The following is a 57,671-nucleotide window of genomic DNA, read 5'->3' on the forward strand; positions in this document are numbered from 1 at the left end:
AGCCAGTACATCCATGTACAAGTGAAGTGATAATGGCAAAGAGGTCACACCCGTTCCCATACCGAACACGGAAGTTAAGCTCTTTAGCGCCGATGGTAGTTGGGGGCTTCCCCCTGTGAGAGTAGGACGTCGCTTCGCAAAAATGACACCGCTGATAACCAGTGGTGTTTTTTTATGCCCAACTACCATGAAAACCGAAGGTTCGGCGCGTCTGAAAAAAAATGATTTAAATACCAAAAAACCAACGGTAGTATTCATAACCGTTGGTTTTTTGTTTAAAGATTCGCCATTTAAATAAAAGAGCCAGTACGTTATAAGTACTTTGCATATTTACATTTTAAAAAATAAATGTTAAGCCAATGTAAAGGAATTGTAAATATTTGGTTAAGTTGCACGTTAATATAGACAAAACTTATATATAAATTACTAGAACTCCAATGCTTTTCTTATATCACTAATATAAGATTGACTAACAGGTAGCTCTATATTGTTTTTTAGAACAATAATAAAATTTGATGTGATATCTTTCGTTATCTTTTTTACAAAATATATATTTAGAATATAAGATCGGTGAATTCTAACAAAATAATCTGGTAGTTTTGTTTGAAGTTCCTTTAAAGTAAAACTTGATATATATTGATCATCATTTGAGTAAAACCAAGTTCGCTTTTGCAAACTTTCGAAATGTGAAATCTCTTCAATTGGTATAGGAGTCCAATCCTCATTTTGTTTTCCTGTAATAAATTTATTTAATTCGCGTTTATCTGGAATAGAAGTTGATGAGAGAATAATAATTAATGCAGCTTCATGCTGGTCAATGTATATGGGGTAGCCGATAGTATAATAAGGTTTGTCAAATAAGGAATTCTCCAAGGATATTTCAATTTTTGTTCTAGTTTTAAGTACTTTTGCAGCAACACTTTCTTTATCCACTTCATCTCCAACCTCTACTTGTAATGGATGGATTCCTTTTGAAATGTAAACGTAAATATTATCCACAGCAATTGCTATGGATGAACCACTTGGAATCCAGTCCTTAAGAATCGTCTTAAATTGTTCAAGTTCATCTTTTGAAAGCTTTAGATCATTCATTTCCATTAACCAATCCCCTTTTGTATTTTTAGACTCATTTTAAATCAATAAATATTCATCCTTTAAAAATTCGAGTTCATCCTAAAATTTGGGTATTTCGTCAAAAAATAATGCAAACAATCTTGTTCTGTTATATATTAATTTACAACAAATACACCTGTTATGGAACAGAATTTTGAATTTTTTATATATTAATAGAGTGTATTGAAAAATTACGGAAGGTGTGAATTTTTACATGTCTACAAGACAGGAAAGAATTGAGGCTATTAAAAAAGATTGGGCAGAAAATCCAAGATGGAAGGGGATTACTCGCCCTTATAGTCCAGAAGAAGTGGTTAAACTACAAGGATCTTTCGTACAAGAACAAACACTAGCAAAACGTGGTGCTACAAAACTTTGGAAGTCATTACATGAAGAGGATTTTGTAAATGCACTTGGAGCTTTAACTGGAAACCAAGCAGTTCAACAAGTAAAAGCAGGATTACAGGCTATTTACTTATCTGGATGGCAAGTTGCAGCAGATGCAAATCTTTCTGGCCAAATGTATCCAGACCAGTCTTTATATCCAGCAAATTCAGTTCCAGCGGTTGTAAAACGTATTAATCAAGCACTACAAAGAGCTGATCAAATCGATCATGCAGAAGGTAGAGATGATGGTTTTGACTGGTTTGCTCCAATTGTTGCTGATGCAGAGGCAGGTTTCGGTGGTCCGTTAAACGTATTTGAACTTGTTAAAGCAATGATTGAAGCTGGTGCAGCTGGAGTGCATTTAGAAGATCAACTTGCCTCAGAGAAAAAATGTGGCCACCTGGGTGGTAAAGTATTACTACCTACACAAAATGCAGTACGTAACTTAGTTGCTGCACGTCTTGCGATGGATGTAATGGGAGTTGAAACACTATTAATCGCACGTACTGACGCTGATGCTGCAGATATGGTTACAAGTGATATTGACCCACGTGATGCAGAGTTCATTACTGGAGAGCGTACAACAGAAGGATTCTTCCGTACGAAAGCTGGAATAAAACAAGCGATTGCTCGTGGTTTAGCGTACGCTCCTTACGCAGATTTAATCTGGTGTGAGACTTCAACTCCTTCACTAGAAGAAGCACGCGAATTTGCAGAAGGTATTCATGCACAATTCCCAGGTAAAATGTTAGCCTATAACTGTTCACCATCATTTAACTGGAAAGCAAAACTTTCTGATAAAGAAATTGCTGAATTCCAACGTGAAATTGCAAAGTTAGGATATAAATTCCAATTTGTAACTTTAGCTGGATTCCATTCATTGAATTATTCAATGTTTGAACTAGCTCATGATTACAAAGATAACGGAATGGCTGCTTATTCTAAATTACAACAAGCTGAATTTGCTGCGGAATCTAAAGGTTATACTGCAACAAAACATCAGCGTGAAGTTGGTACAGGATACTTTGATGAAGTTTCTCAAACAATCTCTGGTGGTACTTCATCTACAACAGCAATGGCTGGTTCTACTGAGACTGCTCAATTCGTATAATTATTGTCTTATTAAATAGTGACTCGGGTGGTAAATGGTTTGATTAACTAGCAATGTTTAGCATTGTTAGTTAATCCATCGAGGGTCATTGTGTAATTCATTTAAAGGTGGGGTTACTTCCAAATGGAACAAGCAATTTCTGAAAAGTTAAAGATTGTAGGAGAGCTTTCTGCGGAAGCAAAAGAAATATTAACACCAGAGGCGCTTGAGTTTATCCTTTTGCTTCATGAAAAATTTAATACTCGACGGATCGAATTGTTAAAAAGAAGACAAGAGCGTCAACAGAGGTTAGATGCTGGAGAGAAGCTTGATTTCCTTCAAGAGACTAAAGAAATACGTGAAGGTAATTGGACTATTGCTCCATTACCAGAAGATTTGAAGGATCGTAGAGTTGAGATTACAGGTCCAGCAGTAGACCGTAAAATGGTTATTAACGCTCTAAATTCAGGAGCAAAAATGTTTATGGCTTGCTTTGAAGATGCATCTACTCCGACTTGGGATAATATGATAGCAGGTCAAATCAATATGCGTGATTCTATAAGACGAACAATTCAATTTACTCAGCCAGGAACGGGTAAAGAATATTCATTAAAAGAAAATCCGGCAGTTTTACTGGTTCGACCACGTGGACTTCATTTACTTGAGAAAAATATTCTTGTTGATAATGAGCCAATGTCAGGAAGTTTCTTTGATTTTGGATTATATTTCTTCCACAATGCAAAGGAAGCGTTATCAAAAGGCACAGGTCCTTATTTTTACTTACCTAAATTAGAAAGTCATCTTGAGGCGCGTTTATGGAATGATGTGTTTATATTTGCTCAAGATTATGTTGGTATTCCACAAGGTACCATTAAAGCAACTGTTTTAATTGAAACGATACTAGCTGCTTTCGAGATGGATGAAATCCTATATGAATTAAAAGAACATTCAGCTGGCCTAAATTGCGGTCGTTGGGACTATATATTTAGCTTTATTAAACGTTTAAGAAATCAACCAGATGTGATTTTACCTGATCGTGGTCAAGTAACAATGACTGTTCCATTTATGAGAGCTTATACATCTTTATGTATTCAAACATGCCATAAACGAAATGCACCTGCTATTGGTGGGATGGCAGCTCAAATCCCAGTAAAAGATGACCCAGCTGCAAATGAAATTGCCTTTGAAAAAGTTCGTGAAGATAAACGACGAGAGGCAACAGATGGTCATGATGGAACATGGGTAGCTCACCCTGGTTTAGTATCAGTAGCAATGGAACAATTTGATGCCGTTATGAAAACCCCGAACCAAATTGACAAAAAACGTGAAGATGTTGTAGTTACTGCAGAGGACCTTGTAGCAGTTCCAGAGGGGACGATTACAGAAGAAGGGCTTCGTATCAATGCAAGTGTAGGAGTACAGTATATTGCGTCATGGTTACGTGGTAATGGTGCAGCTCCGATCAACAACTTAATGGAAGATGCTGCAACTGCGGAAATCTCTAGAACACAAGTATGGCAATGGATTCGCCATGATAAAGGAATTCTAGTAGATGGTCGAAAGGTAACATTGGAATTAGTCTTACAAATTCTTGAAGAAGAACTTGAAGTTATTAAAAACACAGTTGGAGAGCAATTTTATCAGAACGGTAAATACGAAGAAGCTGCTAAACTATTTAAACAATTAATTGAGCAAGATGATTTCATTGAATTTTTAACACTACCAGGTTACGAAATGCTTAGCTAGTTTTATAAGCAAGGAGTTACAGTGAGGAGTCTTACAAGTCCAATCGACATGTAAGATTCCTTTCATTTAGAAAGAGACGGTTTTGTTGAATTGTGAATAGGGCATGGTAATTTAATACCAATTTTGTTTTATAACCCCTTAAAATGATGTAAAAAAAGGGATTAGTACATATCGTGTAGAAGCTATAGGAACAAAACATACAAGGGGGATATTTATGAAAAATCAAGAACTTTTATTAGTACCAGGACCAACACCTGTAGTAGATGCAATTTATGATGCATTATCAAGTGAGACTAGAGGACATACAGATCCACGCTTTGTTGAAGTGTTTAAAAATGCTTTGCTGCAAACGAAAGAGTTATTAAAAACAGATGGGGAAGTCTTTGTTGTTGCTGGGTCAGGTACATTAGCGATGGAAATGGCTATTGTGAATACAGTTGGTAGGGGGGAAAAACTTCTTGTTATTAGCCACGGTTATTTTGGAGATCGCTTCTTGCCGCTTGCAAAAGCCTTCGGAATTGAGGTAGATGTATTACAAGCAGAGTGGGGTAAACAAGTTGATTTAACACTTGTTGAACAAAAATTAGCTGAAACTCAATATAAAGCAGTAACAATTACTCATGCGGATACTTCAACTGGTGTTGTATCAGATTTAGAGCAACTAGTTCCACTTATTAAGCAATCTGGAGCTCTAGTCATCCTTGATGGTGTAGTTGCGACTGCAGCATTAGATGAAAACATGAGTAAATCCTATGGTCATCCTGACAATAAAATCGATATCGTTTTAACAGGTTCACAAAAAGCAATTGGAGTACCACCGGGTCTTGCGATTATTGCATTTAATCAAACTGCTCTTGAAGCTCGGAATGAGTTAGGAGTAATACCAGCATACTATAGCGATATTCATAACTGGTTACCTATTATGAAAGACCCTTCTAAATACTTTGCTACACCACCGGTAAATATGATTTATGCATATAATGAAGCATTGAAAATTGTATTGGAAGAAGGAATTGAACAGAGAGAAAAACGTCATGTTGCCTTCGGACGAGCTGTTCGTTCTGCATTAAAAACATATGGTATGACACCATTAGCTGCAGAAGAAGTCGCTGCACCAACGTTAAGTTGCCTATCATATCCTGAAGGTATAGATGATATTTCGTTCCGAACAAATCTTTCTAAAAGAGGAATTATTGTAGCAGGTGCATTAGCACACTTAGCAGGAAAGGCATTCCGCATAGGTCATATGGGCAATACGACAGCTAGTATGCTGGAACATGCTGTTCGAGAAATTGGTGAAGTATTACAAGAGCTTGGAAAACAAGTGAATATTGACGAAGCAATAAACAAATTTAAAGAAGAACTTGCTTTATTTGTAAACTAATTTACTATTCTATTTAACTTAAGAATACCTAATATATTTCTCCCTACTGGTTTTGTTAATAACAAAGGCTAGTGGGGATTTTTGTGTTTAATCGAATAGACAGTAAATGTAAAATATGTATTAGCTTTCTGAACATATATTAAAAGAGTTATGTTAGACTAAGAATAGAATTAAGATTTAGCTACATTCAACATATGCTTGAAATTTTACAAAAAAAAATCGTCATTTATAATGCACTACATCTAAGAGCACTTCCTCTGTATGACTACTCTTTTCTGTAGCGCTTTTCATTCCTTGGGAAATTATTTTCATAGAATTAAACTTGTTGATGAAAGATAGAAAAATTTACTTCTGTAGAAAATTTTCGGAGGTAAATATGAATATAAAGAAGAATAGTTAGAGATACCTAAGTATGAGGTGTTCTTATGTTAAAGAAAATAACTTTCATAGTAATATTACTAGTATTAATAAAACCGGCTTATGATTACGGTCCTAAGATTTGGGGAGAAGTAAATAACTTTTTAAATAATCATTCGAATGAAATTACCGACGCAACGAACGAAATAATTACGGTCGTTTCGGACGGAGTAAATAATATTGCTTCCAACATATCCAATGGTACTAATAAAGTGATTACTACAGCTGCAACCGATTCTACTTTACCAAATGAGGTTCAAAGTGTTGAAGAGTTAGCCGATGCATTTTATTACTACTTTAGCAATTGGGTAACAGAATTTGAAATTCATTATAAAGGTAGTACGAGTGATATTGAAAGTATTATTGAACGTGCAGTCAATGATGCTAAAATTCGAAATCAATATATTGAAGGGCATCTTTCTGATCGGAAAATTGAATATGAATATGGGGTAATGGATGCAAAAATTAAAGTGTACCAACAATATTTAACGAATCCTGAGCAGGAGTTAATTGTTGATGCAGAAGTATTAGAGATTCTTTCCTCGGTAAACCCACAGAATATGACAGATTTTCAAAAAGTAAAGTTTGTAAACGACTATATTGTCAAAAATACATCTTACAGTGAAGACACGGAAGCAAGTCCACATAGTGCATGCGCGGTTGTTAGTGAAGGTAAAGGAGTTTGCCAAGGATATGCCTTACTTGCTCTGAAGTTATTACAGGGATTAGGTGTCGAAGCAAAATATGTTGTCGGTGAGGTATATACTGGTGGGCATGCTTGGAATTTAGTAAAAGTAGATGGGGAATGGTACCATTTAGACACGACTTGGAATGATCCTGTTCCAGATCGGGAAAATACAGTGAGTTATAAATACTTTTTAATGAACGATACACAAATGAGGCTTGATCATACTTGGATTCAATCAAATTATCCAGAAGCTAAAAGTACAAAATATACTTTCATGAAACAAGTTGACCATGCATATGAGCTAAATGGTTATATGTATTATAGTAATATAGAAGATAATCATCTGCTGTATCGAGTTAATTTAGACACTGGCATAAGTGAGAAAGTAACAGATAGTCGAGCACAATACATTGTGGGATATGAAGATTGGTTATATTTTAGTAATTACTCTAAAGGTGCTTATTTATCCAAAATACGTACAAATGGAACTGATGAATCCACTCTGTATCAGACAGAGGTTAAAAATTTATTTATAGAAGATGGCTATTTATTCTTTACTACACCTGATGGGTTAAAGAAAATGTCCATTCAATAAAAAAACTGCATCCACTAAAAAAGTGGCTGCAGTTTTTTAATTTAATTCAGTTATGGCACGATTTACAATATATTCAATAGGTTGTTTGTGACATAGCTCAAAAGATAAATTTGGATACGCTTCCAACATCTCCTGTATAAATACATTTCGGATATAAGGATGATTTTGAAGAATCCCACCATTTAAATAAATTGTAAATGGCTCTTCAAAAACATTTATTTTTCTTAGAACAGTAGAAGCTAGCCTCGAAAGTTCTGAGGCAGCGCGGTTTGCGATATCAATTGCTGTTTCATCTCTTAGTGATACCGCTTGGCATAAAATTGAGCTAATACTCGCTACTTGCGCGTTTGTATATTCAGGACGATAAAGCCAGGAAAGCATTTCTTCCATGTGATCGACCTGTAGTTTCTCATATAATAATTTCTTAAGAGCGGTTTGTTTATTCGTACGCCCATCTTCAAATTGTACTACTGCACGAATAATCTCTTGACCAATCCAATAGCCACTTCCTTCATCCGCAGCGCGGTGCCCCCAGCCTCCAGTACGAACAATATTCCCGTTACGATCGATTGCATAGGCTATCGATCCTGTTCCTGATAAAATTAATGCACCTGGGTTTCCGCTTGTAATACCTATTAAAGTTGAATGTACATCATTTTCAACAATAACAGTTTGAGTTTCAAAAGGGACATTTTGAAAACAATTGTCAATAATAGCTTTTACGATAGATAAGTCGTATTTCGTATCAATTCCTGCCATTGCAAATGCTGCAATATCAATTCTTTCAAAAGGAACTGCTTGATACGCATCTAGTAATAAATCTGTGATGACGCGTTCTACTTTATTTGCACCGATTGCATGGTAGTTGGACCCGGTAGAAGTTTTTTCAAATAATGTATCTCCATTATCCGAATAGATGACAAGTGTTGTTTTAGTTGCTCCTCCATCTACTGCAAGTACAAATCGTGAATTTTCCATTTACATATTCCAACCTTCTAAATATGTTAACAATTGTTGTTCACCGTTCTTTAAACGATTCTCTTTATCTATTAACCAATTTTCAAGAAGTGGGCTTACAGCATTTGCTTGAAGAATGGATTTACGCATTGTGGCTGGGGAAGGACCACCGTATAGAGAACGAATTGCAACAAAATGTTCTGGTTTTAATGCTTGGTAGAATGACTCCTTCGAAATACGTAGAGGTTTTCCAATCAATTTCAATGCTTTTTCATTGGCTAGTTCATAAGTTAACTTTTCAAGCGATTCTTCTTTTCCTTCTATTAATGTTCGAACACAACTACTTACAATGTAATGCGATTGTCTAAAAGAGATCTCTTCTGTACGTACAAGAGTATCTGCCAATTCAGTCACATTGGCAAAACTTTCTTTGGCACGCTTTAACAGTTGATCTTTATTTACCTCCATTGTCACAACAATATTTCCAAAAAGTTGATAAATACCTCGTAAACGCTCAATCGCACGCCATAAGTATGGTTGCATGTCATCTTCTGTATCGACAATATCACCAAAAGGTGTGTTATGAATCATTTGTAATACGGTTTGAGCATCCCCAACAACTGATGATAGTAAAGAACGGGTATGTTCAATTGAAACCGGATTTCTTTTTTGAGGCATGATAGAGCTCACTTGTACATAAGGACTTGCTAGTTTAAAGGCGTTAAACTCTTGAGTTGCCCACTGTAAAAAATCTTGTGAAGTACGGCCTAAATTTAAAGCAGCAAGCTGAATCACACCTGCAAGTTCCCCAATATAATCTGCTCCAGCCACTGCATCCCATGAATTTTCAATAATATCTTCAAATACTAGAAGTTCAGCCATTCTTTGACGATTAATATTAAAACCAGTAGTTGTTAGGGCAGCAGCACCCATACTACTTTGATTAATAGTGCTATAAGCAGCTTGTAAGCGATAGAAATCTCGTGTTAATTGATCAATGACTCCCTTTATATAGTGAGCCAGTGTAGTAGGTTGAGCTTGCTGTGTATGTGTATATCCGAGCATGATGGTTTCAACATGTTCTTCAGCAAATACTAATAAAGAAGAACGAAGTGTCAGCAACTCTTTCATAAGTTGCAACAGTTTTTTTCGTAAAGTCATTCGATATATAGCGATTCCCATGTCGTTTCGACTTCTACCAATATGCAAATTCCCAGCTACATCACCAGCAAGCTCTATTAACTTATTTTCAATGCGGAAAAATAAGTCTTCAAATTTTGGATTATAATCTCTTTTTTGATAGTAATCTAAATCTACCTTTTTAAGTGCCTGACCAATTTTTTTTGCATCTTCTTTTGAGACCAATTGCTGTTCTTCTAGCATTTTCAAATGGGCAATATGAATTTGCATCATTGAGTGGAGGAAATGTTTTTTTGCTTCCTCGTATGCAGGTTGCAATACCATTTGACGATAACTATTAGAAGGAAAACTATTTCCTTCAATTTCAAAAACTTTACTTTTATAATCTTGGAATGTCATAAAGTCTCCTCCGTAAGTTCTCAATAAATATATGATAAGCTTACAATACAATGAGTTTCATATTAAATCGACAATTTTTTACAGAAGATTAAAAATTTTATCCAAAATAAAAAATCAGCCTAAACATATTAAATGTTAGACTGAAGTTTTCTTTTGGGCTAATACAGTTGGCAATACCATTCCAACTATAACTAATACAATTCCGATAACTTGCAAAATAGTTAATGTTTCGCGCAGAACAAGTACGGAGGCAATGATTGCAACAGGTAACTCCATGGCACTTAAAATAGATGTAAGACCTCCACCAACTTTTGGGGCAGCAATAGAAAACAATACAATAGGTAAAATAATACCGAAAACTCCTAGTGTAAGCCCAAAAAATAATAACTCTGTACCAAATAATTGTCCGTTCCAAATAATTTCTGGCGATGAAAATAAGCTGATGATGACTAAAGCTACAAATGACATAATTAAAGTCCTCGAAATCGTTGTAACTCCTTCTACTGGACGTGAGTTGAATTGTATAAAAATTGCAAAGCTTAGCGCGGAGGCTAATCCGAAAGCCCAACCTTGCCAAGCAATTGTAGATAAATCTACATCAATAATACCTGCAGCAAGTATTGTTCCTATAAATAAAAAGATAAGTGATATCGTCTCTGAACGACTAGGTAATCTTTTTCTTAAAAAACAATCAATGAACATACCGATCCAAGTAAATTGGAATAGTAAAACGACTGCAAGGGAAGCTGGTAAATAATTTAACGATTGGTTATATACTATACCAGTTGTACCAGTACATACCCCAGCTAAAACAATGAAAAGTAACCCCGTTCGATTTAACTTAGGTAATTTTCTTTGAGTGATTAAAAATAATATTAATGCTAATAAAAATCCGATTGCATATTGGCTAGCAGTTGCTTCGGCAGAAGTATATCCACGATTCATGGCTACTTTAACTATTGTTGAGAGTATTCCATAGCTACTAGATGCTATAATAATTAATAACGGATAAACTAAATTGAATTTCATGTTGTAAAACCACACTTCTTATAATTTTTTCACCATATGATGGAAAGGTTCATCTATGATTGTCCAAGGTTCTGTCACGACAAATCCAACTCTTTCATATAAACTTATTGCACTAAACTTTTCGGTTTCAACATTTAATGAAAGCTTGTAAAAACCATTTTGTTTTGCAATTTCTTCAGCAAACTGTAATAGTATCGTACCAATGCCAAGACCTCGACACGATTCATGTACACAAATAGTATCTACATAAAACTCATCTAAATGTGCTTCAGGGTCGATTTGTATGATTGGTGAATTTTTTTGTTCTAGCCATTTTTTTAAATTTGTATCCATATTTAACCCATCGATTCCGCTATATAAAACTAGAATCCCTAATACATTTTGAGGTTGATTTTCTTTCACAGCTACATATGTATTTAAGTAAGAATGGCGATTATCTTCTCTACAGAACAGAGCTTCTAATTGCTCTAACACTTTGTTTACATCTGATTCACCAGTTAAACGATTTGCAATTTCTCCAATTGCTTCGTAGATTAGTGATACTACTTGGCTTGCATCATCTTTTTTTGCTTTTCGAATAACGATTGACATGTATCATCACATCCTCCCTTGAGAAGTATAACAAATTAATGAACAAAATTTAGATTTTAGAAAGTTTGAATAATATGAAATTTTTATTGTGAAATAGCTATATGTTAATCTATAAGTATTAACTTTTCGGAGGTTTACAGCTTATGCTTCGTTCAAATAAAGATTTTGTTCTCGTTTATGGAGATGCATTTGTTGATTATATAGCAGATGATATTACGAATACATCGTTTACGAAATATTTAGGAGGAGCAACAATTAATGTTGCTGCTGGTATTAGTAGAATTGGTGCACCTTCTGCACTTATTACGATAACAGGTGATGATGAAACATCGGAATTTGTTAGGTCGGAGTTAAAAAAAGAAGGAGTGAATATGGATTACGCTATTTTTGATCCTGCAAAAAGGGTAAGCGGGGTTTATGTTCATCTAACAGAAGCTTGTGAACGTATATTTAAAGATTATGTCGATGAAACACCTGATTTACAAGTAACATCAAACCAATTGAATGAAGAAGCATTCCAAAGAGCATCTGTTTTTAACATTTGTTCAGGAACTATGTTTCACCCAACTGCACTAGAAACTACGCGTAAAGGTGTTGAACTCGCTAAGAAGCATGGGGTGATTATAGCAATTGATGCGAATATTCGTCCATTACGTTGGAGTGATGCGCATACTTGTCGTGAAACAATTAGTTCCTTTTTCGAATCAGCACAAATTTTAAAATTAGCTGATGAAGAGCTATTCTTCCTAACGGAGACTGATAATTTACAAAGTGGATTAGAGGCACTAAAAGATTTAAATATTCCAATCATCTTAGTAACTGTTGGTGCAAATGGTACATATGCGGTAATGAATGGTGAAGTTACACATGTTCCAACAAAGAAAATCGATCCAGTAGATACTACTGGGGCAGGGGATGCCTTTATGGCAGGGGTATTACGTTATGCTCATTATCATGGACTACCAACAAATCAAGAGGAACTTGTGAAATGTGTAAGTTTTGCAAACCTACTTGGTGCCTATGCTTCTACAAAAGCTGGTGCCTTAACTGCATTACCATACTACGATGAAATTAAATCGTTACTATAAAATAAAAGACAATTTATAACCCAATATGGTTATGAATTGTCTTTTTCTTTGCGATTAACTTAGTTTCAAGCATATTAACCGCCACCACTGCCACTTACAGTATTTCCGTTTTTTAAACTGATATAAAGTGAACCATTTTCAAGAATTTGTGCAAAATAAACGTCTTCAATATTATTAACATTTTTCTTTTTTAATTTGTGGTGTAACCATTCTTCTGTGAGGTTTAATTGAATTAAATTCTTCATAACAATTTTTCCATCAGAAATAAGTTCTGTCGGCATATATTTTGGGAGTGTACAGTCTGCTTTCACATCCTGTTTAGTTGCAGCACTTTTTGCTGGTTTTTTTAAAACACTTAGCTCTCCATTTGTTTCAAAAACGGCATATAAGACTTCGTCAAACGAAAAAACCCCTTGTTCTCTAAGCAACATAGATAATTCATCAGTATGCAGTCTCGCTTTTTTCATACCGTTTTTTATTATTGTACCATTTTGGATTAATATAGTAGGTCGATCGTCAATTAAAACTCTAGCTGTCGATGATTTAAGGGAAATATAACTCATAAGTAAAGTTAATAGTGCCCACCATATTAAAGAAACAAAGCCATCCCAAAAAGGTGATTTTACTTGCGTTGATATTTCTGCAGCAATTGAACCGATAGTTATTCCAGTGATGTAATGGAAAAAGGTTAATTGACTCAATTGTTTTTTTCCTATAATTCTTGCTAAGACAAGAATTGTGAAAAATGATAGTGTTGAGCGAAAAATCATTTCCCAAATGTTTAATTCTTGAAATCCACTCATTCTGTCATCTCCTTCTATTGCTATTAGATTGAGCAAATGAAGGACAAAGTATTACTCTTAACTTTATTAGGCAATAAAAAAGGAAATTCACGTTCATGTGAACTTCCATAAAATTAAACTTAATATTGGAAATATTTTTTAATCATATACCTTACCCAATGACATTCTGGCTCTTTTTCTAGAATAGATAACATTCCAATAATAATCGCCTTACGTGGGTGTTCTAGATGAATTTGCTCTTCAAGAATGCAGAGTGTATCTTTCAATACATCATCTTGAATAAGAACTAATAATTTTTGTAGTTCTTCTAAGATTAAATCCTTTGTAATGACAGATTGCCGATTTGGTTGATTTGCGACCATTTCTTTCGTGAAAAATGCCTTTTTCCCATGCTTCGCTATAATCTCTATTTTCTCCACAATACTATCCGTTAACTTTTCTAAATCATACTGATTTACGTTCTTTACGATTAAATCACCATAGCTTGCTAACAAACCTTTTACTATTACGATTAAATCGTATTGTAGATCAGCTGCATTTTCAGGGTACAGTTCAGAAATAATATCTAATAATAATTTATTATTTAAATCATCGTAGTACGCCATTTTCTCAATGAAAGATTCATCGATAATATGTTGCTCTTTCATAAAAACTGTCGCAAAATCGCCATATTTTTGTAAAACATTAAAAATCTCTATAAAGTAAGCAGCTAGTTTATCTTGAGTAGTTTGTTGTTTACTGACCGATAGTTCAATGTTCGAAGTTACGTTCTTAACAAAGTAATCAATAATGGCAATGATTAGCTCATCCTTGGACTTGAATGAGAGATAAAAAGCACCCTTTGAAATGCCACAATGTTCGGTTATTTGTTGTACTGAAGTCGCATCAATACCCTTCTTTGAAAATAATTCTATAGCGGCTTCCATGATTAGTTGCTTTTTTAACATAGTAAATCTCCTTATAGATTAATTGACAAATGACCGATTAGTCACTATTATAGGATTTGGAGTTTGGAGTGTCAAGAAAGGGTAGGTGTGAATGTGAAATCATTAGTAAACTTTGTCCTGAAAAATAAATTAGCTGTATGGTTACTTACACTAATTATTGCAGGTTCGGGTATTTACTCTGCGACAAAAATGAAGATGGAGTCAATTCCTAATATTTCAATTCCATATTTAATTGTAGTAGGTGTGTATCCTGGTGCTACACCTGAGCAGGTTATGGATGAATTGTCGATCCCGTTTGAAAAAGCGGTTGAGTTATTAGAAGATGTTAAAGCTGTTTATTCTACTTCATCATCTAACGTATCCCAGGTTCAAATAGAATACGAATATGGTGTGGATATGGATGAAAAAAAGAGACAGCTAGAATCCGCACTTGATAATGTAACATTACCTGAAGGGGTAGAAGAGCCAACAATTATGGCAATCAGTATGAACATGATGCCAGTAGTTGCTTTATCGGTTAGTAGTACAGAAGAAGATATTGTTGAACTTACTTCAACAGTTGAAGATATAATTTTACCAAAAATCGAAAAAATCGATGGTGTTGCTTCTGCAACAATCAATGGACAGCATATTGAACAAATTACACTTGAATATGATGAAGAAAAAATGGCCGCTCTTGGCTTAACAGAAGATTCAGTGAAACAAATGGTTCAAGCAAGTGATTTAGCTCTTTCATTAGGGTTATATGAATTTACTGTTGGTGAACAGGCGGTATCTGTAGATGGAAAAGTAAAATCTATAGATGAATTAAAAGAATTATTAATTCCTGTCACACCATCTGAAACAAATCCTGTTCCATTCGTACGTTTAGGTGATATTGCAACTATTGAAGTAGAAGGTAAAGTTCAATCCGTTTCTCGTACAAATGGTGAAGACGCAATTTCAATTCAAATCGTAAAAGGTCAAGAAGCAAATACGGTTGAAGTTGTAAATGCAGTGAAAGATTTAATTGAAGAAGAAGAAAAAGCAATCGACGGGCTAGTTGTTGATATTTCACTAGACCAAGGTGAACCAATCGAAGAATCAGTATTCTCAATGGTTGAAAAAGCTGTATTCGGTGGTTTAATTGCTGTCATTATTATTTTACTATTCTTACGTGATTTCAAATCAACAGTAATCTCAATTATTTCAATCCCCGTTTCAATTTTAATGGCACTATTATTATTAAACTGGTTAGATATTACATTAAATATTATGACGCTTGGTGCGATTACAATTGCAATCGGTCGTGTAATTGACGACTCTATCGTTGTTGTTGAAAACATCTATCGTCGAATTCACTTAAAACAAGAGAAGTTGAATGGTCGTGCTTTAATACGTGAAGCAACGATTGAAATGTTTAAACCAATCCTTTCTTCAACATTAGTTACTGTTGCTGTATTCGCACCATTACTATTTGTTGGTGGTATGGTTGGAGAACTATTCATGCCATTTGCGTTAACTATGGCATTTGCATTAGGTGCATCACTAGTTGTTGCGATTACAATCGTACCTGTTTTATCACACACATTATTCCGCAAAAAATTGTATGGTGAGAAAACGGAAAAACAACATAAAGAAGTCGGTAAACTTGCTAAGTGGTATCGTGGTGTTCTAGAAAAAGCACTTAACCACAAAATTATTACATCTACAATTGCTATTTTATTATTAGTTGGTTCGTTTGCATTAACTCCACTAATTGGATTTAGTTTCTTAGGTTCTTCAGAAGAAAAGGTAATGTATTTAACATATACACCTGCTGCTGGAGAGTTAATCGATGAAACATTAGAAAACGTTGAAGAAGTAGAACAAGAATTATTAAAACGTGATGATATTGATATTCTACAATTATCAGTTACGACGGAAGCTAATAGTACAGATATGGCCTCAATTATGACTGGCGGAGGCGGCGGTGGTGCATTAATGTACCTAATCTTCGATGATGAAATGGAAGATTTCCCAGCTGCACGTAAAGAGGTAGAAGAGTATGTCTTTAATATTGAGCAATCTGGAGAATGGAAATCTCAAAACTTTGCTGCTATGTCAATGGGTAGCTCAAATGAAGTAAGTTACACATTATATAGTGAAGATTTAGATGATTTAAGAGATGCAGTTAAACAAGTAGAGTCTGCTTTACTTGATGTTGATGGTTTAGAAGATGTAACTTCTGACTATGAAGACCCTTATGTTGAGCATGTTTTAAAAGTAGATCAACAAAATGTTCTTCAATATGGTTTAACTACAGCTCAAATTGTTATGGCGTTAGCAACGAATGATACAAAAGAAGTATTAACTACTGTTGAAAACGATGGAGAAGATTTAAATGTAGTGATTAAGCGTGAAGAAAGAGCAGCTGCTACTTCTTTAGACGATGTATTAGATACAGAAATTAAAACAACTTTAGGTACTACATTGACAATTGGTGATCTTGTAGAAGTAGAAGAAGGTACAACATTGAACGCTTTAGCACGTTCTGAAGGACAATACTACGCTTCTGTAACAGGTACAATCACAGACAAAGATATTTCAAAAGCTACTGCTGTAGCAGATGAAAAAGTAAATGATTTAGACCTACCAAAAGGTGTAACAACTGGTATTAGTGGTGTTGCTGCAGATATGCAAGAAACATTTACACAATTAGGTGTTGCAATGGCTGCTGCGGTTGCGATTGTATACTTCATCTTGGTTGTAACATTTGGAGAAGGTTTAGCACCATTTGCTATTCTATTCTCATTACCATTTACAGTAATTGGTGCATTCTTAGGATTGTTTATTACTGGTCAAACGATTTCAGTAATGGTAATGATGGGTATGCTTATGTTAATTGGTATCGTTGTTACGAATGCGATCGTGTTGGTTGACCGTATAATCCATATGGAACGTGATGGTATGGAAATGCGTGAGGCGATATTAGAAGCAGGAGCAACTCGTTTACGTCCGATTTTAATGACTGCTATTGCAACAATAGGAGCAATGATTCCTATGGCAATAATGGATAGTGGTGGCTTAATTTCTAAGGATATTGCAATCACTGTAATCGGTGGTTTATTATCTTCTACATTATTAACATTAGTTGTCGTTCCAATTGTTTACGAAATTTTATCAAAAATGTTTAAAAAGAAACGTAACGAAATAGAAGACAATTAATTAACAAGAAAGCAGTCCAAACGTCGTTTTCTAATGAACGGCATTGGGCTGCTTTTTCTTTTTTATATTAATAAAATAATACACCCCAATTTCAGTTCTATTTAAACTAAATTTGGGGTGTTTATATTTCGGAATAATTTATTAGTGACTTTTGTTTTCAAATAATGGTTGAATGGCATATGGATTAACAACATAACCTTCTTTGACAGTAACTTCGTTCATTTTATGTTCAAATGGAAACTTAAAAATACCATTATCAAAATCAGTTCCGATTTCTTTGAAGAAGATACCCTCCAAATGCTCGCGCTTTGGACAAGTAAAAGTAATTTTGTAATTATCTTCGTCTCTTATAATATATGCACGAACACCTTTTTCAAAATTCCCATTGTCATTATCTACTGATTGTCTTTTAACAGAAACGATATGGAAGTCTACAAATGGTACTTCTTTTAGTAATACATTTAAAAATGATCCTTTTGTAATCTCTTCCCATCTACTTTGAGCGCTTTGACCGACAATAATTTGAGTAATGTTATATTCACGTGCTACTTCCGCAATTACTTTTTGAATAGGTCTTTTCTCATTATCGCGTACGATAAATTTTTCAACATTAAGTTCTTGGCTAAGTTCAGTCCATTTTTCAATATAACCCGATTTTTCAACATCAAAGGCGTCAAGTGGGTTTGAATCAACAGTTAAAATATATAGTGGACAGTCTAATAGTGATGCTAGTTTATGTCCTCTACGAATTAGACGCTCTCCATTTAGTCCATAATACACGCAGACAAGAATACTTTCATCCGATCTTTTGATACTACCCATCTTTATACACCTCAAAGTATTAATATTCTCTAAAAGTATTTTCAAACCTAACTAAGCAATAATGTGAAGAAAAAAGAAAAATGTATGCTATTTATGTGCATCGATGTTTTACTTATTGTATACTTTTAATTGTTAGATTTATTGTGTTTTTGTGAAAATTAATAAAAATTTTATTTTAAGAGAATAATACATAGATTAATAAATTTATTAAGTGTTAAATCCTCTTTATGACACACTATTATGAATCGAGTTTAGTATTAAGTCAAGAGAAGGGTAGGTTTTAGGCGAATTAATAATCTTCCTTCAGAAGAATCTCCCACACCTATAATTGTTAATTCATAACTACGTATTATATTTTTATGGGGTACACACCATATTATATATAAGTAATTCACTAAGTCTACTAGCCATTTAAATTTTGAATAGCTTTTCGTAGATCTATTGGAGTGCCTTGGTGAAAGAGTTTAAATGACCAACATATTGTTGTTCTGAACCTCCAACTATTAGGACAGGTTCTTATAGGGAATAGTGGAAGTTAGTCTACGTGCTTCATATTGTACGACAATAGGCTAATACCTGCAATCATGCGGGACTAAACCGATGAAAATCTTGGTTCATGTTTTACTAAGTCGAATATTTTGACAAGGTAAATACTATTATGGAGGATTTGATTTATAGGAGGTTTAGCTTGTGCCAATTGAATTTGTCATCATTTTACTCCCGTTTCTAGTAGCAACACTCATTCCGGTTTTCCACAGGTTTTTGAGTAAGAATGTTATTGGTTGGGTAGTATTTATTATTCCGTTAAGTCTTTTCATCATATTAACTACATTTATCCCTCGTATATCGAATGGCGAGACGTTTTCAAATACATATGAGTGGATTCCCTCGTTTAATATTAATTTCACAACTTATTTAGATGGCTTAAGTTTAATATTCAGTTTGTTAATTACAGGTATTGGAACTTTAGTTGTATTTTATTCTAATTTTTACTTATCAAAAAAAGAGTCATTACGCCATTTTTATTGTTATTTGTTATTGTTCATGGGTGCGATGCTCGGTGTTGTTTTCTCCGATAATTTAATGGTGTTATATGCATTTTGGGAGTTAACGAGTGTATCTTCATTCTTATTAATTGCATTTTGGCATCATCGTAAAGCTTCAAGAGCTGGTGCAAGAAAATCAATGACGATCACAGTATCTGGCGGAATTGCCATGTTGGCTGGCTTTTTAATGCTCTACACAATGTCTGGAACATTGAGTATTAGAGAAATCTTAGGAAATCTTGGGGCTATTAGTGAGCATGATTTATTTATCCCTGCATTGGTTCTAGTGCTTTTAGGTGCATTTACAAAGTCTGCACAATTCCCATTCCACATTTGGTTGCCAGATGCAATGGAGGCACCTACGCCTGTTAGTGCGTATTTACACTCAGCTACTATGGTTAAAGCGGGCATATATGTAGTTGCACGATTTACACCAATCTTTGGTGGCGAGAGCACTTGGTTCTGGTTAATTACTGGGGTAGGTTTAATTACTTTGTTCTGGGGTTCTTTTAATGCAGTTAAACAAACCGATTTAAAAGCGATTTTAGCCTTTTCTACAGTTAGTCAACTAGGTTTAATCATGAGTTTACTGGGAATTGGTTCAGTTGCATTATATTTCGGTTATTCAACAGAATCTGTTCTTTATACACAGGCGACGTTTGCTGCATTGTTCCATCTTATCAATCATTCAACATTTAAAGGTGCTTTGTTCATGATGGTCGGTATTGTTGACCATGAGGTTGGGACACGTGATATTAGACGTTTAGGTGGACTTATGTCATTTATGCCGGTCACTTTTACAATTGCTCTAATTGGTTCCTTTTCTATGGCCGGGTTACCACCTTTTAATGGATTCTTAAGTAAAGAAATGTTTTTTACAGCAGCTATTAATATTAGTAACTTGGATATTTTTTCATTGGATAGTTTAGGTGTGTTCATCCCAATTATTGCTTGGATCGCTAGTATCTTTACATTTGTTTATTGTTTAATCGTTGTCGGCCGTACATTTACAGGTAAAGTGAAACCAGACATCAAGGAAAGAGGATTGCATGAAGCGCCATTTGGAATGTTAGTGTCTCCACTTATTTTAGTAGCCTTAGTGATATTAATTTTCTTCTTCCCAAATGTTATAGGAAATTATTTAATAAAACCTGCAATGACTAGTGTCTACCCAACATTCCCTGTTGAAGAGATGACACCACGTATTTATGCGTGGCATGGGTTTAATTTGGAGTTATGGATGACGATTGGCGTCGTCATTTTGGGGATTGTCTTATATAAACTAATGAAATATTGGACTCGAGTTTATAAATGGATTCCACAAAGATTGACATTAAATTCAATGTACGAAGGTTTTATTACTACAGGTGAAAATCTTTCGGGTAATATTACGAAACGATATATGAATGGTAATTTAACGAGCTATTTTGTTTATATATATGTTTTCTTTGTTGCAATTGTAGCGGTTTATTTTATAGGTTCCGGGGCGTTAGATTGGGATCTTTCAAAAGGGGCGAAAGCAGAACATTATGAATTAATTCTTGTGTTTGTCATGATGTTTGCCTCAATTTCCCTTATTTTTGCAAAATCAAGGATATCAACAGTCTTTATCAATGGTGTATTAGGTTATAGTGTTGGATTCTTTTTCATTACTTTCCGTGCACCAGATTTAGCTTTAACTCAGCTTGTTGTTGAATCAGTTACAACAGCATTGTTCTTAATTTGTTTTAAATTCTTGCCTAAGATTAAAAAAGAGACTGGTACAAGAATGTGGAAAGTTTCAAAAGGAGTAATTTCAATATTCGTAGGGGCAACGGTAACCATTGTCGGGCTAGCTGTTGTTAACTATGACAAGTTCGCTACGATTTCTACTTACTTTGACGATGCTTATAATCTTGCCGGTGGAAAAAATATAGTGAATACGATTTTAGGAGATTTCCGTGCATTTGATACGATGCTAGAAGTAGTTGTTCTCTTTATTGCGGGCTTAGGAATTTATTCCCTCATTAAGTTGAAATCAAGAGAGGGGGATACCAAAGTTGAAAAAAGTGAATGATGTCATACTACGTACAGTTATTAAAGGCGTTGTTTTAATTATTTTAACTCTTGGCGTCTATTTATTCTTCTCGGGACATAATGCGCCAGGTGGAGGTTTTATCGGGGGTCTTGTATTAGGATCTGCAATTGTTTTACTATACATCACTTATGATATTGAGACCATTCAAAAGAAGATGCCTTTTGATTTTAAAAAGGTAGCCGCTTTGGGGGTTCTTTTAGCAACAGGAACTGCAATTGGTTCTCTCTATTTTAATGTTCCTTTTTTATCTCAAACAGATGGGTATTTTAATATTCCGATATTAGGTGAAAAACACTTATCAACAGTGACAATTTTTGAAGCGGGTGTAGCTTTAACGGTCATTGGGACGCTTGTCACGATAATCTTAAGTATTAGTGAGGATGATTAAAAATGGAATCTTTAATGGTTGTTTTAGTAGGTGTTCTCACTACTGTGGGGACATATTTAATCCTCTCACGCAATATGATACGAATTATTTTAGGATCGGCAGTTTTATCTCACGCGGTTCACTTGCTTATTTTAACAGTAGGTGGGTTAAAAACAGGAGATGTACCATTACTTAATCATTCAGATGGTCCATTTACAGATGCTTTACCACAAGCCTTAATATTAACTGCAATTGTAATTAGCTTTGCAACAACAGCATTCCTATTAGTTTTGGCATACAGAGTCTATAAGACGAATGGAACGGATGATGTTTCGGAACTGAGAGGTACGCTAGATGAGTAATATTATTGTTTTACCTCTAATCATACCTATAATTACAGCAGTTATTCTTGTGTTTTTGCGTGAAAAAAAAATATTACAGCGAATCATTACACTTATTACAATGATTTTTGTTATAGGAGTCTCCATAACACTTCTTCTGATTGTTCAATCAGAAGGTATTATGCGACTTGACTTTAGTGGATGGCTACCACCCTTTGGTATTTTATTCGTAGCTGACTCGTTTTCGATGTTATTGGTCAGTGCTGCAAATATTGTGGCGGTCATCTGTTTGATATATGCGTTTTCTACAATAGGGTATAGGCATGAACATATGTATTTTTACCCGTTCGTTCTATTATTAATTGCGGGAGTTAATGGATCGTTTTTAACTGGAGATATTTTTAACCTATTTGTATGTTTTGAGGTAATGCTATTTGCTTCTTACGTATTGATAGCGTTAGGTGGAGAAAAAATTCAACTAAGAGAATCTTTTAAATATGTCTTGATTAACGTATTAACGTCATGGATTTTCCTTGTTGCACTTGCTTTTTTATATGGAACAGTTAAGACATTAAATATGGCTCATATAGCACAAAGAGTAATGGAAGTGGGTCAAGATCCACTAATTACGACAGTAGCCATTTTGTTTTTAATCGTTTTTAGTATTAAAGCGGGATTATTATTATTCTTTTGGTTACCTGGTTCGTATGTTGTACCTCCTACAGCTGTACAAGCATTGTTTGCGGCATTATTAACAAAAGTGGGAGTTTATGCACTTATTCGAACGTTTACTTTAATGTTCCCATTAAACCAAGAAGTTACCCACACATTAATTGGAGTTATGGCGGGAATTACAATTATCGCAGGTTGTATGGGAGCTCTATCAGGAAAAGATGTTTATACAATTGCAACGTATAACGTCATTATTGGTGTAGGGTTTATCTTAATAGGATTGGCTGTTGGAACAGAGACGGCTATTTCCGGTGCAATCTATTATTTAATTCATGACATGGCAGCTAAAGGATTATTGTTCCTTTTAGTTGGTACAATGGTTTACCTGACTGGTGAGACAGTAGTTAAACGGATGAGTGGACTCATTCAATATTATCCATTGTTTGGATGGATGTTCTTTATCGTTTTATTAGCTTTAACAGGGGTTCCTCCGTTAAGCGGCTTTGTTGGGAAAATATTAATTGGACAAGGTGCCATTGAAGCAGGATCACTTGTATTACTCGGAATAGGTTTTGCTTCAAGTATTATCGTATTATACTCCCTTTTAAGAATTTTCTTAGCCTCATTCTTTGGAGAAACAACAGTAAGTGAGGAAGATAAAAAGCCGATTCCAAAAGGTGTTATGTTATCGTTTATTTTACTAACGATTTCGATTGTCTATATAGGTGTAGGTGCTGAATCCCTTTCAGTTTATGTACAAGATGCCGCCCGTACACTGATGAATCCATCCATCTATATTGAAGCAATTTTAGGGGAGGGAATGTAGTGTTTGGTCAATTCATACTAAATCTATTTATAGCACTTCTATGGCTGCTACTAGTTGATGAACATATCCCTGAACTAACAACATTCTTTACAGGATTTGTTGTTGGGATTGGTATTTTGTACGTTATGCACCGTTTTTTCGGTACGAAATTTTATTTACGAAGAGTTTTTAAAGTTATTGTATTGATTTTTATTTTTGTTCGAGAAATTTTAAGCTCAAGCTATGTCATTATGAAACAAATCTTAACTCCTAAACTGAAGATTACACCTGGTATCTTTAAATATAAAACGAAGTTAAGAGGAGATTGGGAGATTACCGCTCTAGCACTTTTATTAACTTTGACTCCTGGATCAGTTGTAATGGAGGTTTCAGAAAACGGGGAAGAGTTTTACATTCATGCAATGGATTTAGACGAAGCTTATGATGCATTAATTCGATCGATTGAAAATTTTGAGAAGGCAATTATGGAGGTGACACGATAATGAAAGAAACAATTCTTTTTATAGCTTTAGCATTATTTATGTTGGCTATTTTCTTAATTTTATATCGCGTTATCGTCGGCCCATCAATGCCTGATCGAGCGATTGCATTAGATACTATTGGAGTAAATTTTATATCGGCTATTGCCATCGTTTCAATAGTTTTATCGACAACGGCTTATCTAGAGGCAATTCTAATTTTAGGGATACTAGCCTTTATCGGTACTATTGCCTTTTCAAAATATATTGAAAGGGGCGATATTATTGAGCGGAAACGAGATAATTGAATGGATTGGTATATTTCTAATCCTATTCGGTGCTATTTTTAGTGTCATAAGTGCAATAGGATTAGTTCGTTTACCCGATGTTTATACACGCACTCACGCTGCCTCAAAAAGCTCTACATTGGCTGTATTGTTATGTTTACTAGGAACATTTCTTTACTTTTGGTCGCATGATGGATATGTCAGCGTTCGATTAATATTAGGGATTATTTTCGTATTTATAACTGCCCCAGTTTCCGGTCACTTAATTTGCCGAGCAGCCTATCGCTCACGTGTCCCACTTGCGGAAGGATCTGGAGTGGATGAATTGAAGCCGTTATTATTCGGTGCGGATGAGGATGTAGTATTAACCGATGATATTGCCGTGGTTACAAAGGATATTGTGGATAACGAGAAAAACGAAAAATAAGATATCCACAAAATACGAACACTCACTTTTAATAAGTGGGTGTTTTTTTAGTTTGTGGATAAAAATTTGGATTTTTGGCAGGAAAACGACAAATTGATATGTGGAAAATTGATAGGTTTGAGGATAAGGTTGTGGAGAATGTTAAGAATAATTTTTTGAATGGTGAGATTGTGGATAAGGTTTTTGTGAGGGTGATTGGAGATTGATCTATTACTGGAAAAATTAACTCCAAATAAAGGAGTTTTCGTTTTATAATAGATGAAGGAAGAATAAATGAGAATGCGGTCAAAATTTAAAGAAGCGGTGCGGCTTATGAACATTCTCGAAAATCTTAATATTGATGTGCTATTGAAAAGATTAGAATTTAGTAATAATGAAGAATTGAGATTCCTTGAAAAGAAACTCACAAACATGAGAACTGGTCAAATTGGTGAAGAACGACTGGCTAAAGTATTTGAAAATTATCAATTCCCTTTTTGTTATCAAGTATTGAATGGTGTTTCTTTAAATGTAGAAGCGGGAGGGAAATTTCAAACAGATTGTCTTGTCATTACCACCAATCTAATATTTTTGCTTGAAAGCAAAAATATTAGTGGGAAACTATATTTTGAGAAAAATCCCGAAAGACTAGTCCGCGAAAGAGAAAACGGACAAATAGACATTTATGAAAGTCCTGAAGTCCAAGTTGAAAGAAATGTCATCTTATTCAAGCGTTGGTTGGACGAACGAAATATTAACATCCCAGTTATAGGTTCGGCAGTATTTACTAGTGCAGTCCATCCTATCATCGTAAAAGAACCTCAAAGAATCCCTGCTCTCTTTCCAAAATCCGTTTTTGTTTTTATTCAAAAGATATGGAATGAATACCAAAATCGAACACAGTATTTATCCATTGAAGGTATTGAAAGATTAAGCGAACAAATCCGGACTGAAAGTATAAAGAACCGGTATAATCAATTTCCAGTAAAATTAGTTTGGAGTAATGAAAATAACATTAGGTTGATTAACGGTGTTCGCTGTTTAAAGTGTGGAAAGATAGGCATGATTCGAAACTACGGATATTGGGTATGTTCGTGTGGACATAAAGATAAAATTGCCCACATACCAACATTACAAGAGTGGTTTATGTTGAATAAAGAGACAATTACGAATAAAGAGTGTCGGGACTATTTGCTGATTGAGGATCGGCATTTGATCAAACGTCTACTTAAAAATGAGAATATTCTCGAATTCGGAAATACAAAGGGCACTTACTATAAGTGGAACTGGTGATTTAGTTAAAAGTTGGACCTCCTTTCAGTTGTGAAAGGAGGTTTCTTGTTTTTTTGTATTCGGTGCTGGAATTGATGGGTTGCCAGGTGTTGAAATTGCTCAATTCGGGGAGAAAGTCGCTCAATTCAGGCCAAAAGTCGCTCAATTGATGAAGGGAAAGTTGAAGTTGCTCAATTCCGCGAAAAAGTTGCTCAATTCACTGGAGAAGTTGCTCAATTCACCGGAGAAGTTGCTCAAATCGGGGAGAAAGTCGCTCAATTAAGGCCAAAAGTCGCTCAATTAATGAAGGGAAAGTTGAAGTTGCTCAAATCTGGGAGAAAGTCGCTCAATTCAGGCCAAAAGTCGCTCAATTAATGAAGGGAAAGTTGAAGTTGCTCAATTCCGCGAAAAAGTTGCTCAATTCACCGGAGAAGTTGCTCAATTCACCAGAAAAGTCGCTCAATTCACCCCAATGTCGCTCAATTAAACCGATTAGTTAGCCAAAGACTCTGCAATAGCCGGAGTCCCTCATAATAAATTTCAAAAGGAACTATAAAGGTGAACAATACTCTTCTTGATTGTCCAGAGTCGTGTTAATATTAAGGGTGAGAGTGGGGCAAATAGCTATATGCTTTGGAAATTCGGAATCGCAATTCGTAATCCACAATCTGCACTTATATTTACTGAATTTTAACCACTTATCAAACAATAATGAATCGAGCGAGTTGTTTTGAAAAAGTTACTAACATTTATCATTCTGATCGTAGGTATCTACCTATTCTTATATATAAATAATTATTGGATCGTTACATCTGAGCATGTGTTTGAATCGGAAAAGGTGCCCGAAAGTTTTGATGGGTTCCGCATTACGCAAGTTTCTGATTTACATGATGCTGTGTTTGGTGATAAACAAGAAAAACTTATTGAAAAAGTGCGAGAAACCAATCCTGACGTAATTTTTATTACTGGAGACGTAATTGATAGTAACCGATATAATCTCGAGCAAAGTCTAGATGCTGTTCGTGAATTCGTTAAAATTGCTAATGTGTATTATGTTATTGGGAATCATGAGGTTGCGAGTAATAAAGTTGACGAAATCTATGACGTAATGAAACAAATTGGGGTAACAATTTTACCAAATGTGGCCACAACGATTGAACGAAATGGTGAAAGGATCGAACTAATTGGGGTTGAAGATCCGTTAAATGGACATGATCCGCAATGGATGCTTGATGTTGCGAGAAATGGAAGTAATGGAGAATCACTACAAATTTTATTAGCGCACCGTCCGGAATTCTTTGCAACGTATGTAGCTAATAATTTGGATATGGTTTTCTCAGGGCATGCACACGGAGGGCAAGTTCGTATTCCTTTTGTAGGTGGACTTGTAGCACCTGGTCAAGGGTTTTGGCCGACATATACTGCAGGGTCGTACTCTGAAAAAACGACAATTATGTTTGTTAGTAGAGGACTTGGAAATAGTACCGTACCTTTCCGTATTTTGAACTTGCCTGAGATTGTTGTTGTCGAATTAAAATCAAAATAAATTACAAAAGGCGAGCATTGTAGCTCGCCTTTCCTTTTTATAATAGAACATTTTTCATTTCATTTAATAGTGATTCTGCGGATATGATCTTTTCGCCGCCACCTTGGACAAGTGCATCATTACCGCCACCTTTACCATTGATTAATGGTAAAACCTTCGTTGAAACTTCCTTCATATTTAAGCCTAGGTTAGCTCCCTTCGCCGCAACAAATTGAAGTTTCCCTTCATTTTCAGAAACAAGTAAAGCGACAACATCCTGATTATCGGCAACAATTGCGCGGCCAAGTTTTTGTAAAGTTTGAACGGTACGGTTTTCAAAGTTAACTGCAACAATATTATTTTCACGTGAGTTATTTACAAGTTCTTTTGCCTCAAAAACAAGTAATGCATCTTGTGCTTCTCCTAAAGACTTTTCAGTAGACTTTGCATCTTTCATTACTTTCTGAAGTGCAACTGCAGCTTCTTCTTCTGGAACACTTAAGTTTCGTGCAACCTCAGATAAGACTCTTTTCCTCATAGCTAATTGTTTTAGAACTCGATTCCCACAAACAAAGGATACTCGAATATTTTTCTTCATTTTTTCAATACCCATTATTTTTAGTAAACTAACTTGTCCAGTTGAAGTAGGGTGGGTGCCCCCGCAACCATTGTAATCGTAGTTTGGAATGATGACTAAGCGAATATCTTCTTCCACAGATACATCTTTACGTAGAGGATATTCAGAGAGCTCCTCTTTCGTAATCCACTTTGTTTCAATAGGTCTGTTCTCTAAAATGATTTCATTTGCACGTTTCTCAACAAGTGCTAGTTGTTCCTCAGTAACGGAATCTGTATTTAAGTCAATCGTGACAATTTCAGAACCTAAATGGAAGCTAACAGTGGCGAAGTCAAAGAGTTCTACAAAAGTAGCAGATAAAATATGTTGGCCACAATGTTGTTGCATATGGTCAAATCGGCGATCCCAATCTAAAATACCAGTCACTTCGCCAGTTAACGTCACAGAATCCCCTTCAAGATAATGTCTAATCTCATTCTTAACTTTTTCAACATCGATAACTCGTACACCATTAATTACCCCTGTATCATGAGGTTGGCCACCACCAGTTGGATAAAATGCTGTATTTGACAATACTACATATGGACGTCCATCTTCTTCAACACCCGAACGTTCAACGTTTGCTTTAAATTCTCTTATCATAGAATCTTGATAATAGTATAAGTCTTTCATCGATATGCCCCTTTTTATAATTATAGTCTTATTTTTTCATACTTTCGTTTAACTGTCATTTAGCATACTTCATAATAGTTGCAATTAATTGACCGAGGACGTTATTTGTTTATTATTAAAGAATGAATAGACTTTGTGTAAGAAAAAAGGAGAAGTTAAATGGAAATTAGACAATATTCTATAGAAGAGATAAAAGATCCGACTAACATAATTGAAGGAAAACGTTTTGAAGTGTTATTAGATGTTGAAATCGATGAAGAAGACGAATTATATTCTGAGGCAGGTATTGAAATTCGTGTGATTGTTGGTCAAAAAGAGGATGACATTCGAATTGTAAATTACTTCATTATTGATAAAAAGGACAACAGCTATTTAGACTTTGCTCTAGAAGAAGAAGAAGAGGAAATGATTTTATCATTTTGCCGTGAAGAATTACAAAAAGAAGACCAATAACTCTATTAACAAATAACCCAGCAATCGCTCCAAATTGCTGGGTTATTTCACGTATAAAAGGGAGCTTAAACCATGTAAACAACAAATAAACTAATGTAATAATTTAAGTTCGAGATAAATCAGCGCTTGGACAACCGATGTTTTTCATATATTAGATTATTCCACCATATAATTATCAGAAATTTCTATTAAATGAATTTTAATGATAGATAAAAGAATGTGTTATCTGTTATAATACTGATAATTATGTTTGGAGTCTGTGTTATTACAGCCACTCTATACTTGAAGAATTAGATAGTGTATCAATTCGATAGGGGGATAGGGAATTGTCTATTTTAAAGGGGTTAAAAATTCTTGATTTTTCGTCTTTATTGCCAGGATCATTTACAACGATGATGTTTGCTGATCTCGGTGCAGATATTATTCATGTTGAGTCAGAACGTCGAGTGGACCTTATGAGGATTATGCCACCATATGATGAACAAAAAGAATCCTATATTCACCAACATCTTAATCGATCGAAAAAGTCGCTATCATTAAATTTAAAAACAAAAGAAGCAATTGAAATTGTTAAAAAACTTGTATTGGAATATGACATCGTAATCGAAGGGTTTCGTCCTGGTGTGATGGGGCGATTAGGAATTGACTATGAAACTTTAAAACAAATAAATCCTAAGCTAATCTATTGTTCAATTACCGGATTTGGTCAAACGGGGCCATATCGTAATCGACCAGGACATGATATTAATTATCTATCTGTAAGTGGTATTCTTGATTATTCTAGGTTAAAGGATAAAAAACCTGTACCTATGGGAATCCAAATTGCAGATCTTGCAGGTGGATCATTGTATGCTGCGGTAGGGATATTAGCCTGTGCACTTAATCGTGAAAAAACAGGTGAAGGTAAATACCTTGATATATCTATGACAGACGCAGTCTTCACATTAAATGCATTATACGGTTCTGCCTTTTTGGGAAGTGGCGTTTTACCGAAAGCGGAAGAAGAAATTTTAAATGGCGGGACTTTTTATGATTATTACCGAACAAAAGATGGTAGGTATTTTTCCGTCGGTAGTTTAGAACCGCAGTTTCGAAAGTTATTATGTGAAGCATTAGATATTCCAGAATTAATTGATAGTACGTTTAATGCTTCAAGTTATACACAAAAACGATTTAAAGAAGCGATCAAAGATGCCTTTTTAACAAAGACCTTTGATGAATGGATGCACGTGTTCGGTGATGATTTTGAAGGTTGCGTTGAGCCCGTCCTTACCTTTGAAGAGGCAAGTAACCATCCACAATTAAAAGCTCGAAACATGGTTGTAAATATCCAAAAGGAAAATGGAGATGTACAAAAACAGATTGGTTCACCTTTTAAGATTCGTGATGTTGAACCAACTTATCATTTCGCTGGAGTAAAACTTGGTGCCCATACAGAAGAGATATTAAAAAAAATCGGTTATTCAGAAGAGGAAATAAAACGCTTACAGAATAAAGGTATTCTACAATAAAAAGGACATCCGGGCGATCTTAATTAAGTTAAGTCGTTCGGATGTCTTATTTTACATAACTCGCAACAAAATTACGTAGCTGATTGAAGTCTTCATCCATTTTTAAATACTTCGCATAAACTTCCATTAATTTATCAAATAAATCGTAGTGCTTAGTTGCAAATAACGTTTTTAAAATATTGCTTATATGCCTTGAAGACATAATTGCAATTTCATAATATGGGCTATCTTCTTGTTGATAATGCTGAAGCCACAAATCTAAGGAATGTTTAATATGTTGAGGCGAATGATCGACAATAAATATGATATCTCTTTGAACGGTTGCCTCAATACGATGTAGAGAATTATCTTCAATGTCAATTTGATTTAAATACTCGTAAATGGCTGTACATGAAGCAATCTCATTGTCTTTCAGTAAACGAAGTGCATCATGAAAATGTTTTTTATGAACATATGCATCTATTAATATATAAAATATTTTTTCTATATAATTTTTGTTATACAGTTTTATGAGTGTGCTTGGCTCTGGTTTAATATTAGGAATGACATCACTAAACTCAACGATCAGTTCAATTGCATGATTGTTTAATCGATCCTTTTGTATTAAGTATTCTCCATAAGCAATTGTACTATCAAAATCTAATTTCTTATAAGAATCAATTGCTAACATATAAGTAAGGACCGTTTCTTCTTTCTCCGTTAATGCCCATCTGCCATCTCCCCATGAATCATATACATTTTGAATGATTTTAGAAAGTTTCTGACGATGTCTTTTTCCACCATTATAGTGAGATGTAACATTAATTAATTGAAGTTCTTTTAAATGAAACGAGCGAGGATTCGAATACTCTAGTTCCATAATTAATTCATGAATCAAACTAATTGTTTTATAAGTAGAATACAATTCCTCTAAGTGTAATTTTAATTGTTTCATTAAGTTTACAGAATCATCAATTGATAAAACAGGTGTTTGCAAAAAAATAGAATAGATTTTTTTAGTGAATAACATTTTCCAAAATTGTTCTTTTTGGTTATATACTACATGGATAAAATACTTATTTCCAACGCGATAGAGGTATATACAATTCAGTCCACCTACTTGATTTGTCATTTCGATTTCTTTACCGAAAACAAGACTTATGACGTGGTCAAATCGAAGGTGATGGTGAATGTTTAAATGTTGAAAAATTGCCTGTTTTCCATTCGCTGAGTTGAAGAAATGTTGTAATCGATCATTTGCGTGATAAAGGTCAATGGAAGTATCTTGTAATTTATCAAAAAGAAATAAATCTATATTTCCCCAGTATTCATTTACAATTTTCATAATTGTATTTAGTGCTTTATCTTTTCTTAAGAGAATAAAATCGAGAGGAATCACTGCACCAAATAAAGGGTGGATTTGTAAATGGTCGCCATTTAGATGTGAATATTCTTGAATAGTAGATTCAAATAATTTGCCAATTTGCCCAGCTGTCTTTTTATAAATTGTCTCATCATACTGTAACAAAGTGCTTTCACCTCTCATAAGTCGCGTTCCTAACAAAAATATAACAAATTCTCCAACGTAATGGTGAAATTGAAATAAAAAAAGTCTGAAAAGTGACTTCTTTTCAAACAAACGTTACTTCCTATTTTTGTTTTTGACTGTATAAGTTGCTAGAATAGTAATGATATATACAACAATCGTAAAGATTAAGTTGGCTGTAGAGATTTCTCCCGTAGCTATAAAAATTCTAATTAGGTTAATAGTAAATATAGCACATACTATTAGGCATATATAGAAAGGCCATTTTTCTTTATTTTGTACCAAGGAAAATATCCTTTCTCATTCATAATCTTAGTAACAAGCATACATTATTCACAATAATTATATAATTAGAATTGGAAATCATTACTAAATTATCTGTTTGGTTTCGTAATTAGGAAAGGTATACAAACATATGACATACTTATCAATGATTTTTTTCCAAATTGTTGCTCCTATTCTAGTCCTACTAATCATTGGCGCGATTCTACAAAGGAAATTTTCATTTAATTTAAAAGCATTATCACAGCTGATCACATACTGTTTTATGCCTGTAGCCGTTTTTATGAACTTGTATGAAACAACTGTAAATTTAAGCGTATTAGCACAGGTTGCTATATTTATTATTTTATTTATCGGTAGTCAAATGATCATAAGTCATTACATTGCTAAACTACTGAAGTTAAATCGTACTGAATCGGCTGTATTTAAAAACAGTGTTGTTCTAATTAACTCAGGTAATTATGGTATTCCGGTTGCGCAATTAGTGTTCCATTCACAGCCTATTGGCGTCGCTATTCAAGTCATTCTCGTTATTTTTCAAAACGTAACGACTTATACATATGGGTTATATAATTTGATTTCGGCTACGAAATCAGGCAGTCAAATATTAAAGGACTTTTTAAAAATGCCTATCGTTCATGCCTTAGTGATTGGTGTTATTCTTAATATATTAAATATCAAGCTTCCGGTTACTTTAGAAATTCCCTTAAATCATATTTCTGAAGGATTTATTGCAGTCGCCCTAATTACATTGGGTGCTCAGTTATCTCAAATTGAAATTCGGACAATGATCAATAAAACCATTGTGATTAGTTGTTTTACAAGATTAGTAGTTGGACCTGCAATTGCCTTACTCGTTATTTGGATTCTCGGACTGGATGGGGTTGTAGCGCAGTCATTATTTATCGCTAGTTCTTTCCCAACTTCAAGAAATAGTTCAAGTTTAGCGCTCGAATATGATGTGGAATCAAATACAGCGGCACAAACAGTTCTTTTTTCCACTATTGTTAGCTGTCTGACGGTTACTTTCGTTATTTATCTATCAACGATTTTATTTGCTTAACTTATGAGAGTCACAAGTAGTTAAATTATATAAATAAAAAAATCCCTATCTCTATTACGTAAAGATTAGGGATTTTTTATTTGGATAGTGGATAACAATGTAAAGTATAGTAGTGATCATTTCGTAAAGAAATGTGTAAGCAGAGACACTACTTATAGATTCATAGAATTAATTATCTTGTTGCTACAGTATTTTCGTATGGATTAGATAGATCCATTCCATCTAGAGTAAGACCCATAGCTTTTGCAACACCTTCACCGTAAGCTGGATCTGCTAAGTAGCAGTGTAAGATGTGTTTGCGTTTGATGAATTCTTCAACACCAGCCATGTTGTCAGCTGTGTTTTGGAATAGACGTTCTTGTTCTTCAGCAGACATTAAACGGAATAACTTACCTGGTTGTTCGAAGTAGTTATTATCGTCTTCTGCGAAGTCATAAATATCAGCTGGACCATCTAAAGCAAGAGCCGGATCTTTATATTGTGGCTGAGCTTGTAGCGCACCATAGCTATTTGGATAGTAACTTAATGCACTACCGTTGTTTCCGTCAACACGACCTTGACCATCGCGGTGGTATGCGATGAATGGGCAACGTGGTTTGTTAACTGGAATTTGGTAATGGTTCACACCTAAACGGTAACGAGTAGCATCTGCATAAGCAAATAGACGAGCTTGTAACATACGGTCAGGTGAGAATGAAATACCAGGAACTACGTTAGATGGAGCGAAAGCAGCTTGTTCTACATCAGCAAAGTAGTTTTCTGGGTTACGGTTTAACTCGAATTCACCAACTGGAATTAGTGGGTATTCTGATTTGTACCAAACTTTTGTTAAATCGAACGGATTGTCTTTGTGATTTCTAGCTTGTTCTTCAGTCATCACTTGGATGTACATTTTCCATTTAGGGAAATCACCTTTTTCGATTGCTTCGAATAGGTCACGTTGTGAAGATTCACGGTCTTGACCGATTAATTTTGCAGCTTCTTCGCTAGTTAAGTTTTTAATACCTTGTTCAGTACGGAAGTGGAATTTCACATATACACGTTCTCCAGCTTCGTTAATCATAGAGTAAGTATGTGAACCAAATCCGTGCATATTACGGTAACCAGCTGGAATACCACGGTCAGACATTACGATTGTTACTTGGTGTAATGCTTCTGGTAAACTAGTCCAGAAATCCCAGTTACTATTTGCGTTGTGCATATTCGTTTTAGGATCACGTTTTACAACGTGGTTTAAATCTGGGAAGTGTAATGGGTCACGGAAGAAGAATACAGGTGTATTGTTACCAACTAAATCCCAGTTACCTTCTTCAGTATAGAATTTTAATGCGAAACCACGAATATCGCGTTCTGCATCAGCAGCACCACGTTCACCAGCAACTGTTGAGAAACGAGCGAACATTTCTGTTTTCTTACCAACTTCAGAGAAGATTTTTGCTTTTGTATATTTAGTTATATCATGCGTTACAGTGAATGTACCAAATGCACCTGAACCTTTTGCGTGCATACGACGTTCTGGAATCACTTCACGGTTAAAGTTAGCTAATTTTTCAATTAAGAATACATCTTGTAAAAGAATTGGGCCACGACGACCTGCTGTTTGTACATTATCGTTACTTACAACTGGAGCACCAGTAGTTGTTGTTAAACGTTGATTGTTTGAGTTTGTCACGTTTTTACCTCCTAAAAATTTAAATCTCTTCGAAAGACAGTATAACAAATCTAAAATAAAATTTCTACTAAATTATAATAATTCTTTTTAAGGAATTGTTGTATTTTGTCGAAACCCAATTATCTATTGGTTTTAAAAGTTATTCTTACTTCTTTTTAAGTGAGAAACCTATATATAAAGTTATATGAATGGATAGAGCTAATCATAGAGGTTTGAAATTTGTCGAATAATGCGAGATTTTTTAATCATCTTACATGAGAAACTTATATATTAGGGAATAAAATACTCCTACAGGTTTATTTCTCATTGAAAATAAGAGTATCTAATTGAAAATGAAATGATGTGAATTGACTTATTAGTGGTATGATTGAACCATTCATTTTATTGACGAAACAGAAATTTTAGTTTTTTAAAGTACCGTCATTATTGCTGGGTAATAAACCAAAATGGATCAGCTGCACAACAATTTAAGATATTTGAACAACAAGAAAAAGAAAGTAATCGTCAAGTAACTGGGGATTGGAAATGGTTAATCCCACCTATGTCACCTGCGACAACTCATATTTATCATCAGCCAATTGCCAACATAATTAAAAAGCCGAATTATTTTTATCAAAAAGCACCCGATAATGAAATGTATTTGAAATAAAATAAAGTGGTACAATTGGGCAACCAGCTGTACCACTTTCATTATTTAGTTTCTGAAATTAGTTCCATTAACTCATCTCGGTCGATAAGGAAAACGTCGTTTGTTTCCGCTAGCTTCTCTGCCTGCTTAGTAAAATAGCTATTGGTGATTACCCAGGCTTCCGTTGCTTCATACATTTTCAAAGCACCGATTATTTCTTGAACAGCTTTTACTCCAACAGAACCAGAATATCTTTTTGCTTGAACTGCAATAATATCTTCGGTATCTTCTAATATTAAGTCTGCGCCATAGTCAGAAGAAGCTTTTGTATAAGATACTTTGAATCCTCTTTTTTCAAATAGCTTTCCAAGATATTGTTCAAATTCTTCGCCTGTCATTTCATCGATCTCATAGATTCCGGCTTTTCTAAATTTTGCTGTAGCACGGGATTTTAACCAAATTTTAAAAATGATAAATAAGAGAAGTGCTAGGGAAAATGCTATAACAATTCCTTCTACTGATTTTGTATAATACCAACCGAGTAAACCTATGAATAATAATATTAATATAGGAAGGAGTCGAATAGGCTTTTTTTCTTTTTCTTTCCTCTTTCGCAAATAACGTTACTCCCTTTTACATAAAGTTAAAGCTATTGTAACACAAAAGGGTACATATGTTTGCATATAATGCACGGAACATGTGAATTAACCATTAATTTATCATACATAAGACGATAATAAACACTAATAACCTAAGCCAAATCTTAGATTATAAGTAATTCATAATACTTATCGAAATTATATAGAAGAAAATACTAACAATAAGTCATATATAAAATAAATCTTTTCTAATGATCTGAAAAAAGTTATAATATATGTTTTGTAAACGATATCTAAATTTTTGAACTAGCTATACTGTCTTTTAGATGACATCAAAGGAGATTACATCATGAGTGAAAATCGGACAGGCACACAATCTAATCAACAACAATTAAAACGCAATTTAAAAAGTCGTCATATAGCAATGATTTCTTTAGGCGGAACAATAGGGACAGGCTTATTTTTAGCAAGTGGGGCATCCATTGCAGAAGCTGGACCTGGAGGTGCGTTAGTTGCATATGCTGTAATTGGTATTATGGTCTACTTTTTAATGACAAGTTTAGGTGAAATGGCTGCTTATATGCCAACATCTGGATCCTTTAGTACATATGCCACGAAGTTTGTAGATCCTGCGTTTGGTTTTGCAATGGGTTGGAACTATTGGTATAACTGGGCAATTACAATAGCTGCAGAGATTTCAGCTGTATCCTTAATTATGAAATTTTGGTTTCCTGATAGCTCCTCAGTACTTTGGATTATATTATTTATAGCTGTTGTGTTAACTTTTAATTTGCTTTCCGTTAGAGCATATGGGGAAAGTGAATATTGGTTTGCAATGATTAAAGTTGCGACGGTTATTGTATTTATCGTCGTTTCATTTTTAATGATCTTTGGGATCCTAGGTGGTAATGACCCAGTTGGTTTTGAAAACTTCATTGTAGGAGACGCACCGTTTAACGGAGGATTCTTTGCGATCTTTGGTATCTTCTTAGCTGCAGGTTTTTCATTCCAAGGGACTGAACTACTAGGGATTACAGCGGGTGAAACAGACGACCCAGGAAAAAATATCCCAAGAGCAGTTCGTTCTGTCTTTTGGAGAATTTTATTATTCTATATTTTAGCCATTCTTGCGATTGGTTTATTGATTCCATATACAGACCCGCGTTTACTTTCAGAGGATATTGCTGTATCACCATTTACACTAGTATTTGATAAAATAGGTATTGCTTTTGCAGCTTCTGTTATGAACGCAATTATATTAACAGCTATGCTTTCTGCTGGTAATTCTGGACTTTACGCATCATCTCGAATGCTTTGGCAGCTCGCAGTTGATGGCAAAGCACCTAAGATTTTTGCAAAGTTAAGTAAAAATGGCATACCTGTTTATGCATTATTAGCAACTTTAGCTGTTGGTTCTTTAGCATTTTTATCTTCATTCTTTGGTGATGGAGTCGTTTATATGTGGTTATTAAATGCTTCAGGCTTATCAGGTTTTATTGCCTGGGTAGGAATTGCAATTAGCCATTATCGATTCCGAAGAGCCTTAATCGTCCAAGGTCGTGGCGTAGATCAACTACCATACAAAGCTAAATTTTTCCCGTTCGGTCCTCTATTCGCATTAGCAGTATGTATAATCGTCATTTTGGGTCAAAACTACACTGCTTTTACAGGTGGTTCAATTGATTGGTATGGTGTGACAGTATCGTATATCGGTATTCCATTATTTTTAATATTATGGCTTGGTTATAAAATAAGACATAAAACAAAAGTTGTACCATTAGATAAATGTGACCTAGATCATGAATAATAAAAAATCAACAAATCTTTTTTAACTGAGATTTGTTGATTTTTTTTACATAAACTGAAATTGAATCAAATCAAAATAGTTAAAAACATTTGTATGTTGTTATAATGGACATAAATACAAAGAATTAGAACGATAAAGGATGTCGAGAATATGACTGTGTCAGAGGGGTTTTACAAAAAGATTAAACAGTGGATGGTCGATCCGAAATCTGAAAAGGTAGCATATTTACCCTTTCAATCGAATGGTAACCCATATAAAGCGAACGTATTTATAGTGGGAGCAGTACCAGAACCTTACTTAGAAATTGAAAAAGATGATTTACTATTTTATTCTCATTTTTTAGTAAATCCTGTTGAATACCAAGAGCTATTTTCTGAAGATGGTGGGCCAATCTCTCGTGAATATAAAGGTTGTTTAAACTTTATGGAATGGATGAAGAAACAATTTAATGAAACGGTTGTCTTATCTTACCTAAATAGTGTTAACGTTGAAAGTACAAAAGATTTTATTGAACTGAAAAAACAAGAAAGTCCTATATATAAAAGAGGACTAGAACTGTTTAAAGTAATGGTAAATGAATTTAAACCAAAAGTAGTGATTGTACAAGGTGCAGCGAATTGGAAACAATTCCTCGCTCAATATGGGGAACAGTTAATCGACCTAGAAGGTCACGAGCAATCTGTCCAACAACTAGAGTCTCACGGGGTAGTTGCAAAACTTCCGTTAGAAACTGGGGAATTGGTTAATGTTTTAGCTTGCCGAAGCTTAAGCAACTTCGGTAAAACAGGTACAACTTTTGGAGATTTAAAAGGTAATTTAAGTGAATTATTGCAAAATTAAATATAATGGAAATTCAGAAAGAGCGAACGTTTAGTGAAAAAACCTCCTGTTTCGTTCATCATTTCCGAATGATTTTTAGAAAATTAGAAAAACCTATTGCATTCGACATAATTCGTGTTTATAATGAGGTGCGTTGTTAACTAAATATTTTAAAATTTAATAGATAACTCATATAATCGCGGGAATATGGCTCGCAAGTTTCTACCGATTTACCGTAAATAAATCGACTATGAGAGACAATAAAAATAGATAATACTTTATATTATCTATTTGCTTTCGATTTTTTAACCCGAAAGGCTTGTTGACTCATAGAGTAAATAAGCTTTCGGGTTTTTTATTTTTCAGATGAGTATTTTACTAGAAGGGAAGTCATCTTTTTGAATTTACTAAAAGAGAAAATTATCAGTGAAGGTAAAGTTTTATCAGATACAGTATTAAAAGTAGACTCATTTTTAAATCATCAAATTGATCCACTTTTAATGAAAGAAATTGGAGAAGAATTTGCCAATCGATTTACGGATGAGGTTATTACAAAAATCTTAACAATTGAATCTTCAGGAATCGCGCCATCAACAATGTTAGGTTTAACAATTGGTGCTCCAGTAGTATTCGCTCGTAAAAGAAAATCATTAACATTATCGGGTAATGTTTATACTTCAAAGGTTCATTCATTTACAAAAAATGAAACGAATGAAATTTCGGTATCCAAAGACTTCATATCATCAGATGATAATGTCCTAATTGTGGATGATTTCTTGGCTAACGGTGAAGCAGTAAAAGGGTTGCTAGATATTGCGAAACAAGCAGGAGCAACAATAGTTGGTGTAGGGATTGTAATAGAGAAAGGATTCCAACAAGGTGGACAACTACTACGTGAACAGGGGTTACGAATTGAATCACTGGCAAATATTAAATCTTTAGCTAATGGCAAAATTGAATTTTTTGATTAACCAAAATTAAATCGGAGGATTAAAACCATGAATAACGCAAAAGCGTTTACGCTAGGAATTCAACATTTACTTGCAATGTATGCTGGAGCCATATTAGTTCCTATTATTATAGGTGGTTCACTAGGCTTTTCACATGAACAGATGACCTATTTAGTTGCCATCGATATTATGATGTGTGGTGTTGCAACTTTGCTGCAAGTGATGAAACGAAAGTTCTTTGGGATTGGATTACCAGTTGTTCTAGGATGTACATTTACAGCAGTATTCCCAATTATCGCGATTGGTGCAGATAAAGGAATTGGAGCTATTTATGGAGCAGTTATTGCTTCTGGTATTATTGTTGTTTTAATTTCTAGTTTCTTCGGTAAGTTAGTGAAATTTTTCCCACCAATCGTAACAGGCTCAGTTGTTACTATTATTGGAATCTCTTTAATACCTGTAGCCATCAACAATATGGGTGGTGGCCAAGGAGCAGAAAATTTTGGTTCTTCTACTAATATAGCGCTAGCAATGGCTACATTAATTATTATTCTATTAATCTATCGCTTTACTACAGGCTTTATACGTTCAATTTCTATCCTATTAGGCTTAGTAATCGGTACGATTATTGCTAGTTTTATGGGTAAAACTGATTTTTCTCCGGTTGTTGAGGCAGGTTGGCTACATATTGTACAACCATTCTATTTTGGTACCCCAACATTTGACATAGGTGCGATTATTACGATGACACTAGTTGCAATGGTATCTCTAGTAGAATCTACTGGTGTTTACTATGCATTAAGCGATATTACAAAACAACAAATAGAATCAAAGGATTTATCAAAGGGATATCGATCTGAAGGATTAGCATCTATTATTGGCGGGATTTTCAATGCATTTCCTTATACTACGTTTTCACAAAATGTAGGTTTAGTAAAAATGACTGGTGTGAAGGAACGTAAAGTCATTTTCATCACTGGATCATTATTAGTATTACTTGGTTTTTTACCAAAGGTAGCTGCGTTAACAACAATTATCCCTACATCAGTGCTTGGTGGTGCAATGCTTGCGATGTTTGGTATGGTTGTAACTCAAGGAATAACAATGCTTGCCCCTGAAATTGTGCGCTCACCTGAAAACGCAATGGTAGCAGCAGTTGCAGTTGGGTTAGGAGCTGGGGTTGTATTTGTACCTAATATCTTTGCTGTTCTTCCTGAGTGGATTTCTATCTTAACTTCTAATGGAATTGTATGTGGTTCAGTAACAGCGATTGTATTAAATATTGTGTTTAATATGATTGGTACAAAAAAAGAAGATCCAATGCATGCTGTAACTGTTGAGGTAAAATAGTAAAAAGGTGTTTCTAACTTACGAGAGTTAGAAACACCTTTTTATCTTGATAGAACTTCATCTAATGTAGGAAGAGATTCAATTGCGCCTATTTTTTCACAAGCTATTGCTCCAACTTTATTGCTAAATTGTATAATATCTGTCCAATCCATAATAGTAAGTAACTTCGGGTTTTCTAGTTTGTCTAATTGATATAAAGTTGCACCAACAAAAGCATCACCAGCCCCGGTAGAATCTATCGCTTGAATTGAGATACTTGGAACGATTGTAGTTTGACCTTTTAAAGAGAAGAAAGTGCCAACTTTTCCTAACGTTACAGCAATACTTTCGACACCGAAAGAGTGCAAGATTAGAACTGCTTTTCCAATAGTTGGTTCGTTCGTTAATACATAGAGTTCTTCCTCACTAACTTTAATGAAGTCACAATACGGTATACAATCAAAAACGTGCTTTTTAAATAGTTCTACATTATCTCCCCATAAATCTGTTCGATAATTAGGGTCAAAGGTAATGTAATGATTATGATTTTTTGCATACGCCATTAAGTTTTTATATGTTTGTTGAAATGGTTGTGTCAAAAGAGCGGTCGCTGAACCAAAGTGAACAATGTTTACAGAAGTAAGTGCAGCTAGTGGTATTTCATCCATTGTTAAATTAGCATCTGCACCTCGATTAAATACAAAATCTCTTTGTCCATCTTCTTGTAATGACACAAAAGCTAGGGTAGTTGGAGCGTGGTTGTCTTTTAATAATAAATCTGTGCAAACACCAATTGAATTCAATGTAGATTCGAGAAAAAGACCAAAAGGATCATTTCCAACTTTACCTAAGAAACGTGCCTTCCCACCTAGTTTTGCAACTGCTGCACAAACGTTTGCTGGTGCCCCTCCAGCCTTTTTAATAAATATTGAACCTTCTTTCAAGTCTACGTTTATTTCATTACAGAAAAAGTCAATTAATAATTCCCCAACACATAAAATAGATTCTCTCATTGTTTATCCTTTCATAGTAACAATTTCAATAAGCCTTCGATTCATTAAATAAATTATAAAACCTTTTTTCGTAGTCTTTTATGATACTAACAAATTATTATATTAATGAAAAATATTTGAAATTTTCTGTTCCGTAATATATAAATGGAGTTTAAATTTTGTTAAAATTACTATTTATAGAAGAATAATAGGAATTAAAGACTATTGAAAAATACAAGATGTTAAATGTATTATATTCATATCTTTTTACTATGAATTGAAGGAGCTGTGTTTATGGCTTATATGATAATAACAGGATTGATTTGCGGTGCGTTGCTTGGATTCGTTATGCAAAGAGGTCGATTTTGTTTAACTGGTGGATTCCGTGATATGTATTTAGCTAAAAATAATCGCATGTTTTATGCATTGTTAATAGCTATTGCTGTTCAAAGTGTAGGAGTCTTTTTATTAATAGATTTAGGAGTCTTTGAATATTCTGCAGGGACGTTGCCAATTGTATCTGTAGTTGTCGGATCTTTTATTTTCGGTATCGGTATTATATTAGCAGGGGGCTGTGCAACTGGTACATGGTATCGTGCGGGTGAAGGACTAATTGGAAGCTGGATAGCGTTAGCTGGATATATGCTGATGAGTACAATTATGAAATCAGGTGTATTAGCACCATTTAATCAGAAAATGCAACAAAGTTCTGTATTACCTACTAACTCAATTGCTGATACTTTTGGAATCAATCATTGGTTTATTGTCATTCCATTTGTAGCGATTGTTGTGTTTATTGTATTTAAACAATTATCAAAACCAAAAGTTGCTATTCCTTCATTGAAAGCAAAACGTACAGGTTTAGCACATATTTTATTTGAAAAACGTTGGAATCCGTTTATTACGGCAGCTTTAATAGGTGTTATTGCATTGATTGCTTGGCCATTAAGTGCAGCAACTGGCCGTGTATTTGGACTTGGAATTACAACTCCATCGGCAAATATTCTTCAATATTTAACAACTGGTGATAGCGCGTTTCTTAACTGGGGAGTCTTTTTAGTTTTAGGTATTTTTGCTGGCTCATTTTTTGCTGCAAAAGCAAGCAAAGAGTTTCGCTTTAGAATGCCTGATGTTAAAACGGGAATTAACAGTTTCGTTGGTGGTAATTTAATGGGTGTTGGCGCTAGTCTTGCAGGTGGTTGTTCAATCGGAAATGGCTTAGTTATGACAGCTGTAATGACTTGGCAAGGTTGGATTGGCTTAATCTTTATGATTTTAGGGACTTGGACTGCATCATATTTCGTATATGTTCGTCCACGTCAGAAAGCCAAAGCTGCAAAATTAAAAGAGCAAGTAGTAACAGCCTAATTTTAGGAGGGAAATCTTATGATCAAGAAATTAGAAGTATTAGGTATGGTTTGTCCATTTCCTTTAATTGAAGCGCAGGAAGCAATTCAAGAGCTTAATTCTGGCGACGAATTAGTGGTAGATTTTGATTGTACACAAGGTACTGAATCAATTCCTCGTTGGGCAGCGGAAGAAGGGCATACAGTAACGAACTTCGAACAAATTGATGAAGCTGCATGGACGATTACTATTCAAAAGAACTAGTTTATGTAAAATAAAGTGAACCCTATTCTGTAATTGAGGATTACGGAATAGGGTTCTTTATTATAATCGGTGAATTAATTTCTAATATTAATTAAATTACTTACTTATTCTGCATTTGGATGAATCATTTTCTTAGGATCAATATATTGTTCAAATTGCTCTTCTGTTAGCAATTCAAGAGCTAATGCCGCTTCTTTTAAAGTAGTTCCTTCTTTATGAGCCTTCTTTGCAATTTTAGCCGCATTTTCGTAGCCGATATAAGGATTTAATGCAGTAACTAGCATTAATGAATTTTCTAGGTTGCGTTCTAAAACTTCATGATTGGGTTCAATTCCAACTGCACAGTTATCATTAAATGATTTCATCGAATCTGCTAATAATCTTACGGATTGTAAGAAGTTATAAATAATAACTGGTTTAAATACGTTTAATTCAAAGTTACCTTGGCTCGCTGCAAAAGCGATCGTTGCATCATTTCCTACAACTTGAGTAACAACCATCGTTAATGCTTCAGACTGAGTAGGGTTTACTTTACCTGGCATGATGGAACTTCCTGGCTCGTTTTCAGGAATCGTAATTTCACCAATACCGCTTCGAGGGCCACTTGCTAACCAACGAACGTCATTTGCAATCTTCATTAAATCTACTGCTAATGCTTTGATCGCGCCGTGAGCTGTAACAATTTCATCATGGCTCGTTAATGCGTGGAATTTATTCACTGAAGAAGTGAATGTTTTACCTGTAATTGTGCTAATCTCTTCTGCCACCATATCCCCAAATTTAGGATGTGCATTAATGCCAGTACCTACTGCTGTACCACCAATAGCAAGTTCTTTTAAAAATTCTGTTGTTACTTCAATCATTTTTTCAGATTTAACAAGCATATGATGCCAACCACTGATTTCTTGACCAAGTGTTAATGGCGTTGCATCCTGTAAGTGAGTACGGCCAATTTTAATAATATCTTTAAAGCTTTCCGATTTTTCTTTTAAAGTATTTTTTAATAACTGAAGTCTTGGTAATAAATAATCTTCAACTGCTTCAACAGCAGCAACATGTAGAGCTGTAGGGAATGTATCGTTAGAGCTTTGTGATTTATTGACATCATCATTTGGATGAATGCGTTCAGTAGATCCTTGTTCCTCAAGTAGTTGATTTGCGCGGTGAGCGATTACTTCGTTTACATTCATGTTTGATTGAGTACCGCTACCTGTTTGCCAAACTACGAGTGGGAATTCGTCATCCCATTTACCTGCGATGATTTCATCTGCGGCAGATACAATTGCTTTTGCTTTCATTTCAGAAAGCTTTCCAAGTTTATTGTTAGTGATTGCCGCAGCTTTCTTTAAAATTGCAAATGCACGAATAATTTCAACCGGCATTTTTTCTGTTCCAATTTGGAAGTTCTCTTTACTTCTTTGAGTTTGAGCACCCCAAATTTTATCAGCTGGTACGCGAATTTCACCAAGCGTGTCTTTTTCAATACGATAATCCATAATACCAACACCCCTTATATTGTTATAATTTAGTTATACATTAAAGAAGAACACTATATCTAGTAATAAGGCTGCAACAATGTAAAATGTTGCAGCCTCGTAAGTGTCAAATGACACGATATATCAATAGGGAAAAGGAGTCAGTTGCTTGAGAAAATGTATATTGGAGACTCCTTAAGTTTTGATGAGAATTATATTTAAGAGAGACTTATAGGGGGGGTACAACTCAAAAAGCAATTCTCAACGATAATGATAATCGTTATCAATTAGGTTGTCAACTAAAATCATAAAATAAATAAACACCGCCTTAAAAAGAAAGCTTGTAGCTTTCCATCATTAAGCGGTGCTTTAGGAAATATTCAATTGATGTCACCTCAAGGTTAAATAATTTTCACATAAAAATCTTTTCCGTTATTAATCAATGGAACAAGACTTGAATTTTTATGTTGATAGTAGTCTGCAATGGACTTTGCAAATCCTGAATAGCCATTTAAGAAGGTGCCATGAATTAGTTCCTTTCCAGGATTATGAAACTCAAAATACATTCTAATATCATTTGGCATTGATTCTAAAATTTCATAGAGATCATTAATCGGAATATGAATCCCTCTTGTATAACGACATTCCCTTTTATAAGTGTCATGTGATACATTAATCGGAGTGGATTCTACAACAATTTGAACATCTTCCATCTAAACAACTCCTTTTGTATGATATTTTTTACATAAATAGGTAATACCTAACCTATTTTTAATATTATAGCAAAACAAATGCATAGTTGTCAGAAAATTTTGTAAAAATTATTATAAAATTATTTTAAGTATATTAAAATTGATAAACTTTCATACAGAAAAATTTCATGATGTACCAAAAATTGTGAAAGTCATGAATACGCCAAGGCGCAATTGATTTACCAATCAGATTGTTGAAGCTCCTCAGCAATGATTTGAAGATCATATGCATTGACTAATATTATTTCATAATCATGATTCTCGATATATTGATCTGCTAATCGTTTAAGATACTTAGGGGAACCTTCATTTTCTTCATCGTAAATTAATAACAGTGCATCTGTATTTTGAATGATGAATTTATCTTTTTCTATAAACTGCCATGATGCTTCATAAGGTCGTTTTGTCACGCTAGTAACAAAATCTGCTTGTCCTAAAATATAAGCATATTTCTGTTGTTTTACTTCGTTCCAATTTTTTTCTTGTTCTAGAAATGGTGTGATGATTGAATATTTCAAATGTGTAAATTCTTTTCGAAGATCAATGACTACTTCTGCAGCCCAAGTTTCAACACCTTGACCTCCACTAATTACGACCCACTCTAATCCATCATCTAGCAATTTTCTTAACTCATTTTCAATCGCTTTCTTAATTATTGATATGCCGGGATGTTTATCGTTAAATATACCAAGTTCGTGTGCGCGGTATCCTGATATGTAGAGAGTTTTAATCATATTTACTTTACTCCTTATATGTATTTCTTACCTTTACTATATAGCATTCACAACAAAACGAAAAAAGAAGTTATTCGAAGTGTGTTCGAATAACCTCTTTCGTGAATATAAAAAATCTTGAAGATTAAGCAAATACTTTTTTAATTCTTTCAAGTGCCCAATCTATTTCTTCTTTACTAATAACTAAAGGTGGTGCAAAACGAATAACGTAATCATGAGTCTCTTTACATAATAAGCCTAAGCTCATTAATTGTTCGCAATATTTACGAGCTGGTACTGTTAACTCAATACCGATAAATAAACCTTTACCGCGAACTTCTTTTATTTCAGGGTTATTAATAGTACGTAATTGTTCTTGGAAATAGTTACCCAATTCTAACGAACGTTCAGTTAAATTCTCTTCTTCAAGAACTTCTAGGGAAGCTATAGAAACTGCACAAGCTAATGGATTCCCACCGAAAGTTGAACCATGTGAACCAGGATTTAATACGCCAAGAATATCACTGTTTGCACAAACAGCAGAAATTGGCATAACACCGCCGCCAAGCGCTTTACCAAGAATAATGACATCTGGTGTAACATCGTCCCATTGGTGTGCGAATATTTTACCTGTACGCGAAAGTCCAGTTTGAATTTCATCCGTAATGAACAATACGTTATTTTCTTTACATAGTTGTTCCGCTTGTTTTAAAAATCCTTCTGGTGGTATTACGATTCCTGCTTCTCCTTGAATTGGTTCAACGATAAAAGCAGCAGTGTTTGGAGTAATGGCCGCTTTAAGTGCATCAATATCTCCATAAGGGATTAATTTAAATCCTTCTAGCATAGGGCCAAATCCACGTTTATATTCAGCTTCTGATGATAATGAAACTGCTGCCATAGTACGGCCATGGAAGTTCCCATTACAGCCGATAATTTCTGCTTTATTTGCTTCAACACCTTTTACTTCATAAGCCCAACGACGAGAAACTTTAATCGCAGATTCAACTGCCTCCGCACCAGTATTCATTGGTAGAATCATATTTTTGCCAGTTAATTTTGTTAGTTTTTCGTACCAAGGGCCTAGTTGATCATTATGGAAAGCGCGTGAAGTTAAAGTAACACGGTCTGCTTGATCCTTTAATGCTTGAATAATTTTTGGATGACGGTGACCTTGGTTAACTGCTGAGTATGCAGAAAGCATATCCATATATTTATTGCCTTCAGGATCTTTTACCCAAACCCCTTCAGCTTCCGATACGACAATTGGTAGTGGATGATAATTGTGGGCACCTAATGTTTCAGTTTGTTTAATAAGGTTTTCAGATGTTGTGTTCGTCAAAGTAATTCCTCCTTATAAATATAAAATGTCCTATATCAGAAAATGTGAAATCCAAAAAGAATTAACACGAGACAAATGAGAAAAAGTTAGTCTACTTATTATTTCTAAATGCAAAACCAAAAACCCTTCATTTCCAACCATACTTAGTTATGTTAATTTTACACCATTTATCCATAACTAAAAGGTATAACGTTATTTGGAGTCGAATGGTTGTTTGCTTGCCACAATTAATGAAAGATTACCAATAAAACTTAATATTTGGAAATGGATTTTCGCAAAGTCATCTATAGTTTTCCCCTTATAATCTTCTAACCACTCTTGGAACAGACCTAAGATAGCAGAAGTAAAAAATTCTGAAAAATATCTCTTGAATTCTTCTTGAGCAAGCATTGGTGAATATTCGGATAAACGTACAATAAGTGTATCTTTCAGTATTTCCTTCATTTTTTCCGAAAAGGAGGGGTCACCTTGATTCCCAAGAGCCAGTTTCATCCTACTCTGGTGGAATGAAACGCAGACTATCATTAGCTATTGCACTTATTCAAAATCCTAAAATATTAATTTTTTGATGGATGGTTACAAATGGATGATGGTGTCATGTTACTTACATTATTAAATGATCAGCCTTCAAGAGCGAGTGCAGTAAAAATGCAACTTGCACAAACAATTAATTCATCTTAATGAAACGATACTTGTTTTTCATTAATAATGGCTGGTTATTTTTGTTGCAAATAAAGGATTGTTTCTAAAAACACTATTGCTGTTCAATCCGCAATTTAGAACCTCTAAGCTGGTCTTGTATAAACAAATCAATCATTTCTATCAATTTTTCAGGTGTTTCGTCCATTTCCCCCATTAACCAACTTTCTACAAGTGAAGCGAGAGAAACTGTGAAGAAATGAGTTAGGAAAGACATATAATCTTTTGGGGCATGAAGCTTTTCTCCAAATTCCGATACAACACGACCAATGATGTTATAGATATCCGTATAGAAGAATCTTTTTAAATGGCTTCGCCCAAGCGACCGTAAAGCACAAGTTGAAAATTCTCGGTTTTCATCAAGGTAATGAAATAGTTGTAATAATCCTTCTTGCCAAACATTAACACTTTCATGAGCAGCTAGTAACTGTAATGCTTCTTGTTGAAAAGTCCATTTCAAAAGGTCATAAATGTCCTCAAAGTGATAATAAAACGTTTGGCGATTAACGCCAGCGTTATCTGTTAGTTCGCGAATTGATATTTTTTCAAAGGATTTAGTCTTCATCAATTCCTTTAAAGAAGTGGCAAGTATACGTTTTGTTTCGATACTATTTTTCAATGATAAAACCTCGCTTATTTAAACATTTCCTCCTAAATTGTCTATATTTTAATTGTATTTGACGTGTTAGGGTATTGATAGTATTTTTAAAAAACTACAGTGAAGTTGAAGAAAGGAAATGATGAGTGGTGAAAAATTGGCTAAATGTACGTACATTGTCATTAGTTTTTTGGGTAATCGTTTCTACTATAATGATTATCACTATGCCAAATTTAGATACACTTGTACGAGAAAAGGGGCAAACAGAAATCCCTTCATACATGCAAAGCCAAGTTGCATCAAAGTTGTTAACTGAGATGGATGAAGAAGGTACGGAAACGTATCAGTTTATCGCAGTATTTAATAGCGGGAATAAGGAAGAGTTAAGTCAAACTCAATTAGAAGATATTGAATTAGCAATTGAAAAACTTCGTGAAAAAAGTGATTCCTTAGGCATTACAAATATATTGGCACATACGGATAGCGAAGAGACTAAAAAGCAACTCGTAGCAGAAGATGGGACGACAATCTTAACCCAAATTGCAATTGATGAAAAAATGGGAACTGTTGAAGAGGTTGCAGAAAGTCTAAAAAAACATACAACAATTAGTTCTGTAGATTCTTACCTAACTGGTACAGATCTTGTCCTTGATGACTTTGCAAAATCGTCTCAAGAGGGGATTCAAAAAACAGAAATTATTGCGATTATCTTTATCTTAGTTGTATTAGTTTTAGTTTTCCGTTCTCCAATCGTTCCGATTATTTCTTTAGTAACTGTTGGGGTTTCCTACATTGTTTCTCTAGGAATCGTTACACAACTAGTTGACAAATTTGATTTTCCATTTTCGAATTTCACCCAAGTGTTTTTAATCGTTATTCTCTTTGGGATTGGAACAGATTACAACATTCTTCTATATACACGCTTTAAAGAAGAGCTGGGTAAAAATAATCATATATTAAAGGCAATTACGGAAACGTATCGAACTGCTGGTCACACCGTTATTTATAGTGGTATCGCAGTATTTATAGGATTTATGGCTTTATTCTTAGCAGAATTTAAGTTATATCAAGCTACTTCTGCTGTGGCGATTGGTGTGGCAGTACTATTATTAGTATTAATTACACTAAACCCATTCTTTATGGCTGTTCTCGGTATTAAAATGTTTTGGCCAGCCAAAAAGATTAATGGACATAATGAAAATAAATTATGGCACTTCCTAGCGAAGCATTCATATTTCAGACCGATTGCTGCACTCGCTATTATCGCTGTATTTTGTGTACCTTTTATTTGGAGTAATTCGAATGAACTTAACTATAATGATTTAGTAGAAATTAGTGACGAATATGAATCAAAACAAGCGATATCAGTAATTGAAGATCATTATTCTGCAGGATTTTCATCACCAACCAATCTTGTCATTAAAGCAGATGAATCTCTTGCAACACAAAATGGCTTAAAAGAACTCGATCAACTTGCAGAAGCTATTTCTAAAGTAGAAGGAGTTTCCGAAGTTTATTCAGTAACTAGACCTACTGGCGAGATAATTTCAGATCTATATATTGATGACCAAGTTACTAATTTAAACGATGGTTTAGGCAGTGCACAAGAAGGGCTTGGAACAATTAATGATGGACTTTCCGATGCGGAATCTGAATTAGGTAAATTCGATGAAAATAGCTTTGATAGTGTTAATGATTTAATCGATGGTACTGAAACAATGGAAAGCGGTGTTGGGCAATTAAATGATGCCCTAGATCAAATAGTAAAAGGTTTTAATGATGGAGCATTAGGTGCAAAAGAGTTGGCCACAAATTTAAATCTGATTGAAGAAAATGTGAAATTACTAAGTTCTGCTACATCAGAACTTCAAACAGGTTATTCACAACTAGAAACTGGATTTGGATCATTTTCACAACTCTTTACAACTATTAGTGAAGCTTTAACAGGTATGAAAGATGGGTATTCAGCAATTGAACAGTCTATGAATGCTTTGATCCAATCAAACCCAGAACTACAAACAGATAAAAATGTTCAAACAGCTCTTCAAACAGCAGTGGCTGCACAGCAAAATATTGCACCACTTATGGATCAATTAACTAAATTAACACCTCAATACAATTCATCTGTTGAATCATTTAGTCAAGCAAATGATGCATTATCATCAATTACTTCTGGTTTACAGCAAATTGAAGATGGTGTAACTCAGTTGAGTGATGGAGCAGATGAATTAGCTCAAGGTTTACAATCTGGCGCTGATGGAGCAACACAAGTTGCAACGAAGTCATCAGAGCTTGAAACAGGGCTAAATTTAATAACTGAAGGACAAAGACAATTACAATCTGGTTTAACAGAACTTCAGGACAAAATGACATTATTGCAGGATGGTTTAGCAAAAAGTACAGATGGCTTAACTGAAATTAATGATGGTCTTCTAGAAGCGAAGGATTATTTAAATGGGCTAGGTGCTTCCAATAAAGTCTTCTATATTCCCCAAGAAATATTAGATGGGGAAGACTTTGAAGAAAGTTTATCAATGTATATGTCTGATAATCGTCAAACAACAAAAATGATGATTATTTTAGATGTTAACCCTTATTCAAAAGAAGCGATGTCAATTATTAAAGAAGTTGATAAGCAAATAAAAGCAGTATCACAAAGTTTAAGTATTAAAGATGCTGAATTTGCTTTAGGCGGTAAATCCGCTGTGAATGTGGACTTACAACAAATGTCAAGTTCAGACTTTGCTAGGACTATTACCATTATGTTAATAGGAATTGCGATTGTGTTAATTATTATTACTCGTTCAATATGGCAACCAGTGGTCATTATCGGGTCGCTGATATTAGCTTACTTTACTACCCTTGGAATAACTGAAATCATTAGTGAGCAATTATTAGATCAAAGCTTATTAAGCTGGAACGTACCATTCTTTAGTTTTATCATGATTGTTGCACTTGGTGTGGATTACAGTATCTTCCTAATGATGAGATATCGTGAAGTAGAAGAAAAAGGTACTGAAGGAATAATTGAAGCAGCCAAACATATTGGTGGAGTCGTTCTATCTGCAGCATTAATTTTAGGTGGAACATTCGCAGCTTTAATCCCTTCTGGAATTGTTACATTAATGCAAGTTGCGATCTTTGTAATTGTAGGTCTTGTTTTACTAAGCATTATGATGTTACCGATTCTTATGCCAGCTGTAATGGGGGGATCTACTAAACTAATAAAAGTATTTAAGAAAGATAAATAAACAATGAAACGATTCCTAAGGATTAACTATATACTTAGGAATCGTTTTTATTTTGAATAAATCTTATGTCTTCTATTTGGATTTTCTTTGGTTTCATGTTTGAAAGTAAAATGATAATGGTCGTTTTTAGAAGATTGAGAACTCATAAATATCCCCTTCGAAAATGACACAATTAATGTGTTTTTCTGTTTTAGAGCATATTTTTAGAATAAGTTTTAATCTACTCAATCAGTCAAAAATTCCATTACGATGAAAAAAATATTTAAGGATACCTATTAGTGGAGGTGGACTAATAAGGTATCCTAGTTGAGGTGAAGCTTTAAAGGGGTTTTTTGTGGTAGAGATCAATCTGGGGTAAGCTGATTATTATTCCATAAACTTTTTATATGGGTCAGCTTTTCTTTTCACTTTCTTTAAAGGCATGCCTTTATAATAATATTTCTTTGTATATTCCTCTTTACCGTGAACATAATCGTATTCATCTTTCCAATGGTGCTCTTTCTTACAATGATTACATTGATGTTTATCATCATGCTCTTTATGTTTTTTCATTTGTTCGAAAAGCTGATCAATGTTTAATAAGTTGTGTTTATATAGAAGTTTTAATAAATCAGGTAGCCATATATGATCTGGCTTATCATCATGGTGCGGCATTTTTTTCTTCATCTCTTCTGATGATGAGGATGATGATGATTCTAATTCGAAGTGGAATTTACCGCATTTAGAGCATTTATGTTTACCGTATTTAGGGAAATCATATTCAAAGCTGGAAGAGTCATCCATCATAAACTCATCAACTTCTTCATATTCAGTGAAACTTGGCTCTAATTCATAATGACGAGAATGTTTCTCTGGTACTTCATATTTTTCTTCCCATTTACTTGGAGTTTTATCATGATGTTTTTTGTCTTCGTGTTTCCACCATTTAGGTTGTTCCATTTTACAATGTTTACATTCTGATTCGTGATGAGGATATTTTGAATCTTTTTCCTTATCATGTTTTTTATCTTTTTCAAAATCAAAATGAGTTATTAATGTAAGTAACATCGTAAATAGATGTTTCATAGATTGTGGATCCATCTTAAATGTAGGAGGATTGAAATCTTTCATATCATTTTTTTCTTCTAGTTTTTTATGATTCTTTTCTTTTCTTTTCCCGCATGACGGGCAAATTTCGGGGTCATGGTGGTTTGGATAATAACTAGAACTCATTTCTTCACCTCCTTTTCGTAATCATCATATTCCCATGATAGAGAATGTGAATAGACGATTAGCCAATGAAATGAAAAATGTGCTAGTGTCTAGAATTGATATTTGAGGAAATAGCCTAGTTTTTTATAGAAAATTAGGAGATTGTCTAAAAATAGTATTTAAACATGGGGGAATATAATTAAAAAAACGGCAAAAAAATACAGTTGCTAAACGCAACTGTAAGAAAGGAATCATTCATTCATTTTGAAGTTCTGTTATTTGATTTAATTGTTTACGATCACTAAAGAGTTTGCCAAATAGTAATGTGGCAAGTGCGAAAATGATAATCGTACCTGCAAATGTTAACGGTGCTTTATAGCTATTAAACAACGTTTCAAATCCACTCGCCATGATCGGACCAACAATCTGTCCTAACGCATAGGCTGTAGTTAAAATGGATACAACGGCTCCACTTTGCTTTGGAAATAATTCTCTTACGTAAGCTGTTGAAATGGAAACAATGCCTACGAAAGTAAATCCAAATAACAATGCAGATAATAATACACTCCAAGCAGTTTGAGAAAATACAGGAAGAAGGATCCCTATTATTTGTAATATGTAAGCAATGGATAATACTTTAACAGTCGACATTTTTGAAATTAACGCCATCCATATGGGTGCTGCAGGTGTTGCAGCAATTCCTGCTATTACCCAGCTAAAACTAGCAAATGGTCTTAAGCTTTCGATATTATAAATAATATCCACTAAAAATGTACCAGTGATAATATAGCCTAAACCTTCAAGTCCATAAGCAATCACTAGCCATGGCATAAATCCACGGAAAATTTTTGTTTCTCGAGTTTTCTTAACTTTTTCCCCATCTTGTATCGTAATACTTCTCCATAATGTCATCGTTGTGATCAGGAATATTGTCGATAAAATTCCGAAGCCAATCCAAGTGCCTTCCCAAGAAAATGAGGCTTCGAAAAAGGGAACAAACAATCCTGAAATAGCAATTCCAAGTCCAATTCCTGAAAATAAATAACCAGACCAACGGCTAAGAAAATGCTTAGCTAAATAATCCAATATGATACTAGATGTTAAGACGAATATATAACCGGCTGTTATTCCAGCAATAAGGCGTAAAATAATCCACAATAAATAAGAGTGTGTAATTCCCATACATAGAATAGACAATACATTTAGAACAACTGTAATTAGTAAAAAATTCTTTTTTTGACGATAAATATATCCCGCACCAAGAGCACCAATAAAATACCCGATATAATTACTAGATGCTAAAAAGCCTGCTGCCTCAAAAGTCATCCCCTCATCAATTCGCATAAACGGTAGGATAGGCGTAAATGCAAAACGACTAATGCCCATTGCAATAACTAACAATAATACGCCCCCGAATAACACCCCAATATGTTGTCGCGACATAGTACAACCCCTTTGTAGGTAAACTCTATAACTAAATTTCCCAAGTTTTATCTAATTCTAACACTATGAAAATATGAAGCAATAGGAATATTGATACTTGAATAGAAAGATTGATTCGTGTGAACTTAATACTTTTAGTATTGAGTGACGAAAAATCCAAATGTTGAATGTTTAGCGTAAACGAGTATTAAATTCGTAAAATTTTTGGCCCTTGATTAACGAAAAGTATTTGGACTATCTATTACTATACATCATTAGATAGAATGTTATAAATTATTAAAATATATAACCTGTTGCTAGCAAATATTACGTAGGAGAAGACAAATGCCAATTTATTAGGAGATTAATATGAACTAAATAGTAATCTAATTACATAATAGGGTTGTATTAAGTATGAAAATTAATATGGGTAGATATTAGCTATCGGGTCAACATGAACTTGTAGGCCCATTTCTTTATAAACGAAAGTCCACATCACGATGTGGACTTTTTGTGCGACGGGCAGTTGCATGGAGTGCTGATACTCAGCACTCTTCTTTTCGTGCGACGGGCAATCGCACCATGTGCAACTACTGCACAGGATGAACTGTTAAAGGTTGGAGGATGTTACCGCGGTAATAACAACTCCCGAATCCCAGAAGGTTCATCATCTAGAAGGTGAAAGTCCTTCCTTCGGAATGATATTTAACGATAAAAGGATACTAAAAATTACACTAAATTTAACTATAGTTAACTTTTTCTTTGGAGGATTTAATGTTTATATTGTGAAAATTGCAGCAGATATAGGTTCTCCAGTAATGTTAGGGCTTCTAAATTCAACTCTAGCTATTGGTACCTTGGTAGGTGCTACTATATTTAGCCAAAAAATATTAAAAAACCTCATTTTAGGATCTAAGCTAGTTTTATGTTCTTGTCTCTTTGGTGTAATGTTAGTATTTACTAGTTTCTTCGCAAGTTCAGTATGGGTAATATTCCCTCTAACTATCGGTGCAGTATTTTTAGGTGTTACACAGATTCTTACACATCCAATTGTTCAAACTATTGTACCAGAGGAAAAGTTGGGAAGAGTATTCTCGGCTCAATATACAATTAGTGTTGGTATAATGCCTTTAGGTTCATTGATTTTTGGAAAGGTAGCAGAAATTATGAGCTCTGAGATTTTCTTTATCCTAATCGGAATAGTTTATATTTTAATTGGTATTAGTTACTGGTTGCAGAAAGAGATAGCTCATTTTTCACTAACTAGTGAAAGTAACGGTTTATCAAATTAAGTATTTTCAAATAGTTCAATTTTAAGGCTACCTAGAGGTAGTCTTTTATAATTGCCAAAGCAATAAAAATGAAAAGTAGAAATTTGCAAAGAAGTTTTTTGCAAGTTTCTACTTCTAATAGAGTTGGTTATATATCTTGAAAAAATTAGTTCACGCAAGGAACGACCCGAACTTCAGAATGCCTTAAAGGCGACTGCAAAAGGTGATGTATTTGTAATTTATAAACTGGATCGACTAGCCCGCAGTACAAAAGAATTTTATCAACTAACAGATCAACTTAAGGAAAAAGGAGTTGAGTTCGTCAGTGTTAATGATAGCTTTGATACAACAACGCCAACAGGAAAAGCAATGTTTGGGATGTTGGCTGTCTTCGCTGAATTTGAGCGGGATATTATTCATCAAAGAACCAAAGCAGGTCTTGATGCAGCTCGAAAGCGAGGAAAAATTGGGGGCCGACCAGCAATCGATAAAAAAACAAAAAAACACGTACGAACATTATATAACGCTGGAGAAAGTGCAACAGATATTGCTAAGGAATATGGAATAGGTAGATCTACTATTTATAAGATTCTTAATGAATCAGTAGATGAATAAACTGTTTTTGAAAGGTGAACACACAATGATTACAGGAAGAAACTTCATTAGTTTAGCCGTTAAACTTTAATTCCAAGTTAAGCGAATAAGATAAATATTAACTTTATAAGTAATCAGCAGTTGAGGTTCTTTATAAAACCTTAACTACTAGTTCTTTCTTTGTTTTTTCTCGCTCCCCTTTTTTGAACTTAAA

49 protein-coding genes, 1 rRNA gene, 1 pseudogene and 1 riboswitch are annotated in these 57,671 nt (G+C 34.3%); of the genes and pseudogenes, 30 read left to right on the top strand and 21 right to left on the bottom strand.

The genetic code is table 11. The features are described 5' to 3' along the window. Positions 1 to 22 precede the first annotated feature (22 nt). Positions 23 to 138 (top strand): 5S ribosomal RNA (gene rrf, locus ACOQFO_RS05965). A gap of 288 nt (positions 139 to 426) precedes the next feature. Here rrf and ACOQFO_RS05970 read toward each other — a convergent pair. Next, a complete protein-coding gene (locus ACOQFO_RS05970; protein WP_421688784.1) occupies positions 427 to 1,098 on the bottom strand; it encodes a LytR/AlgR family response regulator transcription factor in 672 nt (223 codons plus the stop codon). Between the two features lie 229 nt (positions 1,099 to 1,327). On the opposite strand from ACOQFO_RS05970, the gene aceA reads away from it, so the two are divergent. The 4 genes from aceA to ACOQFO_RS05990 all read left to right on the top strand — a co-directional run bounded on the left by aceA (position 1,328) and on the right by ACOQFO_RS05990 (position 7,420). Beyond that, complete coding sequence (aceA, locus tag ACOQFO_RS05975) at positions 1,328 to 2,611, top strand: isocitrate lyase (protein ID WP_421688785.1); 1,284 nt, start codon at positions 1,328 to 1,330, stop codon at positions 2,609 to 2,611. Positions 2,612 to 2,734: 123 nt separating this feature from the next. Beyond that, entirely contained in the window at positions 2,735 to 4,336 is a 1,602-nt protein-coding gene (gene aceB / locus ACOQFO_RS05980) for a malate synthase A (protein ID WP_421688786.1), read from the top strand. Positions 4,337 to 4,550: 214 nt separating this feature from the next. After that, positions 4,551 to 5,720 (top strand): pyridoxal-phosphate-dependent aminotransferase family protein, encoded by a 1,170-nt coding sequence (locus ACOQFO_RS05985; protein ID WP_421688787.1) that lies wholly within the window; start codon positions 4,551 to 4,553, stop codon positions 5,718 to 5,720. 425 nt (positions 5,721 to 6,145) lie between these two features. Next, entirely contained in the window at positions 6,146 to 7,420 is a 1,275-nt protein-coding gene (locus ACOQFO_RS05990; protein ID WP_421688788.1) for a transglutaminase domain-containing protein, read from the top strand. A gap of 36 nt (positions 7,421 to 7,456) precedes the next feature. Here ACOQFO_RS05990 and ACOQFO_RS05995 read toward each other — a convergent pair whose 3' ends face one another. From ACOQFO_RS05995 to ACOQFO_RS06010, 4 genes are all read right to left on the bottom strand, one after another. After that, complete coding sequence (locus ACOQFO_RS05995; RefSeq protein ID WP_421688789.1) at positions 7,457 to 8,398, bottom strand: N-acetylglucosamine kinase; 942 nt, start codon at positions 8,396 to 8,398, stop codon at positions 7,457 to 7,459. Continuing rightward, entirely contained in the window at positions 8,399 to 9,916 is a 1,518-nt protein-coding gene (gene argH, locus ACOQFO_RS06000) for an argininosuccinate lyase (protein WP_421688790.1), read from the bottom strand. Between the two features lie 135 nt (positions 9,917 to 10,051). Beyond that, positions 10,052 to 10,945 (bottom strand): EamA family transporter, encoded by an 894-nt coding sequence (locus ACOQFO_RS06005; protein WP_421688791.1) that lies wholly within the window; start codon positions 10,943 to 10,945, stop codon positions 10,052 to 10,054. Between the two features lie 18 nt (positions 10,946 to 10,963). After that, a complete protein-coding gene (locus ACOQFO_RS06010; protein WP_421688792.1) occupies positions 10,964 to 11,536 on the bottom strand; it encodes a GNAT family N-acetyltransferase in 573 nt (190 codons plus the stop codon). A gap of 143 nt (positions 11,537 to 11,679) precedes the next feature. Here ACOQFO_RS06010 and ACOQFO_RS06015 point away from each other — a divergent pair, with 143 nt between their 5' ends. Further along, positions 11,680 to 12,624 (top strand): carbohydrate kinase family protein, encoded by a 945-nt coding sequence (locus ACOQFO_RS06015; RefSeq protein ID WP_421688793.1) that lies wholly within the window; start codon positions 11,680 to 11,682, stop codon positions 12,622 to 12,624. Between the two features lie 74 nt (positions 12,625 to 12,698). Here ACOQFO_RS06015 and ACOQFO_RS06020 read toward each other — a convergent pair whose 3' ends face one another. Both ACOQFO_RS06020 and ACOQFO_RS06025 read right to left on the bottom strand, forming a co-directional pair. Continuing rightward, a complete protein-coding gene (locus ACOQFO_RS06020; RefSeq protein WP_421688794.1) occupies positions 12,699 to 13,427 on the bottom strand; it encodes a YetF domain-containing protein in 729 nt (242 codons plus the stop codon). A 119-nt stretch (positions 13,428 to 13,546) separates the two neighbouring features. Then, positions 13,547 to 14,374, bottom strand: coding sequence for a TetR/AcrR family transcriptional regulator (locus tag ACOQFO_RS06025; RefSeq protein ID WP_421688795.1), 828 nt, complete (start codon positions 14,372 to 14,374; stop codon positions 13,547 to 13,549). Positions 14,375 to 14,467: 93 nt separating this feature from the next. Here ACOQFO_RS06025 and ACOQFO_RS06030 point away from each other — a divergent pair, with 93 nt between their 5' ends. Beyond that, positions 14,468 to 17,560 carry an efflux RND transporter permease subunit gene (locus ACOQFO_RS06030; protein WP_421688796.1) on the top strand — a complete coding sequence of 1,031 codons (3,093 nt, stop codon included), beginning with the start codon at positions 14,468 to 14,470 and terminating at the stop codon, positions 17,558 to 17,560. A gap of 141 nt (positions 17,561 to 17,701) precedes the next feature. On the opposite strand, the gene ACOQFO_RS06035 is transcribed toward ACOQFO_RS06030, so the two are convergent. Further along, a complete protein-coding gene (locus ACOQFO_RS06035; protein WP_421688797.1) occupies positions 17,702 to 18,382 on the bottom strand; it encodes a histidine kinase in 681 nt (226 codons plus the stop codon). Between the two features lie 690 nt (positions 18,383 to 19,072). On the opposite strand from ACOQFO_RS06035, the gene ACOQFO_RS06040 reads away from it, so the two are divergent. The 9 genes from ACOQFO_RS06040 to ACOQFO_RS06080 all read left to right on the top strand — a co-directional run bounded on the left by ACOQFO_RS06040 (position 19,073) and on the right by ACOQFO_RS06080 (position 27,680). Beyond that, positions 19,073 to 21,484 carry a Na+/H+ antiporter subunit A gene (locus ACOQFO_RS06040; protein WP_421688798.1) on the top strand — a complete coding sequence of 804 codons (2,412 nt, stop codon included), beginning with the start codon at positions 19,073 to 19,075 and terminating at the stop codon, positions 21,482 to 21,484. Further along, positions 21,468 to 21,893: a Na(+)/H(+) antiporter subunit B gene (locus tag ACOQFO_RS06045; RefSeq protein WP_421688799.1), complete on the top strand. Its 426-nt coding sequence runs from the start codon at positions 21,468 to 21,470 to the stop codon at positions 21,891 to 21,893. The genes ACOQFO_RS06040 and ACOQFO_RS06045 overlap by 17 nt, the downstream gene beginning before the upstream one ends. 2 nt (positions 21,894 to 21,895) lie before the next feature. Then, the gene (locus tag ACOQFO_RS06050; RefSeq protein ID WP_421688800.1) at positions 21,896 to 22,234 is read left to right on the top strand and encodes a Na(+)/H(+) antiporter subunit C; all 339 of its coding nucleotides are present in this window, start codon (positions 21,896 to 21,898) and stop codon (positions 22,232 to 22,234) included. Then, positions 22,227 to 23,711, top strand: coding sequence for a Na+/H+ antiporter subunit D (locus ACOQFO_RS06055; RefSeq protein WP_421688801.1), 1,485 nt, complete (start codon positions 22,227 to 22,229; stop codon positions 23,709 to 23,711). Before ACOQFO_RS06050 ends, ACOQFO_RS06055 begins: the two co-directional genes overlap by 8 nt. Continuing rightward, positions 23,711 to 24,193: a Na+/H+ antiporter subunit E gene (locus tag ACOQFO_RS06060; protein WP_421688802.1), complete on the top strand. Its 483-nt coding sequence runs from the start codon at positions 23,711 to 23,713 to the stop codon at positions 24,191 to 24,193. The genes ACOQFO_RS06055 and ACOQFO_RS06060 overlap by 1 nt, the downstream gene beginning before the upstream one ends. Next, on the top strand, positions 24,193 to 24,477 hold the full coding sequence (locus ACOQFO_RS06065) for a Na(+)/H(+) antiporter subunit F1 (RefSeq protein WP_421688803.1): 285 nt from the start codon (positions 24,193 to 24,195) through the stop codon (positions 24,475 to 24,477). Before ACOQFO_RS06060 ends, ACOQFO_RS06065 begins: the two co-directional genes overlap by 1 nt. Continuing rightward, positions 24,455 to 24,883: a Na+/H+ antiporter subunit G gene (locus ACOQFO_RS06070; RefSeq protein ID WP_421688804.1), complete on the top strand. Its 429-nt coding sequence runs from the start codon at positions 24,455 to 24,457 to the stop codon at positions 24,881 to 24,883. The genes ACOQFO_RS06065 and ACOQFO_RS06070 overlap by 23 nt, the downstream gene beginning before the upstream one ends. Before the next feature lie 348 nt (positions 24,884 to 25,231). Next, positions 25,232 to 26,155: a nuclease-related domain-containing protein gene (locus ACOQFO_RS06075; RefSeq protein WP_421688805.1), complete on the top strand. Its 924-nt coding sequence runs from the start codon at positions 25,232 to 25,234 to the stop codon at positions 26,153 to 26,155. Between the two features lie 709 nt (positions 26,156 to 26,864). Further along, positions 26,865 to 27,680, top strand: a complete 816-nt coding sequence (locus ACOQFO_RS06080) for a metallophosphoesterase (protein WP_421688806.1) — start codon at positions 26,865 to 26,867, stop codon at positions 27,678 to 27,680. A 37-nt stretch (positions 27,681 to 27,717) separates the two neighbouring features. Here ACOQFO_RS06080 and ACOQFO_RS06085 read toward each other — a convergent pair whose 3' ends face one another. Further along, positions 27,718 to 28,908, bottom strand: coding sequence for an alanyl-tRNA editing protein (locus ACOQFO_RS06085; RefSeq protein ID WP_421688807.1), 1,191 nt, complete (start codon positions 28,906 to 28,908; stop codon positions 27,718 to 27,720). Positions 28,909 to 29,067: 159 nt separating this feature from the next. On the opposite strand from ACOQFO_RS06085, the gene ACOQFO_RS06090 reads away from it, so the two are divergent. Beyond that, complete coding sequence (locus tag ACOQFO_RS06090; RefSeq protein WP_421688808.1) at positions 29,068 to 29,361, top strand: DUF6509 family protein; 294 nt, start codon at positions 29,068 to 29,070, stop codon at positions 29,359 to 29,361. A 326-nt stretch (positions 29,362 to 29,687) separates the two neighbouring features. Beyond that, complete coding sequence (locus ACOQFO_RS06095) at positions 29,688 to 30,872, top strand: CaiB/BaiF CoA transferase family protein (protein ID WP_421688809.1); 1,185 nt, start codon at positions 29,688 to 29,690, stop codon at positions 30,870 to 30,872. 46 nt (positions 30,873 to 30,918) lie between these two features. Here ACOQFO_RS06095 and ACOQFO_RS06100 read toward each other — a convergent pair whose 3' ends face one another. Further along, positions 30,919 to 32,379: a hypothetical protein gene (locus ACOQFO_RS06100; protein WP_421688810.1), complete on the bottom strand. Its 1,461-nt coding sequence runs from the start codon at positions 32,377 to 32,379 to the stop codon at positions 30,919 to 30,921. A gap of 433 nt (positions 32,380 to 32,812) precedes the next feature. Between ACOQFO_RS06100 and ACOQFO_RS06105 the strand changes: the two genes are divergently transcribed. Then, positions 32,813 to 33,742, top strand: a complete 930-nt coding sequence (locus tag ACOQFO_RS06105; RefSeq protein WP_421688811.1) for an AEC family transporter — start codon at positions 32,813 to 32,815, stop codon at positions 33,740 to 33,742. Between the two features lie 172 nt (positions 33,743 to 33,914). Here ACOQFO_RS06105 and ACOQFO_RS06110 read toward each other — a convergent pair whose 3' ends face one another. Further along, positions 33,915 to 35,414, bottom strand: a complete 1,500-nt coding sequence (locus tag ACOQFO_RS06110) for a catalase (RefSeq protein ID WP_421688812.1) — start codon at positions 35,412 to 35,414, stop codon at positions 33,915 to 33,917. A 436-nt stretch (positions 35,415 to 35,850) separates the two neighbouring features. On the opposite strand from ACOQFO_RS06110, the gene ACOQFO_RS06115 reads away from it, so the two are divergent. Continuing rightward, complete coding sequence (locus ACOQFO_RS06115; protein ID WP_421688837.1) at positions 35,851 to 36,063, top strand: nitric oxide synthase oxygenase; 213 nt, start codon at positions 35,851 to 35,853, stop codon at positions 36,061 to 36,063. 41 nt (positions 36,064 to 36,104) lie between these two features. On the opposite strand, the gene ACOQFO_RS06120 is transcribed toward ACOQFO_RS06115, so the two are convergent. After that, positions 36,105 to 36,659: a restriction endonuclease gene (locus tag ACOQFO_RS06120; protein WP_421688813.1), complete on the bottom strand. Its 555-nt coding sequence runs from the start codon at positions 36,657 to 36,659 to the stop codon at positions 36,105 to 36,107. A 331-nt stretch (positions 36,660 to 36,990) separates the two neighbouring features. Here ACOQFO_RS06120 and ACOQFO_RS06125 point away from each other — a divergent pair, with 331 nt between their 5' ends. The 4 genes from ACOQFO_RS06125 (at position 36,991) to ACOQFO_RS06140 (ending at position 41,567) form a co-directional block, all read left to right on the top strand. Further along, positions 36,991 to 38,448, top strand: a complete 1,458-nt coding sequence (locus ACOQFO_RS06125; RefSeq protein ID WP_421688814.1) for an amino acid permease — start codon at positions 36,991 to 36,993, stop codon at positions 38,446 to 38,448. 150 nt (positions 38,449 to 38,598) lie between these two features. Further along, positions 38,599 to 39,288 (top strand): hypothetical protein, encoded by a 690-nt coding sequence (locus tag ACOQFO_RS06130; protein ID WP_421688815.1) that lies wholly within the window; start codon positions 38,599 to 38,601, stop codon positions 39,286 to 39,288. A gap of 148 nt (positions 39,289 to 39,436) precedes the next feature. Further along, a riboswitch (purine riboswitch) is annotated at positions 39,437 to 39,538 on the top strand. A gap of 127 nt (positions 39,539 to 39,665) precedes the next feature. Further along, positions 39,666 to 40,238, top strand: coding sequence for a xanthine phosphoribosyltransferase (locus tag ACOQFO_RS06135; RefSeq protein ID WP_421688816.1), 573 nt, complete (start codon positions 39,666 to 39,668; stop codon positions 40,236 to 40,238). A 27-nt stretch (positions 40,239 to 40,265) separates the two neighbouring features. Then, positions 40,266 to 41,567 carry a nucleobase:cation symporter-2 family protein gene (locus ACOQFO_RS06140; RefSeq protein WP_421688817.1) on the top strand — a complete coding sequence of 434 codons (1,302 nt, stop codon included), beginning with the start codon at positions 40,266 to 40,268 and terminating at the stop codon, positions 41,565 to 41,567. A 41-nt stretch (positions 41,568 to 41,608) separates the two neighbouring features. Here the strand turns inward: ACOQFO_RS06140 and ACOQFO_RS06145 are convergent, their stop codons facing one another. Continuing rightward, positions 41,609 to 42,559, bottom strand: coding sequence for a carbohydrate kinase family protein (locus ACOQFO_RS06145; protein ID WP_421688818.1), 951 nt, complete (start codon positions 42,557 to 42,559; stop codon positions 41,609 to 41,611). A 273-nt stretch (positions 42,560 to 42,832) separates the two neighbouring features. Here ACOQFO_RS06145 and ACOQFO_RS06150 point away from each other — a divergent pair, with 273 nt between their 5' ends. Together ACOQFO_RS06150 and ACOQFO_RS06155 are read left to right on the top strand one after the other, a co-directional pair. Beyond that, positions 42,833 to 43,906 (top strand): YeeE/YedE thiosulfate transporter family protein, encoded by a 1,074-nt coding sequence (locus ACOQFO_RS06150; RefSeq protein WP_421688819.1) that lies wholly within the window; start codon positions 42,833 to 42,835, stop codon positions 43,904 to 43,906. An 18-nt stretch (positions 43,907 to 43,924) separates the two neighbouring features. Then, positions 43,925 to 44,149 (top strand): sulfurtransferase TusA family protein, encoded by a 225-nt coding sequence (locus ACOQFO_RS06155; RefSeq protein WP_421688820.1) that lies wholly within the window; start codon positions 43,925 to 43,927, stop codon positions 44,147 to 44,149. A gap of 104 nt (positions 44,150 to 44,253) precedes the next feature. On the opposite strand, the gene fumC is transcribed toward ACOQFO_RS06155, so the two are convergent. The 5 genes from fumC to ACOQFO_RS06180 form a co-directional block, all read right to left on the bottom strand. Beyond that, a complete protein-coding gene (gene fumC, locus ACOQFO_RS06160; RefSeq protein ID WP_421688821.1) occupies positions 44,254 to 45,645 on the bottom strand; it encodes a class II fumarate hydratase in 1,392 nt (463 codons plus the stop codon). A gap of 380 nt (positions 45,646 to 46,025) precedes the next feature. Continuing rightward, on the bottom strand, positions 46,026 to 46,337 hold the full coding sequence (locus tag ACOQFO_RS06165) for a hypothetical protein (RefSeq protein WP_421688822.1): 312 nt from the start codon (positions 46,335 to 46,337) through the stop codon (positions 46,026 to 46,028). A gap of 218 nt (positions 46,338 to 46,555) precedes the next feature. Next, complete coding sequence (locus ACOQFO_RS06170) at positions 46,556 to 47,110, bottom strand: SLOG family protein (RefSeq protein ID WP_421688823.1); 555 nt, start codon at positions 47,108 to 47,110, stop codon at positions 46,556 to 46,558. Positions 47,111 to 47,234: 124 nt separating this feature from the next. Continuing rightward, entirely contained in the window at positions 47,235 to 48,431 is a 1,197-nt protein-coding gene (locus ACOQFO_RS06175) for an ornithine--oxo-acid transaminase (protein WP_421688824.1), read from the bottom strand. 192 nt (positions 48,432 to 48,623) lie between these two features. Next, the gene (locus ACOQFO_RS06180) at positions 48,624 to 48,917 is read right to left on the bottom strand and encodes a TetR-like C-terminal domain-containing protein (protein ID WP_421688838.1); all 294 of its coding nucleotides are present in this window, start codon (positions 48,915 to 48,917) and stop codon (positions 48,624 to 48,626) included. On the opposite strand from ACOQFO_RS06180, the pseudogene ACOQFO_RS06185 reads away from it, so the two are divergent. Next, positions 48,917 to 48,994 (top strand): annotated as a pseudogene (locus ACOQFO_RS06185) (ATP-binding cassette domain-containing protein); the annotation flags it as partial. The gene ACOQFO_RS06180 and the pseudogene ACOQFO_RS06185 overlap by 1 nt on opposite strands. 191 nt (positions 48,995 to 49,185) lie before the next feature. Here ACOQFO_RS06185 and ACOQFO_RS06190 read toward each other — a convergent pair. Continuing rightward, positions 49,186 to 49,749 (bottom strand): TetR/AcrR family transcriptional regulator, encoded by a 564-nt coding sequence (locus ACOQFO_RS06190; protein ID WP_421688825.1) that lies wholly within the window; start codon positions 49,747 to 49,749, stop codon positions 49,186 to 49,188. 128 nt (positions 49,750 to 49,877) lie between these two features. Between ACOQFO_RS06190 and ACOQFO_RS06195 the strand changes: the two genes are divergently transcribed. Continuing rightward, entirely contained in the window at positions 49,878 to 52,979 is a 3,102-nt protein-coding gene (locus ACOQFO_RS06195; RefSeq protein ID WP_421688826.1) for an MMPL family transporter, read from the top strand. A 366-nt stretch (positions 52,980 to 53,345) separates the two neighbouring features. On the opposite strand, the gene ACOQFO_RS06200 is transcribed toward ACOQFO_RS06195, so the two are convergent. Continuing rightward, the gene (locus tag ACOQFO_RS06200) at positions 53,346 to 54,191 is read right to left on the bottom strand and encodes a hypothetical protein (RefSeq protein ID WP_421688827.1); all 846 of its coding nucleotides are present in this window, start codon (positions 54,189 to 54,191) and stop codon (positions 53,346 to 53,348) included. Between the two features lie 234 nt (positions 54,192 to 54,425). Then, complete coding sequence (locus ACOQFO_RS06205; RefSeq protein WP_421688828.1) at positions 54,426 to 55,613, bottom strand: YbfB/YjiJ family MFS transporter; 1,188 nt, start codon at positions 55,611 to 55,613, stop codon at positions 54,426 to 54,428. A gap of 596 nt (positions 55,614 to 56,209) precedes the next feature. On the opposite strand from ACOQFO_RS06205, the gene ACOQFO_RS06210 reads away from it, so the two are divergent. Together ACOQFO_RS06210 and ACOQFO_RS06215 are read left to right on the top strand one after the other, a co-directional pair. Then, entirely contained in the window at positions 56,210 to 56,884 is a 675-nt protein-coding gene (locus ACOQFO_RS06210) for an MFS transporter (RefSeq protein ID WP_421688829.1), read from the top strand. Between the two features lie 123 nt (positions 56,885 to 57,007). Further along, complete coding sequence (locus ACOQFO_RS06215) at positions 57,008 to 57,478, top strand: recombinase family protein (protein WP_421688830.1); 471 nt, start codon at positions 57,008 to 57,010, stop codon at positions 57,476 to 57,478. The last annotated feature ends 193 nt before the right edge of the window (positions 57,479 to 57,671 follow it).

The sequence above is a fragment of the Ureibacillus sp. MALMAid1270 genome (assembly GCF_049202975.1).
In the GTDB taxonomy this organism is placed as follows: Bacteria; Bacillota; Bacilli; order Bacillales_A; family Planococcaceae; genus Ureibacillus.

Coding starts and splice junctions, on each gene's coding strand:
- ACOQFO_RS05970 (WP_421688784.1), bottom strand. CDS start 1,098: ATGGAAATGAATGATCTAAAGCTTTCAAAAGATGAACTTGAACAATTT.
- aceA (WP_421688785.1), top strand. CDS start 1,328: ATGTCTACAAGACAGGAAAGAATTGAGGCTATTAAAAAAGATTGGGCA.
- aceB (WP_421688786.1), top strand. CDS start 2,735: ATGGAACAAGCAATTTCTGAAAAGTTAAAGATTGTAGGAGAGCTTTCT.
- ACOQFO_RS05985 (WP_421688787.1), top strand. CDS start 4,551: ATGAAAAATCAAGAACTTTTATTAGTACCAGGACCAACACCTGTAGTA.
- ACOQFO_RS05990 (WP_421688788.1), top strand. CDS start 6,146: ATGTTAAAGAAAATAACTTTCATAGTAATATTACTAGTATTAATAAAA.
- ACOQFO_RS05995 (WP_421688789.1), bottom strand. CDS start 8,398: ATGGAAAATTCACGATTTGTACTTGCAGTAGATGGAGGAGCAACTAAA.
- argH (WP_421688790.1), bottom strand. CDS start 9,916: ATGACATTCCAAGATTATAAAAGTAAAGTTTTTGAAATTGAAGGAAAT.
- ACOQFO_RS06005 (WP_421688791.1), bottom strand. CDS start 10,945: ATGAAATTCAATTTAGTTTATCCGTTATTAATTATTATAGCATCTAGT.
- ACOQFO_RS06010 (WP_421688792.1), bottom strand. CDS start 11,536: ATGTCAATCGTTATTCGAAAAGCAAAAAAAGATGATGCAAGCCAAGTA.
- ACOQFO_RS06015 (WP_421688793.1), top strand. CDS start 11,680: ATGCTTCGTTCAAATAAAGATTTTGTTCTCGTTTATGGAGATGCATTT.
- ACOQFO_RS06020 (WP_421688794.1), bottom strand. CDS start 13,427: ATGAGTGGATTTCAAGAATTAAACATTTGGGAAATGATTTTTCGCTCA.
- ACOQFO_RS06025 (WP_421688795.1), bottom strand. CDS start 14,374: ATGTTAAAAAAGCAACTAATCATGGAAGCCGCTATAGAATTATTTTCA.
- ACOQFO_RS06035 (WP_421688797.1), bottom strand. CDS start 18,382: ATGGGTAGTATCAAAAGATCGGATGAAAGTATTCTTGTCTGCGTGTAT.
- ACOQFO_RS06050 (WP_421688800.1), top strand. CDS start 21,896: ATGGAATCTTTAATGGTTGTTTTAGTAGGTGTTCTCACTACTGTGGGG.
- ACOQFO_RS06055 (WP_421688801.1), top strand. CDS start 22,227: ATGAGTAATATTATTGTTTTACCTCTAATCATACCTATAATTACAGCA.
- ACOQFO_RS06065 (WP_421688803.1), top strand. CDS start 24,193: ATGAAAGAAACAATTCTTTTTATAGCTTTAGCATTATTTATGTTGGCT.
- ACOQFO_RS06085 (WP_421688807.1), bottom strand. CDS start 28,908: ATGAAAGACTTATACTATTATCAAGATTCTATGATAAGAGAATTTAAA.
- ACOQFO_RS06090 (WP_421688808.1), top strand. CDS start 29,068: ATGGAAATTAGACAATATTCTATAGAAGAGATAAAAGATCCGACTAAC.
- ACOQFO_RS06105 (WP_421688811.1), top strand. CDS start 32,813: ATGACATACTTATCAATGATTTTTTTCCAAATTGTTGCTCCTATTCTA.
- ACOQFO_RS06125 (WP_421688814.1), top strand. CDS start 36,991: ATGAGTGAAAATCGGACAGGCACACAATCTAATCAACAACAATTAAAA.
- ACOQFO_RS06130 (WP_421688815.1), top strand. CDS start 38,599: ATGACTGTGTCAGAGGGGTTTTACAAAAAGATTAAACAGTGGATGGTC.
- ACOQFO_RS06140 (WP_421688817.1), top strand. CDS start 40,266: ATGAATAACGCAAAAGCGTTTACGCTAGGAATTCAACATTTACTTGCA.
- ACOQFO_RS06145 (WP_421688818.1), bottom strand. CDS start 42,559: ATGAGAGAATCTATTTTATGTGTTGGGGAATTATTAATTGACTTTTTC.
- ACOQFO_RS06150 (WP_421688819.1), top strand. CDS start 42,833: ATGGCTTATATGATAATAACAGGATTGATTTGCGGTGCGTTGCTTGGA.
- ACOQFO_RS06155 (WP_421688820.1), top strand. CDS start 43,925: ATGATCAAGAAATTAGAAGTATTAGGTATGGTTTGTCCATTTCCTTTA.
- fumC (WP_421688821.1), bottom strand. CDS start 45,645: ATGGATTATCGTATTGAAAAAGACACGCTTGGTGAAATTCGCGTACCA.
- ACOQFO_RS06165 (WP_421688822.1), bottom strand. CDS start 46,337: ATGGAAGATGTTCAAATTGTTGTAGAATCCACTCCGATTAATGTATCA.
- ACOQFO_RS06170 (WP_421688823.1), bottom strand. CDS start 47,110: ATGATTAAAACTCTCTACATATCAGGATACCGCGCACACGAACTTGGT.
- ACOQFO_RS06200 (WP_421688827.1), bottom strand. CDS start 54,191: ATGAGTTCTAGTTATTATCCAAACCACCATGACCCCGAAATTTGCCCG.
- ACOQFO_RS06205 (WP_421688828.1), bottom strand. CDS start 55,613: ATGTCGCGACAACATATTGGGGTGTTATTCGGGGGCGTATTATTGTTA.